This is a genomic window from Xanthomonas arboricola pv. populi (assembly GCF_002939945.1).
Classification (GTDB): Bacteria; Pseudomonadota; Gammaproteobacteria; order Xanthomonadales; family Xanthomonadaceae; genus Xanthomonas; species Xanthomonas arboricola_A.
The window spans coordinates 1-57671 of sequence record NZ_MDEB01000012.1 but is presented as its reverse complement, the minus strand read 5'-3'; the positions used below and the strand labels follow the sequence as shown (position 1 = coordinate 57671).

Here is a 57671-nt window from a genome sequence, read left to right as displayed (position 1 = left end):
ATCCGCACCAGGCAACGCTTCACCGTCACCGACGACTAACGCCTTGCAAAGCCCGCGCCCCTGCGGACGTAGGCAAAGAAACCATCCGGCCGCGATTGCCTATGCCCCTCTCCCGCCGGGGCGAAGAGGCACCGCTTGCGCGCCACTGGCGCGCGTGCCTTGGAGCGCCCGCGTCGCAAGACGTGGGCCGGGCACGGAGCGGGGGTTGGGGTGAGGGTACGGCCACCAAGCGAACTTGCAGCACCCCCACGATTTCAGACAAAACCCATGCCAATTCCAACGCTCTCCATCGCAACACTCGCCCACCTACCAACCACCGTCCTCACTCCCAACTACGACCCCAACGACACCACCATCGGCATCGTCCATCTAGGCGCAGGCGCCTTCCACCGTGCCCACCAGGCCGTCTACATCGATGACCTGCTCGCAGACGATCCCAGCTGGGCCATCTGTGCCGTCTCCCTGCACAGCCCAACGGTACGCGACGCCCTGCGCCCACAAGACGGCTTCTACACCCTCGCGTTGCTCGACGGGCACCCGCAACTGCGCATCATCGGCGCCCTCCGCGAGATGCTGTGCGCCACTGACGAACAGGCCGCCGTGCTCGCGCGCCTGGCCGATCCCGCCGTGCGGCTGGTCACCCTCACCATCACCGAAAAAGGCTACTGCCTGGCTGGCGACACGCTCGACCTTGCGCACCCCGACATCGCGCACGACATCGCCCACCCCGGCACACCGCGCAGCGCCATCGGCTATCTCGTCGCCGGCCTGCAACAACGCAGGCAGCACGGCAGCGCAGCGTTCACCGTGCTCAGCTGCGACAACCTGCCCGACAACGGCAGCCTGCTGCGCAGCGCGGTGTTGCGGCTCGCCCAGCAACACGATCCCGCGCTTGCGGGTTGGATAGACCGACACGTCAGCTTCCCACGCTCGATGGTGGACAGCATCACCCCCGCCACTGACGATGCGCTGCGCACGCAGGTACACACCCACACCGGCCTGCACGACGCCTGGCCGATCCAGCGCGAGCGCTACAGCCAGTGGGTGATCGAAGACCGCTTCTGCAACGGCCGCCCCGCCTTCGAGCGTGCTGGCGTGATCCTCAGCGACGACATCGCCGGCTATGCACGCGCCAAGCTGCGCCTGCTCAACGGCCCGCACTCCGCACTCGCGTATCTCGGCAGCCTGCTGGAACTGGACACCGTGGCCGACGCCATGCGCCACCCGCAATTGGCCGCCTTTGTCGCAACCCTGATGCGCCAGGACATCGCCCCCACACTGCAGCCCATGTCGGGCTTCGACCCGCAGCAGTACATCGACGCCATCCTGGCCCGCTTCCGCAACCCCCCCATCCGCCACCTGCTCGCCCAGATCGCCTGGGACGGCTCGCAGAAGATCCCGGTGCGCCTGCTCGCCGTCATCGGCGATGCGCTGGCTGCCGGGCGGCGGATCGACCGGCTCTGCATTCCGGTAGCGGCCTGGTTGCAGTTCGTGCGCAGGCAGGCGGCAAACGGTGTGGCCTTGGTCGATCCGCTGGGCGAAGTGCTCAGCGACATCGCCCATTCGACCACCGGCGATGCCCCCCATGACATCGCGGCGTTCCTCACCGTGGATGCGGTCTTCGCTTCGCTCTCTGGCGAGGCGCGTTTTGTGGAGGCGTTGCAAGCTGCCTACGCTGCGCTGGGCAATGCGACGCCGGCACAGATACAGCGGACATTCGATTCGAGATGATGCGTGGCAAACGCATCACCTGTTGCCGCCGCATGCCGACAAGGTCCGGTGTCTGCAGCGTGCAATGGCGGGCGGCGTGCAGAACAACGCCCACCGAGCCACCTGATCGATGGCCTGTTCCGGTGATGCAGGTACGCAGATGCAGCAGGCGACTGGACGCCTATTTACCGATCACCTGCCCAATCCTGATCAAGTTGCCGTTCTCATCGACAAGTGCAAATTCCCGCATTCCCCAGGGCTTGTCGCCGACAGGATCGAGCCGGGGGATGCCGTGCAGCGGAAGCTCCGCCGCATGCATGGCGGCGTAGACCGCATCGACATCGCCAACCCGGATGTAGCACCCCGCATAGCAGGCAGCAGGATCCAGGTCCGGGTGCGCGAAGAAATGCAGCTCCACCTCGCCACGCGTCATGATCGCGTAGCCCGCATCGTGCGGATGCGCATCGCCGACAAAGCCAAGCCGCCGGTAGAAGGCAACCGTGCGTTCGATCGAGCGGCCTGGGAGCAGTGGAATCGTACGGTCTGGCGTTTCGGCAGTGGAAGTCATCGCTTTCTCGTAGTGGGAGAACGAAGTCGTCTTTGGGCGCAACGATACGCCACATCCGACAGATCGGTTAGGCGCCGTGCCATCCTGTCTTGACTCGCTGTGTTGGCGAGTAGCAAGATCCCTGTGCTGCGGCACATTCCGCAGTCGGGTTTAGCAGCCTGTAATCACAAGGCGCACCAGCGCCCATTGCACGATGTCGGCGCTTTTCTTTTGCCCGACGTGTCGCGTGGGCAGGCGTGCTCGCTTTACGGCGGGCGGTGCGCGGAGACCGCAAGGTCTGCCGGTTCCTTGTGACCGGTCTGCTAACCGCGCATCGTTCGCCACCCTTGTTTAGCAGCGAGGTGGCGGACTTCCAATCACACAAGGAGTTCGATATGACCCGCCCCAAAGCGACTGCCCATGCCCGCTCTGCATCGCCATCCAAGCGCTCTGTTGTTGCATGTACCAGATCAAAGCGGAGTTCGGTCTCCACCGTGACCGACACGGAGTCGGCGGCAGATCCATCGCCAGCACCCACCCCGCCCTTGCGCAAGCCCGGCTTCCGTATTCCCGAGCGGGTCACCATGAGCTACCAGCACTACGACGTACGACGGGCCGAGGATGTGGTCGGCTGCGCGGTGCCCAAGCTGCGGCTATCCGGGCGCTGGCTGGAACACTGCGGTTTCGCGGTGGGCGATGCGTTGCAGGTCACGGTGGGACGCGGCGTGCTGTTGATCAGCCGCGTGGCACCCGCGCTGGCTGCGGTGAAACCACGCCGAAAGTGACATGCCTGGGGCGAGCGCCCTGATGCGGCGCTTTGCGGCAGCTTCTCCCGTGCACGGGAGAAGGAATGCTTTTGGCTCTTGTCCGGATTGGAGAAGGGAGACTGCCTAGTCCTGTTTGCGTTGGAGAAGGAAGGCTGCCTATGTGGTGTGCACCTGAGAGAAAAGTTGTCTGTTCCGGTGCAGAGCAGCGAAGCGAAGCAAGGCCGCGTTGCGTATGGGCTGTCGAAAAGACAGAGAGCCCATTGCCTGCACCGCGTAGCATCGCTCGACGTGACATGCTGGTGCTCACCTCCGTCTCCATCCACATTCCATCCGGTTCAAGCCACGCATGGCCATGCGCAAGAAACGCGAATTGCCGGAGAAACCCTGCATGCAGTGCGGGCGGCCGTTTCGTTGGCGCAAGAAATGGGAGCGCGTGTGGGACGAGGTGAAGTACTGCTCCGAGCGTTGCCGTGGCGAGAGCAAGCGGACGCGTCCGGCTCGGTGACCTGCGCAGCGGGTTGATTGCCGATCACAACACGTGCGGTCCCACCGCCAAACCGTTGCACACAGGCGCACTCGCGTCGTGTTGATGTGCGACGTGCAGCAGCGGACCTCGATACCGGCTTGATTTCCGGATAGCCACTGAAGCTGGTCGTGGTCGCGACGATTGGCCAAACGCGGTGGAAAACGCAGGGGTGGGTAAGCTACCGTATTCGCGCATCGATGGAGTTCTCTGCATGAAAATGGCTGTCTTCAGCACGCGCCCTTACGACAAGCGCTTTCTCGACGAAGCGAAACTGCGCCCGGGCGTGGAATGTACCGTCGAGTTCGTTTACTTCGAGGCATCGCTCGATCTGCAGACCGCAGCGTTGGCGCAGGGGTGCGAGGTGGTCTGCGTCTTCGTCAACGATCAGCTCGATGCGCCCGTGCTGCAGGCGCTACACACGGCCGGTGTGCGCGCGGTGCTGTTGCGCTGCGCCGGCTTCAACAACGTGGATCTCGCCGCAGCCAAGGCGCTTGGCCTGTTCGTGGCACGCGTGCCGGCCTACTCGCCCGAAGCGGTGGCCGAGCACACCCTGGCGCTGGTCATGACGCTCAACCGCCAGACGCACCGCGCCTACAACCGCGTGCGCGAGGGCAACTTCATGCTCAATGGCCTGCTCGGCCGCACCTTGCACGGCAAGACGGTGGGCCTGATCGGGCTGGGCAAGATCGGGCTGGCGGCTGCGCGTATTTTTCAGGGGATGGGCTGCAGCGTGCTGGGCTTCGATCCTTTTCCCACGCCTGGGTTCGATGCGCTCGGGCAGCGGGTGGAACTGGAGACGCTGCTCGCACGCGCGGACATCGTCTCGCTGCACTGCCCGCTGACACCGGCGACGCAGCACCTGATCGACGATGCGGCGCTGGCGTCGATGAAGCCGGGGGCGATGCTGGTCAACACCTCACGCGGTGGGTTGGTGGAGACCGATGCGGTGATCCGCGCGCTCAAGTCCCGCCAGCTCGGCCATCTGGCCATCGATGTCTACGAGCAGGAAAGCGCCTTGTTCTTTCAGGACCGCTCGGGCGAGATCATCGACGATGAGGCGTTTCAGCGTCTGACGACCTTCCCCAATGTGCTGGTGACCGGCCATCAAGGATTCTTTACTGCCGAGGCGCTGCAGGAGATCTCCGACATCACCCTGCGCAACCTCGCCGATTTCGCTGCGGGCTCGCCGTGCGCGAATCGTGTCCCGACACCTTAGCGTCACCTTTTCCGTTCACCACCCGCGCAGGCCCGACCATGTGGCAACAACTCTACGACCCGCTCGGTAACGCCAATCTTTCGGCCTTGCTGGCCGCCTTGCCGGTGCTGTTCTTTTTGCTGGCGCTGACGGTGCTGCGGCTCAAGGGGCTGACCGCCGCGTCGCTGGCGGTGCTGGTCTCGGTAGCGGTGTCGTCGCTGGTGTTCGGCATGCCGATGGCCAACATCGTGGGCGCCGCGCTGTTGGGCATCGTCAACGGCATCTTCCCGATCGGCTTTATCGTGCTGATGGCGGTGTGGCTGTACAAGCTGGCGATCCGCAGCGGCAAGTTCGAGGTGATCCGCGGCAGCATCGCCACGGTGTCCGAAGACCAGCGCATCCAGGTGCTGCTGATCGCGTTCTGCTTCGGCGGATTTCTGGAAGGCGCTGCGGGGTTCGGCGTGCCGATCGCCATCTGCGCGGCGCTGCTGGTGGAGCTAGGCTTCCGTCCGCTCAAGGCGGCGATGCTGTGCCTGCTCGCCAACGGCGCGGCGGGCGCCTACGGAGCGATCGGCATCCCGGTGCTGGTCGGCGCGCAGCAAGGTGGCGTGCGCCTGGACGAGATGTCGCTGATGCTGATGGCGCTGGTGCAGGTCTGCGCGCTGTTGGTGCCGGCGGGGCTGGTGGCGTTGCTCGATGGCTGGCGAGGCCTGCGCGAGACCTGGCCGGTGCTGCTGTTTGTCGGCGTGGTATTCAGTGGCGTGCAAACGCTGACCTTGTCTCTGCTGGGTCCGGAACTGGTGGACATTCTCGGCCCGCTGGCCGGCATGGGCGGGCTGGCACTGTTCATGCGGTTCTGGCGCCCCAAGCGCATCTACCGCGAGGCGCAGGCGCCGCCGTGCGCCACCCAGCGCTGGACGCTCAAGCAGGTGCTGCTGGCATGGTCGCCGTTCTACATTTTGACCGGCGCGATCCTGGTATGGAGCCTGCCTGCATTCAAGGCGCTGTTTGCCGCAGACGGCGCGCTTGCCGCCACGGTGCTGCATCTGCCCATCGGCCTGCTCGATCAACGCGTGCAGGAAGTGCCGCCACTGGTCGCCAGCGTGCGCACGCTGCCTGCGGTGTGGCATGTCGGTTGGCTCAACGCCTCGGGCACGGCGATTCTGATCGCCGCAGTGCTGACGGTACTGCTGTCGCCGCGCTTGAACCTGCGCTCGGCAACGGGCGAATTGGTCCAGTCGACAAAAGAGATGTGGAAGCCGCTGGCCACCGTGTCGCTGGTGATGGCGGTGGCCTATGTCACCAATTATTCCGGCGCGTCCTCGTCCATCGGGCTGGCCCTGGCACAGGCCGGAGGCGTGTTTCCGCTGCTGTCGCCGGTCATCGGCTGGATGGGTGTGTTCATCACCGGCTCGGTGGTCAACAGCAATACGCTGTTTGCGCACCTGCAGGCGGTGACGGCGGCACAGATCGGCGTCTCGGCGCCATTGCTGGTGGCCGCCAATACCGCCGGCGGCGTGATGGCGAAACTGGTCTCGCCGCAATCGATCGCCATTGCCGCGGCTGCGGTCAAGCTGGTCGGGCAGGAGTCGGCGATCATGCGGACCACCCTGGCCGCAAGCCTTGGATTGCTGGCGTATGTCTGTCTTTGCACGTGGCTGTTATCGATGGTGTTGCAATGATCTTTCATTGATGCGTGTTGCCGGGCGTAACGCGTTGTTGCTTGTACCGGCCTGCTCTTCTGCGGATCGCAACATGCGTTGGTTGAACCGGGTGCGGTGTTCTTTCTGCTGATGCCGTGACCGCGCAACCAAGCGGGAACATCGGTTCAGTCTGCTTTGGGATGCGCTCTGCTTCCCGCGCTTTAAATTCGGCATTTCCTTGCACGCCGCGTCGCGGCGATGTCGCTACACTCAAGTCCCCTGCGCTTAGGTAGCAGCCGTCCATGACACTGTCAGCAAACGCATTACGTGCGGCTTTTCTAGTGGCCCTCTCCGTCTGCTCACCCGCGTTCGCCGGGACGGCAGCCCAGGCGCCTGCTTCGCCGGAAGCGCAGCACGCATTGCAATGGAAGACCATTGCTGGCGAAGGTAAGCCGCATGCACGGCACGAGAACAGCCTGGTGGCGATCGGCGACCGTCTCTATCTGATCGGAGGGCGCGACGACCGCCCGCTGGACATCTTCGACACTGTTACGCGCCGCTGGTCCAAGGGCAGCGCGCCACCGCTGGCGGTCAGCCACGCGCAGGCAGTGGTGGCGTCGGGAAAGATCTACGTCATCGGCGGCCTGACCGGCGACTATCCGGAAGAAGCAGCGCTGAGCCACCTGTTGATCTACGACCCTGCCACCGATCGCTGGCAGGTGGGTGCGGAGATTCCCAAAAGCCGTCGCCGCGGCGCGGCAGGCGCGGTGGAACACGACGGCGTGCTGTACCTGGTCGGCGGCAACACCCGCGGCCATATGAGCGGTTATGTGCCGTGGCTGGATGCGTTCGATACCAGAACGCAGCAATGGACGCAGCTGGCCGACGCGCCGCGTGCCCGCGATCATTTCCATGCGGCGGTGCTCGACGGAAAACTCTATGCCGCCGGTGGCCGCCGATCGGAGCACGAAAGCGGCAATACCCTGGCGCAAACGATCCCCGAAGTCGATGTATATGACATCCAGCGCGTTACCTGGTCGGTAGCACCGTCCGTGCTGCCGACGCAGCGCGCAGGCACTGCGGCCATCGCACGCAATGGCCAGCTGCTGGTCATCGGCGGCGAGAGCATGCGGCAGGTCAAGGCGCACGACGACGTCGAAGCCTACGACCCGGCCGGATCCACGTGGACGACGCTGGCAGCACTGCCGCAAGGGCGCCACGGCACCCAGGCCGCAGCGGTCGGCGACGATCTGTACATCGTTGCGGGCAGCGGCAACCGTGGCGGCGGGCCGGAGCTGGATGATGTGTTGCTACTGCATGAAGGCAACACACCTAAGCCACGCTGACTCTTGCGTACGGCATGCTGCGAGAGATCTGGTTGAAGATTGTGGGTCTGAAGATAAGGATCTAATCTGCTTCATCGTTCTTCAATCTGCAACGCCAGGGAGTGGTCATGCCGAAGCGTGGATCAGATAGCACGCCATCAACAATGCCTGGCGTTGCCGGGCAATTTTCGCTGCCACTGGTACAGGCGGAAGGCGAGCCGGCAACATCGCCACTGCTGGCGGCTGCCGACCCGCGTTACAGCAATTACATCGTCTATGTCGATGAAAGCGGCGACCACGGCCTGGAGTCGGTAGATCCCAACTATCCGGTGTTTGTGCTGGCCTTGTGTGTCTTCCACAAAGGCCACTACGCGCAACGCGTGGTTCCCGCCATTGAGTCATTCAAGTTCAGGCATTTCGGGCATGACGTGGTGATTCTTCACGAGCATGACATCCGCAAGGAGAAGGGACATTTCCGCTTCAGTGATCGGTTGGAAAAGACGATTTTTCTGGACGAGTTGACGGGAATCATCGAGTCGCACAACTTCATCCTGATCAGCTGTGTCATCGACAAGACACGGCTGAAGGAAAAGGCACAGACCGCAGACAATCCCTACCACCTGGCGCTCGCATTCTGCCTGGAAACACTTTTCGAACTGATGCAGGAAAAGAAGCAGGACGACGTTGCAACGCACGTGGTGGTTGAGTGCCGTGGCAAGAAGGAAGACCGCGATCTGGAACTGGAGTTCAGGCGGATCTGCGACGACGCAAACCGCTGGGGGCGGCAACTCCCCTTCACCATCGTCTTTGCGGACAAAAAAGCCAACTCATCTGGCTTGCAACTGGCTGACCTCGTTGCGCGGCCCATCGGGCTATCGGTACTTCGCCCGGATCATCCCAATCGTGCATTCGACGTGCTGCAGCGAAAATTCTTCTGCAAGCAAGGCCGGCGTCAATTGGGTGTCGACTATGAAGGCTGGGGCCTGAAAATTTTCCCGCCGCCAGAAAGCGAAAAGCCCCGGTGATCTCACCGAGGCTATGACGCCGACCGGGAACCCCCAGTCCACTTAGGATGCGAGTCTAGAGTTCTGGACCGAAGAATTCAAGGTCGCCTGCTACGAAACCGGGTCAGTCAGGACATCGCATCCATAAGCTGTTGTGACTGCTGAAAGAAGAACGGCTTGCAATACAGGGCGATGGGTAAAGCTCCATCGCGACCAGGGCCGCTCCTACTGAAGCGGCGATTGCGCAAACTGCAGCCCAAGCGCCTTGACCCGCACCCGCGCCAGCATCGCGTGCGAAGTCATGTACAGCGTATGGCCGTCGTTGCCGAAGGCGCAGTTGGAAATGGCTTCGCCGGTTTCGATGCGGCCCAGCCTGCGGCCGTCGGGGGCGAACACGATGACGCCGCCGGGGCCGGTGGCGAACAGGTGACCGTCGGCGGAGACCGCCATGCCGTCGGGCAGGCCGGGCGAATCCTTGGCCACCAAATCGGAGGCGTCGGCGAACACGCGCTTGCCGATCACCGCACCGGCTGCGTCGAGCGTGTAGGCCATCCAGATCGGGCGCTGCGGATCGGAGTTGGCTACGTACAAGGTGCGCGCATCGGGCGACAGGGCGATGCCGTTGGGAAGGCTGAGGCTGTCGTCCAGCAGGTGCACACTACCGTCGGTGTCCAGGCGGTAGACACCGTTGAAGCGCAGTTCCTTGACCGGCGAGTCGTTCATGCCCTTCAAGCCGTACGGCGGGTCGGTGAAGAACACCACGCCATCGCTGCGGCGGACCAGATCGTTGGGGCTGTTGAAACGGTGGCCTTCGAACTGCGTCGCCAGCGGCGTCTTCTTGCGCGTGACCGGGTCGAGCCTGGCGACGATGCGCGTGCCGGAATCGGCCAGCAACACGGTGCCGCCCGGTTCGGCATACAGCCCATTGGCGCCGGCTTCGCGCAATGTGGCCTGCTCCGGGCCGCTGTAGCCGGAGGGCGACAGCAGGACCGATAACCCGGTGTCTTCGGACCAGCGATAGAGCTTGTTTTCCGGTACATCGGTGAACAGCAGATAGCCACCGTTACGCACCCAGGCCGGGCCTTCGGACCAGGTGAAGCCTTCGCTGAGCTTTTCGATGCGCGCATCGCTGGCGACCACGTCGCTGAAGCCGCGATCGAAGCTCTGCAGATGCCCGATCGCAGCAAAGCGCGGTGGCGGCACCTCCTTCCTGGTGCAGGCGGCGAGGATTGCCAGCAACGGAACGGCCAGCAGCAGATAGGGCGGCAAGCGCATCGGAAGGTTCCTCGGTAAGGTGGGCAGATGATGACACCCGGCCGGCGCGCCCTCTTCACTTGGGGGCGTTTGGACAGTTAGGTATGCTCGTTGCGGCAGTGGCGTTGCCTGCGCAGATCGGACACGGGCTGCGCCACGCCGACGCGATGGCGAAGATCACCGTCAACATGCCTGGCTGCGGACACGCACGACAAACGTTCAAAGGAGAGGCACATCATGGACCCTGTTTCCCCCAGCGGCATTTGCAACGCACCACCGCGTGTTGGCCGCCGGCTCTTGCAGCGCGGCGCCGTGCTGCTGGCGACCACGCTGTTGGCCGCGTGCGCCGGTGCACACTCCCAACCCTCATCGATTCCCACTACAAAGGAGCGGGCCATGTCGGAGATGACGCCAGAGCAACTGGCACAAGGCGTAGTGCGGCTGATCCTGGCAATCCGCGGCAAGCAGGATCTGACCCCGAAGCAGATCGCCGCGCATGCGGGCTTGCAGGTGGACGCGGGCGACAACGCGCAGCAATTCAGCGCGTTCGGTCGTCTGGCCGACGGCGGCCGCTACGCGTTGGAGTCGGTGGCCGACACCGATGGGCAGCCGCCGTCGCGTTTGGATTTCGCGTTCGCGCCGGATGCGGCTGCGCCGGCGCGCTGCACGCAACCGATCGGTCCGTACCGGCAGGCGTTGGTCGAGGCCGGTTTCGTCGCGCAGTGGATCGCGCCACCGCGCCTGGGCAGCCCCGGCCGCTGGCACTTCGAGCGTGGCCCTGTGGTGGTTTACGCGTTCGTCGGCAAGGAGACTGCGCAGGACGACATGCAGGCTTGCATTTCTGCGTTGCAAATCCTTGCCACCGCATAAGGAGAGGGTGTGATGGCGAACGATGACGACCTGGAAAAAATGGTGGCTGCGTTCGAAGCGACCCATGCCAAGGAGGGTCAGGCGCTGCGGCAGATGTTGGACAACACGCCCGACCTCAAGGCACGGGTGGAGCAGGCGATCGAGCAGAAGCAGCTGTCCGGTTTCGGGCCGCATCCGGACAATGGGGCCGGTGCGTACCGGCCGGGCACCGGCGAGATCCTGCTGCCGATGGACGTGCTGCGCACCGCCAATATGGATACTCCGCGCGACGATTCGGCCAATACCGCGAGGATCATCCTCGGCCACGAGATCGGCCATGCGATCAACAAGGCAGCGATCGATCAATCCCACGCTGCCTTCAAGGACAAGATCGACGAAATCGCCAAGTCGCCTTCGCCACACGATTACACCGCGGCATTGAAGGCGCACGGCGCCGAGGAGCGCACGCGCGAGTCCAAAGACGAGATCGCTGGCGTCAACACGCTGGCCGATTACGTTAAGCACCGTCATCCCGAGGCGACGCTGAAGGATCTGTACAACGCCAGTACGGAGATGGCCAACTATATCGACAAGAACGGCGAGGGCGCCAAGGCGACTTACAAGGCCAAGGATGGGCTGAGCTTCGGCAACGACCTGAAGATCGATGCGAACGCGCCGAAGAACGTGGAGGCGATGGGCAAGCTGTTCTACGACACACGCGGTTATCCGCAGCACTACGGCGCACGCGGTCTGCTCATGGTCGCCGAGACAGAGGAGGCCGCGCAACTGCACGATCCCAAGCGTGTACAGCCGGAAGTGCGCGCCGATCTGAAGGCGCTGGGCATCGATCAGGACAAGGTCCCGCCAGAGTGGATACCGAACGGGTTTCGCGATACCGGCATGACACCGCCGGCGCCGCCTACCGGCGCGCCTGCAGCCGAGCCGACTGGCGCGGACCGGGCCTTGCACGACAAGGTGCGCAGCGGCGTGGCCCAGGCTGAGCAGGCGCTAGGCAAGGGCTGGGACGACAACAGCGAACGCATGACAGCCAGCCTGACGCTACTGGCCAAGCAAAGCGGCTTCGGCGAGCACGACCAGCTGTCGGTGGGATTCAACCGACCCACGGCGACGCGCCAGGGCGGCGAGTTGGCGTTCGTGTATCGCGACGGCAACACTGCCTCACCCGATCCCTATGCCAATCGCGCGCAAATGCCGACCAGCGAAGCGATCGCGCGGCCTGCCCAGGAAACCTACCAGCAGCTGCAGCAGCAGCCCGTGCAGCAGGCGCAGGCCCAACGCATGGTGCAAGAGCAGGACACGCAAGCGCAGACCCAGGCCACCGCTGCGCCGGTGCTGACGCGCTGAGCCGATGCCGGCGTTGCGCCTGCGCGACGGTCACCTCAGAAATCCAGTGCCGTGGCAGTAGCCGACGGATGACGTACGGCTACTGCGCCCATAGGGTGCGCTAGTGCGCTTGCGCCGGCAAAGCCAGCACCGCATCCAGCGCCGGTTTGGGCTGGTAATTGCGATCGAACAGCAGCGGATAGTTGGTACGGCCCGGCACGGGGTAGTCGTTCTTCCATGACATGCCGTCGGTGACGCCCCAGACACTGACGCGGGCGAGCTTGTCGCGCTTGCGCCAGAACAGCGCGAACAATTCGGCGTAGCGATCGCGCAGCTGCGCCTGCACCTGCGGTGGCAGGCCCTCGCGATACGGGTCGAGAAAGCGTTTGAATTCCGGCAGCTGGAACTGCGTGTGCGCAAGCCCGGTACCGATGACCTGGCCTTCCCTGGTGAGCGGCAACACGTCGATGTCCAGCTCGGTGATCATGACCTTGATGCCGAGCGCGGCGTAGGCATCGATGGCGTTTTCGATGTCGCGCAGGCTGGGATAGTTGAGCCCCCAGTGTCCCTGCATGCCGACGCCATCGATGCGGATGCCGGCGTGCTGCAGCATCCTGACCATGCGCACGATGCCGTCGCGCTTGGCCGGGCGCCAGGCATTGAAGTCGTTGTAGTACAGCTGCGCATCGGGCGCATACCGCTGCGCGAAGCGGAAGGCATTGCGCACCACGGTGTCGCCATCGCCCACGCGCTGCACCCAGTTGGTGGAGCGATAACTGCCGTCCTCGTCGATGATCTCGTTGACCACGTCCCAGGCCTGCACCTTGCCGACATAGCGCCCTGCCACGCGCTCGATGTGCGCGCGCATGCGTTCCAGCTGCGCATCGGCGCTGTTGGGCTTGCCCTGCGCATCGACGAAGAACCAGTCCGGCGTCTGGTTGTGCCAGACCAGCGTATGGCCGATCACGAACATGTCGTGGCTGCGGCCGTAGGCGACGAAGGCATCGGCAGCGCTGAAGTCGAACACGCCCGGGCGCGGGGCGACCACGTCGGCCTTCATCACGTTCTCGGCGGTGACGGCGTTGAAGTGGCAGGCCACGAGCGCGGCAGAGGCGGCATCCTTGCCGGAGACGATGTCGGCATTGACGGCGGTGCCGATCAAAAAGCCGCCGGCGTAGGCGCGCTGGAGCGAGGTGCTGCGGGTGTCGCAGGCAGCGAAGGCTGGCAGTGCGGTAATGGTGCTGATGACAGCGAACGCAATGCTCAGGCATGTTGATGCGCGCGTGCGGTTCTCATGCATGACAGGCTTCCTGATCAGATGCGTCTTGCGTTCTCTTCGCGTGTGACCGTGACTGGCAACGCGCGCCGGTGGGAGGTCGCAACCTACGTTGCCAACTGCGTTTGAATCCAGCAGCCGCGCTAGCGATATCGGGAGCGCGTTTGCGTCGATCGCGTCTGTTGCGTGCAAGCACCTCATCGCCATCCGCACGCGACACCTCACATGCACGCGCCACGCCATCGCCAGGCAGCAGACCCGTCACTCCACCACCACCTGCGCACTGCCCGCCTGCAAGCTGTCGGATTCGACATGGACAGTGATCGTGCCACGCACGCCGGCCTTGGCACGCACGATCGCCAGGCACAGCCCGTTGAAGGCGTTGCGTTGCGGCGAAGCGAACGATTCCAGGTTGGTGGGATCGCCGTTGTCGGTGGCGACCAGCTCGCCCGGGCCTTCGATGCGGAAACGCAGGCTGTCGCCGGCAGTCGGCGCAGGGCGGCCGGCGCGATCGAGCAGGCGCACGGTGATAAAGCCCAGATCCTGGCCGTCGCCACGGATGCTGCTGCGGTCGGGCGTCACCTGCATGCGCGCGGCGCTGCCGGCGGTTTGTACGCGGTCGTCGGCCCAGGGTTTGCCCTGCCTGTACGCCTGCACGCGCAGCTCGCCGGGCTGGTAGACCACCGCATCCCAACGCAGCCGGTACTGCAGCGGGCCCTTGCGCCTGCGTCCCTGCGAGACGCCATTGACGAACAGCTCGGCCTCATCGCCGGAGGTGAACACATGCACCGGCCGGACCTGGCCCTCGCGGCCCGGCCAGGTCCAGTGTGGCAGCAGATGCGCCATCGGCACGTCGGGGCGCCAACGCGATTGATACAGCCAGTAGCGATCCTTGGGAAAACCGGCCAGATCGAAGATGCCGGAATAGGAACTGCGCGAACTGTAGTACGGCGTGGGCTCGCCCAGATAATCGAAACCGGTCCAGACGAATTCGCCGGCAACATACCGATGCCGGTCCTGGGCCGCGAACACCTTGTCGGCGCTGGAGCCGAAGTCCACCGCGTGCAGTTCGTAGGCGCTGACCTGGTGCGCGACCGAATCGCCGCCGCGCCCATCGCGCACCGGCGCGCTGGTGTCCGGCGTCACCGGAAACAGATACACGCCGCGACTGCTCAACGCCGAGGCGGTCTCGCTGCTGAGGATGGCCTTGTGCGGGAACCTGCCATGGAACGCGGGATACTGCGGTTGCTTGCGGATGCGCTCGGTACCTGCGAATTCCGGTGCGTCGCGGATGCCTTCGCCCTGGTAGTTGAGGCTGATGACATCCAGCGCAGCGGGTAGCGGCATCTCGGGCGAAGCGTAGTTCATCGCCACCGTGGCCGGGCGCGAGGGGTCTTCCTCATGCACGATGGCGTGCAAGCGACGTGCGATCGCCGCGCCCTGCTCGCCGGTGTATTGCTCGCCGACTTCGTTGCCAACGCTCCACAGCATCACCGAGGGATGATTGCGGTCGCGCCGCAGCATCGCGCGCAGATCCGGCTCGTGCCACTGCGGGAACACCAGGTGGAAATCCAGCGGGGTCTTCTTCATCTGCCAACTGTCGAATACCTCGTCCACCACCAGCAGGCCCATGCGGTCGGTCAGCTCCAGTAATTCCGGCGCGGGCGGGTTGTGGCTCATGCGGATGGCGTTGGCACCCATCTGCTGCAGCAACTGCAGTTGCCGCTCGGCGGCGCGCACATTGAACGCCGCCCCCAGCGCGCCGAGATCGTGATGATTGTTCACGCCGCGAATCGGCACATGTTCGCCGTTGACCAGCAGGCCCTTGTCGGCATCGAACACGATGCTGCGAATGCCGAACGGTGTTTCGTAGCGATCCACCACGCGCCCGTTGTGGCTGACCTCGGTCACTGCGACATAGCGGTGCGGGCGCTGGGTCGGCGGCGGGCCCCACAGACGCGGGCGGTCGATCTGCGTGCTGCCCTGCACGCGTGCGCTCCCACCTGCGGGGACCGCAACCTGCATGGGTGCGATGCGCGCGACCGGCTCGCCGCTACGCGTGCCGCGTGCACCGTCGAGCACATAGATCGCGGTGCTGACCTGCGCCTGCACCGCACCGCGCGCAGCATTGTCCAGTGTGATCGCCAGCTGCACCTGCGCGGTGTCGGCCGACACCTGCGGTGTGGTCAGCTGCGTGCCCCAGTGCGCGACATGCAGCGGCGCGGCGCTGGTCAGCCACACGTTGCGATACAACCCGCCACCCGGATACCAGCGCGCCGAATCCGGCGGATTATCCAGACGAATCGCTAATTGATTGCGTCCACCGGGCACCACATACGGGGTCAGGTCCACGCGCCAGGAGCTGTAGCCATACGGCCAACCGCCGACCAGCTTGCCGTTGAGCCAGACCGTGGCATAGGCCATCGCGCCATCGAGGTCCAGAAACAGCGAACGTCCGCGATCGCTGGCCGGGATGTCCAGGTGCTTGCGATACCAGCCCACGCCCCAGCTCGGCAAGCGGCCCATGCCGCCATAGGGACCATCGGCCAGGAACGGCCCGGCGATGGCCCAATCGTGCGGTAGATCCACGCGCTCCCAGCCGCTATCGTCGAACTGCGCTTGCACGAAGGCCACGGTGCTGCCGGGATGGCCGGGCGGGCGCGCGTGGCGTTTTGCCGGGTCTGCAATCAATGCATTGGCCGTAGGCAGGATCCACGGCTTGAGCACGCGTGTTGCGGCAGCATCGCGGTGCTGCGCCTGCTCGGGTTGCGCATCGGCCACCTTGCCGTCCTCGCTGCGTACCACGTGCGGGCGGACGTCGTAGTCCAGGGTTTCGCGATTGCCCGGGGGATCGCCGCGGTGGAAGTGCCATTGCGCGTTGAGCGAGACACGCTCGCGTGGTTGCTCGGCCGGCGCCGTTGGTAGTGTTGCCAGGGCCGGCAATGCGATGCAGAGCAAGAGGGCGGCGATACGTGCCAAGCATGCGCCGTGCTTGAGGAGAGGTCGCGTCACCGCATCTTCCATGCCTGTGCGTGTCATATCGCGCGTCCACCCGACCATGCATGCACACGTGGCAAATCCACTCCACGTGCATACGGGTGGGCATCGCTGCGTGCCGTCGTGCTCACGCTCACAGGTTGTAGGCCCGCTTGGGCAGGCCGTAGGCCAGATCGATCGCCACCTCGGCCGCTTCATCCTCATCCAGACGGTGCTCGGCGACCAGCTTGGCGAGAAACGCGCTGTCCACGCGCCGCGCCACATCGTGCCGCGCCGGAATCGACAGAAACGCGCGGGTATCGTCGTTGAAGCCCACGGTGTTGTAGAAACCGGCGCTGGCCAGGGTCTGCTCGCGGAAGCGCCACATGCCTTCCGGCGCGTCATGGAACCACCAGGCCGGGCCCAGCAGCAGCGACGGGTAATGCCCGGCCAGTGGCGCCAGCTCGCGGCTATAGCTGGTTTCGTCCAGGGTGAACACGATCAGGCGCAGGCGCGGGTCGTTGCCGAACCGGTCCAACAAGGGCTTGAGCGCGTGCACATAGTCGGTGCGCATCGGAATATCGGCGCCCTTGTCGCGCCCGAAGGTCTGGAACAGCTGCCGGTTGTGATTGCGGAAGCAGCCCGGATGCAGCTGCATCACCAGGCCGTCGTCCAGGCTCATCGCCGCCATCTCGGTCAGTACCTGCGCGCGGAACAGCTCTGCCTGCGCGGGCGTGGCCGCACCGCGCACCACGGTGTCGAACAGGCGTTGCGCCTCGGCCGGCGACAGATCGGCGGTGGCCGCACTGGGGTGGCCGTGGTCGGTCGAGGTTGCGCCATGCGCGGCAAAGAAGGCGCGACGCTGCCGATGCGCACGCAGATAGCCCTGCCAGCTCAGCACATCCTCGCCGGTAAGCGCGCCGAACTGCTGCAGCGCACCGGCAAACTGTTCGTGGTCGGGGTCGACCACCGGGTCCGGGCGGTACGCGGTGAGCACGCGTCCTTTCCAGCCGCTGGCGCGAATGGCCGCGTGGTACTGCAGCGTATCCAGCGGCGACTCGGTGGTGGCAATCACCGCGATGTTGAAACGCTCGAACAGGGCACGCGGGCGAAACGCTGCTGTCTGCAAGGCGGCGCTGATGTGGTCGTAGTAATGATCGGCGCTGCCGGCATCCAGCCGGATGCGCAGGTCGAACACGGCATGGAAGACATGATTGAGCCACAACGCAGAGGGCGTGCCCCGCAGCAGGTGGTAGTTCTCGGCGAACACGCGCCACGCCGCGCGCGGATCCACCGCCGCACGCGACCCATCCGCACGCGGAATCCCCAATGCATCGAGCGCGATGCCCTGGCTGTAGAGCATGCGGAACACATAGTGGTCCGGCACCAGCAACAGCTCGGTGGCATTGGCGAATGGCGCATCGGTGGCGAACCATGCCGGGTCGGTATGGCCGTGCGGGCTGATGATCGGCAGCGCGGCGATCTGCGCATACAGGCGCCGCGCGATCGCGCGCGTGCCGGGATCGGCGGGCAGCAGGCGGTCGGCGTGCAGGGTCAGGAGCGAAGGCGTGGACATGGAATCAAAGCATCCAGAGAGACGGAGAGCGAAACCTGTCGGCCGCCCGCGTCATGGCGCGGGCGTGCCGGGATGGGTGGCAACGTAATCGCGCAGCCAGGCCAGCGCGGGCCGCTCGGTGCCATCGGCACGGATCAGGTACGCCGCTTCCTTGTCGCGCCACAGCCCGGGACGAAAGCCCCACAGCGTGATGCCGCGCACCGCCGGGTGCTCCCAGAACACCGGGAAGACGCGCTGGTAGTCGGCCAGCTGCTGCGCATCGCTGGGCCCGTCCAGATCGAACTCGGTGATGTAGATCGGCAAGCCGGTCGCGGCCAGTGCATCGAGATTGGCACGATGCACCGACATCGCTACGTTCGGAGTGGTTTCGAAAGCATGCTCCTGCACGCCGATCGCATCGACCAGCTGCTCGCGCTGCAGCAACTGCACGATCTGCAGGTACTTCTGCGTGGCCTGGGCGCTGTTGGTGATGCTGTAGTCGTTGATCATCAGCCGCGCACGCGGAAAGTGCTGGCGCGCCAACCGAAACGACTGCAGCACCCATTCCCAGCCGCTGGCGCCGTCGCCGCCGAGCGCCTGCAGATAATTGCCGCCGCCGGCGTCGTTTTTGCCGGGCGGGTCGTTGAGCGGCTCGTTGACCACTTCCAGCAGGTCGATGTCCGGATACCGCTGCGCCACCGCGGCAAACCACTGCTCGATCTCGCGGCGTTGCTCGGCCGGCGGCAACGACGTGATCCACTCCGGTTGCTGATTGCCCCACACCATCACATGCATCTGGAACGGCATGCCGTTGGCCTTGGCGAAGCGGTAGGCAGTATCCAGCCCGCTCCAGTCCATCTGGTCGCGCACCGCTTCCACACTGCCCCACTTGCCGCTGTTCTCGGGTGTGAGCTTGTTCCAGTACTGTGCGAATCCTGGCGCCTGTTGCGGGCTGTAGGTACTGCCCAGGAACTTGGGCGCGCCGGCGGCCAGCGGTGCGGCCTGCGCCAGGCTTGCGATGTTCGCTGCAAACAACACGCCGACTGACAGTGTGCGTAAGTGCATGATGATCCCTCAGGACGATGCGTTGGCGGCCGGTGAGGCCGCTGCCGGCAGCTGCGCCGGCTCCAGGCGTGGCACCAGCGCGTGCACCACCGCCAGCGCCAGCAGGTAGGCCGAGCCTGCCATCAGGAACACCGGCACATAACTGCCGGTGGCCTGTAGAAGGAACCCGATGAAGGTGGCGATCAGCATGCCACCGACCGCGCCGGCAAAGCCGCCGATGCCGACCACCGTGGCCACCGCATGCCGCGGAAACATGTCCGAGGGCAGCGTGAACAGGTTGGCCGACCAGCCCTGATGCGCGGCAGTGGCCAGGCCGATCAGGCCGACCGCCAGCCACAGATTGTCTGCGCGTGCAGCGAACACGATCGGCACCACCGAGACGGCGCAGATCAGCATCGCGGTCTTGCGCGCACGATTGACGCTCCAACCGCGCGCGATGAAGCGCCCGGCGACCCAGCCGCCGGCAATGCTGCCGATATCGGCAAGCACAAAGATCACGATCAACGGCGCACCCAGTTGCAACAGGCTCAAGCCGTATTCGGCATGCAGGAACTTGGGCAGCCAGAACAGGAAGAACCACCAGATCGGGTCGGTAATGAACTTGCCCAGCACGAACGCCCAGGCCTGCCGGTGCCGCAGCACCTGCAACCACGACAGCCGCCGCTGCACCGGCGCGTGCGCATCGCTGCGGATATGCGCCAGCTCTGCCGCCGACAGGCCGGGTTGCTGCTCGGGCGGGTGATAGCTGAGCCACCACACCAGCAGCCAGGTGGCGCTGAGCACACCGGTGAACAGGAAGGCCGCCTGCCAGCCCCAGGCGGTGGCGATCAACGGCACCAGCAACGGCGCGACGATCGCACCGATGTTGGAGCCGGAGTTGAAGATGCCGGTGGCCAGGGCGCGCTCGCGACGCGGAAACCACTCAGCCACCGTCTTCAACGCAGCGGGGAAGTTGCCGGACTCGCCCAGCCCCAGAAAGAAGCGCGCGATCGCAAAGCCCACCACACTGGTGGCCAGCGCGTGCCCCATCGCCGCCAGGCTCCAGATGCCGATCGCCAGGGCATAACCGACGCGCGTGCCGAAGCGGTCGATCACCGCACCGCTGCACAACAGGCCCAGCGCGTAGGCCGCCTGGAATGCGGTGACGATATAGCCGTACTGGATCTCGTTCCAGCCGATCTGCGTCTGCAGAAACGGCGCCAGCACGCCAAGCACCTGGCGATCGACATAGTTGATGGTGGTAGCGGCAAGCAGCAGTGCGCACACGCGCCAACGCATGCGGCCCAGGCGCGCCAGCGTGCCGGCGGGGGCAGCGGCTTGCGGCAACTCGCTCATGTGCGCGAACGCCATAATGCTGCTACACGCATGGCGCGATGGGCAATTGCGCAACGACCACGGCAAGGCGCTGCCGCGTGTCGAGGGCAGCCCGGCGCATCGCTGCCGCGTTCTTCGGTTCGATTCATCGAGCACTGCACCTGCACGAAGGTAGCCTTGCGCCACGGGTGATAGCGCTACCATTACCACGCCATCGGGCAAAAACCATCGCGCAGTGCAGCACGCCACAAGTCGTGCGTGACGGATACGGGTTTGAGCAGCGCCACTGTCGCATTCGCTGCGCTGCCTGCGCCGCCTATGCTGCCCTGCAGCGTGATGTTCTGAATTTGGTAGCGCTAACATCCAGCGCCACCGATCGCCCGTTCTTCCCCACCGCACCATCGCTGCGCCGCGCATCGGCAGCGGCACTCCCTGCGCAGGGGCGATGCGTGGGACATCTGCTCACCTGTTAGGGAAGGGATTACGGTGAAGAACAGCTACGCACGAACCGCGTTGTCCTGCGCGTTGGGGTCCATCCTGCTGGGCATGGCCAGCACTGCCGCCTTGGCCCAGTCCACCGACGCCGCCAACGCAACGACCGCACAAGCTCCACCGGCCGCAACGACCAGCGGCGAGGCAGTGACCCAGCTCGACACCGTCACCGTCTCCGGCTACCGACGCAGCATCCAGTTCTCCACCGATGCCAAGCGCGACTCGGTGGGCTTTGCCGACACCGTATTTGCCGAGGATATCGGCAAGTTCCCGGACATGAATATCGCCGAGTCGCTCAACCGCATTCCCGGCGTGCAGCTCTCGCGCGACGTCAATGGCGAGGGCTTGAACATCGCCATCCGCGGCCTGGGCACCAGCTTCACCAAGACCACGCTCAACGGCGCCAGCATCGCCACCGCCTCGATCGGCCTGAACGCGCAGAACCAGAACCGCGAAGTCGATCTGAACCTGTTTCCCACCGAGTTCTTCACCCAGCTCACCGTGAGCAAGACGCCCACCGCCAGCATGCTCGAAGGCGGCGTGTCCGGCGTGGTGGACATGCGCAGCGCGCGCCCGTTCGATCGCCCCGGCGTGCACTTCACCTACCAGGCCCAGGCCGACTGGAACAGCACCAGCGAAAAGACCACCCCGCGCGGCGCCTTCATGGGCAGCTGGACCAACGAGGCAGGCACCTTCGGCGCGCTGTTCGGCGTGGCCTCGGTGCGCAGCAAGCTGGGCGTGCGCGGCTTCGAGAGCGTGGGCTGGACCAACCCCGGCCTGACCTACACCCAGTGCGGGCTCACCCCGCCTGCGGGCACGCTGGCCACCAATCAGCCGGCCGCCTGCAACGTCAACGGCGGCGGCAACTGGCGCATTCCCGACCGCGTGCCGGCCACCGCCGGCAGCGGCCTGACCACCGGCGAGACCATCGATGCGGCCTGGCTGCTGGCGCGCAACCCGGGCCTGAGCATCGACCAGATCAGCGACGCGCTGATTCCGCGGCTGGGCCGCAGCGTCTACATGAATGGCGATCGCGACCGCGATGCCTCGGTGATGTCGCTGGAATGGCGCCCCTCCGACAGCATGCATTTCTACCTGGATACGCTGTATTCGGAAGCCAAGCGCACCACAGAGCGGATCAGCATGAATCTGATCGGCCGCAACGGCAACATGATCCCGCTGGGCATGCAGCTGGACCAGAACAACGTGGTCACCAGCGCCACCTTCGCCAATGCGCAGTATTTTTTGGAAGCGCGCCCGTACCGCGAAGAGGTCAAGTTCTGGAGCGTCAACCCGGGTGCGGAACTGTTGTTCGGCGCGGACCAGGACATCAAGCTCAACGTGCAGGCCAATGCCACGCGTAGCTGGCTGGAGCGTGAGTCGCCCAGCATCCTGGTCACCTCGCCGTTCACCACCGTCGACTACCGCAATGAAGGCGGCGACCGCCCGTCGATCAGCAGCCCGCTCGACCTCAACGACCCGAACCTGGGCTGGGGCTGGAACGGGGGCCGGGTCAATATCCAGAACGAAAAACGCGTGACCGAGACGCGTGGTGGACGCGCCGATCTGCAGTTCGGCGAAGGCAAGCGCAACATCAAGATCGGCGCCGCCTACGACCAGGCCGAGCGCACCATTCGCGGCTTCGACAACAGCATCGCCTGGGAGCAGGTGGTCTGCCGCGGCGGCGGCGGCACCATCTGCAACGGCGGCCCCGGCTCGGCAATTCCCAATGCGGCCCTGGCCGGCTATCTGCGCCCCGGCCCGGATGGCTTCATCACCGCCGATTTCAACCGCTTCCTGGGCGACACCAACTACTACGCACTACGCGATTCCGCCCCGGAAACCAACTCCGCCAACACCGGCGCCTCGGCCGGCGGCATCCGCGAAAAGAACTGGGGTTTCTACATCGAAACCAACGCCGAAACCGAAGTGTGGAACCGCACGCTGCGCTTCAATGCCGGCGTGCGTTACGTGACCACCGACCAGACCATCACCGGCCCGGTCACCATCAACGGCATCCGCCGCATCCAGGTGCTGGATTCGGACTACAAGGAAACCCTGCCCTCGTTCAACGCCGCCTGGGACGTGGCAGACAACGTGGTGCTGCGCCTGTCCAGCTCGCGCACGCTCACCCGCCCCGATCCCAGCGCGATGCTGCCCAACACCAACTTCAGCGACCCCTCCGCGCAGACTGCAACCCAGGGCAATCCGAACCTGGCGCCGTATCTGTCCACCAACGTGGATTTCGGCGGCGAGTGGTACACCGGCGGCGAAGGCTATGTGGGCCTGACGCTGTTCAACAAGCGCATCAGCGGCTTCACCGTCAACGGCGTGCGGCGCATTCCCTTCAACGACCTGGGCGTGCCGTACGAGAGCCTGCTGCCGATCCAGCAGGCCGGCCTGGACCAGCGCGGCGGCCCGAATGCGGCCACCGTGGATGTACAGACCCAGGTCAACGCCGACGGCGTGCTCAACATCCGCGGCACCGAGGCGATCTGGATGCAGCCGCTGGACAAGCTGGTCGACGGCCTGGGCTTCAGCGTCAACTACACCCACGTCACCCAATCCTCCGAAGGCGAAGGCATTCCGGCAGTAGCGGTCGGCGTCGCACCCAACCTGTGGAACGGCACCGTGTACTGGGAGAAGGACGCCGCCTCGGTGCGCCTGTCCTACACCTGGAACGACGACATGGCGATCTCCGGCGCCAACCAGAACGGCATTCCGTATGCGCGCCTCAACGCCGATGCGCGCGGGCAGCTGGATCTGTCGGCCAGCTACGCACTGGACTGGCTGCCGTCCAAGCCGCAGCTCACCCTCAACGTCACCAACCTCACCGACGAACCGCTGCGCACCACCTACGCCTGGCCCAACGCCACCTACGATCTGTACGAGCCCGGCCGCACGGTCATGCTCGGCATCCGCGGCACGTTCTGAGCGTGGTCATCGACACGACAGCGCAGAGGCCAGGCGGGTTCGGCCGATCCGTGGGGAGCGCGTGGCCTTGTTGCATGGCCCGCGCAGCGCGTGCCGCTGTCGCCTGCCTGGCGACGGCACGCGCGGTTCTGCCGGACACTTCAGGCGCCATGCCTGCTGCCGCGATCCGGACCGATCGCGGTCGGCGGCATCGCGCGCGCCGCGGCGTTTCCCGCAGCACTCCTCGAGCACGCCCCGCCTCATGAACGATCAGTCACAACAGCTCTCCCTGCGCGAAAAGATCGGCTACAGCCTGGGCGACCTGGCCGCCAATCTGATCTTCCAGACGCTGGTCACCTTCCTGGCGTTCTTCTATACCGATGTGTTCCGCATCCCGGCGAGTGTGGCCGCCACCCTGATCTTCGTGGTCGGCATGCTCGGCGCGTTCGTGTTCACGCCCATCATCGGCATCCTGGCGGATCGCACCCGCACGCGCTGGGGCAAGTTCCGCCCGTGGATTTTGTGGACGGCAGTGCCGTTCGGTGCGTTGTCGCTGGCCGCGTTCAATACGCCCGCGCTCGGCGAGCAGGGCAAGATCGCCTACGCCTTCGCCACCTACACGCTGCTGATGCTGGTGTACGTGGCCAACAACCTGCCGTACTCGGCATTGAGCGGCGTGCTCACCGGCAGCATGGAGCAGCGCAACAGCTTGTCGGCGTATCGCTTCCTGGCGGTGACCTTCGCGCAGTTCATCATCCAGGTGCTGCTGCTGCCGCTGGTGCTGATCCTGGGCAATGGCGACAAGGCGCAAGGCTTTCGCAACACCATGGCGCTGTTCGCCGCCGTCGGCTCGCTGTGCTTTCTGATCACCTTTTTCACCACGCGCGAGCGGGTGCTGCCGATCAGCGAACAACGCACCAGCGTGCGCCAGGACCTCACCGATCTGGTCCGCAACAAACCCTGGCTGGTGATGCTGGCGCTGACCATCCTGGTCTTCATCAATCTCGCCATGAAGGGCGGGATGTACATCTACTACTTCAAGTACTACCTCGACACTGGCGCGCTGGCGCAGTTCCTCGACAATGCCGGCTTCAACCGTTTCATCGCTGGAATCAATAGCGTGCTCACCGGCGCCGGCCTGAGCGCGCTGCAATGGCCGCAGGACGCACCAACCTCGGCCTTCAGCGTGTTCAGCGCCGGCGGCATCCTGGCGATGATCGTCGGCATCGGTTTTTCCAAGCGGCTGGCCGACCGCTACGGCAAGCGCAACGTGTTCGGCGGCGCGCTGCTGATCTCCACGCTGTTTTTGCTGGCGTTCTACGTGTATCCACCGACTGCGATCGGCTGGGTGTTCGCCTCCCACGTGCTGCACGGTTTCTTCTACGGCATCACCATCCCGTTGCTGTGGGCGATGATCGCCGACGTGGCCGATTACTCGGAATGGAAGAACCACCGCCGCGCCACCGCGATCATTTTCTCGGCGATGTTGTGCGGCCTGAAGATCGGCCTCAGCGTCGGCGGCGCGCTGGTCGCCGGCATCCTGGCGTTCTATGGCTACGACGCCGCCCTGCCGCTGCAAGGCGCTGCGGTGACGAGCGGCATTCGCCTGGCCATCAGCGTGTATGCGTCCATCCCGTTCCTGCTCGGCACCGCGTTGCTGGCGCTGTATGAGATCGACAAGACGCTGGAAACCCGCATCGAACACGAGCTGGGCCTGCGCCGTCAGGCCGCACCACTCGCTTCGCCCTGACTCCCTTCTCCCACCTCATGCACAGGTACGCGCATGTCCGATGAACTGCACACCGCTGCACTGCAGGCGCTTGCGCGCACCGCCATTTCCGCACCGCTGGTCACCCACCTCTACACCGCCGACCCGTCCGCACACGTGTTCGACGGCGCGCTGTACATCTACCCCTCGCACGACATCGATGCCGGCGTTGCCTTCAGCGACGACGGCTCGCACTTCGACATGGCCGACTACCACGTCTTCCGCATGACGCATCCGAACGCGCCGGTGGAAGACCTGGGGCAGGTCCTGCACGTGCGCGACGTGCCCTGGGCGCAACGCCAGATGTGGGCACCGGATGCCGCGCAGCGCGACGGCAAGACCTACCTGTATTTCCCTGCAAAGCGTGCCGACGGTATCTTCCAGATCGGTGTGGCGGTCGGCGATGGCCCGCATGGCCCGTTCGTCGCCGAGCCCGAGCCCATCGCCGGCACCTACTCGATCGACCCGGCCGTCTTCGCAGACGACGACGGCGCGCATTACCTGTACTTCGGCGGCATCTGGGGCGGCCAGCTGCAGCACTACCGCGACAATGTCCACGCGCAGACCCATCAGGAACCTGCAGACGATACGCCCGCACTCGGCCCGCGCGTCGCACGCCTGCGCGAGGACATGACGCAACTGGCCGAACCCACCCGCGAGATCGTCATCCTCGACGAACACGGCACCCCACTACGCGCCGGCGACCACGCCCGCCGCTTCTTCGAAGGCCCCTGGGTGCATCGCCATGCGGGCCGCTATTACCTGTCGTATTCCACCGGCGACACCCACCTGATCTGCTACGCCACCAGCGGCTCCCCGTACGGGCCATTCGCCTACCAGGGCGTGCTGCTCGCACCGGTGATCGGCTGGACCACGCATCACTCCATCTGTGCGTTCGAAGGCCAGTGGTATCTGTTCTATCACGACGCTGTCTTGTCGGGCGGGCAGACGCATCTTCGCAGCATCAAGATGGCGCCGTTGCAGCATGACGCAGATGGAAGGATCGCGACGATTTACCCGTACGGAAAAGACGCGGTGTCGCCCTGGTGAATGCCGTTGCGCTCCTGCTTCCCGGAACGTCCACCAGCGCGTCATGGCTCGACCGTCGGCACTGAACGACACGTCCTGTCATCGCTGCGTTTTCAAGCACGTCGTGATCCTCACCGCGGCTGATCGTCGCCCCAGCGCTCAGGTCTTTGATCGAGCATTTCCCGGCGTGCGCAACGCGTCAGCTTGGCTCTTCAACGCGGCCATGACATATCGCACGTTACCGTCACCTCACTGGCACGGCAGGCCAGCGTGCGCCAGTGCGGAACTGCATCGCATGGGGTTGCATCCGGACGCAACGCAACGCCGTAGGCCTACGTACGTGTTCTTTCAGGTGGAGGTTGCCATGCGACATGGTTCGATGCTGTTGTTACTGACGCTCGCGGTCTACGGGAGTGCGAGCGGGCGCGAGCCGCGTTCCGCCCTGCCGCGCGCAGACAGCGTCGACGTGCCACGCTTCATGGGCGACTGGTACGTCATCGCACATATTCCCACCCGGCCGGAGCGCAAGGCCTACGATGCCGTGGAGCGCTATGCGCTGCGGCCGGATGGCCGCATCCAGACCACCTTTACCTTTCGCAAGGGCAGCTTCCAGGCGCCGCTCAAGTCCATGCATCCGATCGGCCGGGTGGCGAAGGAGGGCAATGGCGCGCTGTGGAGCATGCAGTTCTTCTGGCCATTCAAGGCCGAATACGTGATTGCCTGGCGCGATGCGGAGTACACGCAGACCATCGTGGCGCGCAGCAAGCGCGATTACGTCTGGTATATGGCGCGCACGCCGCAGGTCTCCGAGGCCGACTATCAGCAGGCCGTCCAACGTATCGCCGCCATGGGCTACGACGTGTCGCAGCTGCGCCGCGTCCCGCAGTCGCAGCGCTGACGCAGTAAGGCACCGCGATGCGGAAAAAAACTGCGCCGCGCTCAGCGGCGCAGTGACCGCATCGCAGGCGCTTACGCGCCGCGCGCGTCAGACGTCCTTGTCATCCACGGAAAATTCCCAACCGTCATTCAGGCCACCCAGCGGCTTGGCTTCGGCTGCCAGCTCTTCCTCGAACGCCGAAATCGCCTTGTACGTTGGGATCATGGTCGGATACACCGTCACGTCCATCGGAAACGCCGTGTTGTCCGGATAATGACAGCAACGCACCTTCTGCTCGAAGCGCAGCAGCGTCACCGAGAACTCCAGTGCCGACGCCTTCGTGGGGAAGACCACGGAGAACGCAATCTCGCGTGGCTTGGATAGATCCAACCCTTGCTGGGCAATGTGCCAGAGGGTGTCGCCGTTGTCGTCGTTGGGATACAGGTCCGGATGTCGTTGCATGGGAGCTTCGGTCTTTGGCGGCCGGTTGGCAGAGGAAGAATTCTAGCGCTTGGCTTGTGAAGCCTGTCATTAACTGCGGTCTGAAATCAAATGGTGTCAGAGTGCCCTTTGAGCTCACTATATTTTTGACGATCACACCATTTCCTGCATCATGAGCTGGCGCATTCGATTCACTCAAGTATCGCGCTGAACTGAATGTCTGGATATTAATACCTATATCTTTTCGACAATGCATTTATAATCCAAAGAGCACGAGGATTCCAGGCCTGCATCTTGACTCCTCCATGCATCGGTAGCACACTCCTTCACGGAGCGTAGCAACTCCGCAAACAGCGGTACCACCCCCGTCAAGCGGTGGTTTTTTGTGCCTGATGCACGGGCACATGCTCGGCGTCTCCACGCCGGGAGGGCGGCGAATACAACACCCGCAAGGGAAATAAGCCCGCCGTCTGTTTGCGGTTGCTAACCTCCCGGCATCCCGCCGCATCGTGCGGCGGGAGCCTGTTCCGGAGGAGTAGGCATGGAGCAGTCTCTGTTCGGGTATTACCTGTTGCCGGAAGGCGCACAGCTTCGGGTGCTGCAGACGCGCGATCATTTGCGTCTGTTGGCAACGTTGGCAAGCCCTCGCTCCACACTGACGAGCCACGTCAATGAGCCGCATCTAAGGCTGGATGCGCTGGCATTTTGTTTTGAGCTATTGGCCGAGCAATTGGAAAACGTCTTGAATCAGACGCTGACGCCCGATGATTTTCTAGGACCTAACCTCACGCAGTAGCGGCGTCACGATCGGGGCTGGCACCCAAGGTGACCGGCACACAACTGCAGCCTCGCTCTCGATTATTCAAAACCAATCAAATTTATATAAGACATACCCTTTGGCCTGATTCAAGGCGGGTGCGATCAATCCAATCGCGCACAGACTTTCTCGATGTTGTTCTTGAGTTGATACGTCACCGTCTGAGTAAAAGCCAGGAGGCGGAGGCATCTATCGCCTCCGCCAGTGATTGTTACGGCACCCACATGAGGTTCATCAGCTGTGGGGCGGCGGTCACCTTGACCAGCTTGCCGCTGGGGCCGAACTGCACCTGGTACTCGGAAAAGCTGTCGCGCCAGTAGCGCCACAGCGACGCGTCAAGGTTGGGGTTCTCGCTGCTGATCGGGTAGCCGACGGCCATCAGCACCTGTTCGCGGGTCATGTCGCCGGTGAGCTTGCCGTCAACGATGGCCTGGCGGATCTTGGGTGGGAAGCTGGCCAGCTTGAGCTTGGGGTCGGCGGTCACCACGTAGCGGGCTGCGAAGGCGGTGCTGTCCAGGTCGCGGCTGTAGTCGTTGCCGATGGACTGCTTTTCGCCGGCGATCTTGAGGTTGACGCGGTTGCGGCCGAAGCCGGTGACGCTGACCGGGGTGCCGACGGGGAGCACGCGCTTACCGTCTTCGGCGTAGTTGCTGTCGCTGATCCAGCTGCCGTCGGTGCGCAGGTTGCAGCACAGAAAGCCATCGTACTTGGCGACGTCGGCGGCACTGGCCAGGTTGGCGGCGGTGAGCAGGCTCAGGGCCAGCAGGCAAGAACGCAAGCGCATCGTCAAGACTCCTTTCTCGACGGCCTTGGCCGCGCGGCAATGATGGGATCGGGCGCGCCGCCCTTTCCCCGGCGGGGCGCCGGCATTGTCGCAGCCTCAAGCGGCTTGGCAAGCACAGGTGACGCGACCGGCCTGCGGTTGTGTATGCTCAGAGCCGTGGAAACCCTCTCACCCGCCGAGATCGCCGAGCAGATCGCCGAGTTGCGACGCGCCCACCGCGCGTTGGACGAGGAGATCCAGCGCGTGCCCGCGAACATGGAGGACGAGCTGCAGATGAAGCGCTTGAAGAAGCGCAAGCTGCATCTCAAGGACTGCATTACGCGGCTGGAGATGGAGCTGGTGCCTGACGAGCCGGCGTGAGGCCATGCCTGCAGTTGGGTTCGCTTGGCGACACCCGCGCGCTGATCGCGGCGTCTGCCCGCTCTTGGGGCCAATTCCCCTGCGTAGGAGCGCACCTGGGCGCGATGAGGCGTTCCCCTGGAAGGCCCGTCGCGCTCAGGCGCGCTTCTACGGTGCCTGTAAGCAGATTGGCTGGCGGGGCTGCGAATGCGCGACATGTGATTCGCGATGGGGGACGCGGCGTGTCATGGCTGGTTGAGCAAGCGTGGCCTTGGCGTGGCGTTGCGCGCACGTAACCGCCTGACTGCGAGTCCGCAGACGTTGACCAACTGTCGCTGCGTTTCACGCATGCGCCCTTGGGGCAGCTCCCCCGCCAGCGGGAGAAGGAAGCGCCAAGGCGAGACAATCAGACTCCTGCGTGCAGCGCTCAGCCTGCACGCAGCAGGATCTTGCCGCGGCGGCCCGGCTCGGCGCTGGCTGCGGCGGCCTTGGCGGCGTCTTCCAGGTCGAATACCGCTTCTACCGGCAAGGCCAGGCTGCCGTCGAGTGCGGCCTTGAGCAGTTCGCCGATCATGCGGCGCTTGTCCTCGGGCGTGGTGGCGGCCATGACCTTGCTGCCCCAGAAGCCGCGCACGCTGGCCTGCTTGAAGATCACATCGCCGCTGGAAATCTGCAGCGGCTCGCCAGTCATCGCACCGAACGAGATCAGCTCGCCGCCTTCGGCAAGCAACCCCATCAGCTCGCCAGCTGCGCTGCCGGCCACCGAATCGATCGCGCGCACGATCGGCGCCTCGCCCACCAGCGCGCGCACGCTGTCCTGCCAGCCCTCCCGGGCGGTGGAGACCGCGTTGCCGATGCCCAGTGCCTGCAATTCGTCCACGCCGGCATCGCGGCGCACCAGGTTGATCACGTTGATGCCGCGCGCGGCGGCGAGCATGGCGACGGCCTTGCCGACCGCGCCATTGGCGGTGTTCTGCACGATCCAGTCGCCTTTTTCGACATGCAGGAACTCGATCAGCATCAGTGCGCTCAGCGGCATGGCGATCAACTGGCAGCCGCGGTCGTCGTCGAGCGCGTCGGGTAGCGGCACCACGCCGGAAGCGTCGGCGAGGAAGAACTCCGCCCAGCTTTCGTGCACGCTGGCCGCGACGATGCGCTGGCCGATTTGCAGGCCTTCGACGCCTTCGCCGAGTGCGTCGATCACGCCGAGCGCTTCGCTGCCGCCGACCGCGGGCAGCTCGGGCTTGTAGCCGTAATTGCCGCGCACCGTCCACAGGTCGTGGTTGTGGATCGGCGAGCGACGCATCGCGATGCGTACCTGGCCCTTACCGGGTTGCGGTGTGGGCCGCTGGCCGAGTTCGAGCACCTTGGCGGGGTCGCCGAATTGGGTGTGGATGGCTGCGCGCATGGAGTCTCCTGCCGGGCACGCCTGTGGTCCGACGCACCCGATCGTGATGAAAGGTGGCGCGATGCTATCGGCACGGCTGCAAGAGGAGGATGAAACGGGCGGAACTGCTGTGTGAAGTTCCGGGCGTTGGCGAACGACGCCGGGGAGTGAATCTGCTCTGCGACGCTGGGTGGTTTGCGTGCTGACCGACCCTCATCCGCCCTTCGGGCACCTTCTCCCGGAGGGAGAAGGGAGGCATCGCGCATGTCTACGCTTGCCTGCTGCTGCCCTGCTGCTGCCCTGCTGCTGCCCTGCTGCTGCCCTGTCTATTGCCCCACCCTCACGTACCTCAGGGAGACAACGGCGTTTGCATCGCCGTCTTACTCTGCCGGTGGCAGCACCACATCCGGCTTGACCGCTTCGGGGCTGACCCGCTCGATGGTGTGGCGCAGTTCGCGGCCGAGGATGAACTTGGCGTCCTTGGCCCAGGCATCCAGGCGCTCGTCGAACAGCAGCTTGCTGTTCTCGTCCGGCCACACCAGGCGCAGCTCGCGCAGTTTCTGGATGAAGCTGCGGAACAGGGTCTTGTCGAAGAATTCCGGCGCGGCCGGCGCGTACAACAGGCTCAGACGCTGCGCGGCCTGCTGGCACAGGCTTTCCAGTTCGCCGGCGCCGAGCACGCCGGGGCCGTTCTTCACCAGCACCGAGATGGCGATGTAATAGCGCTCGAACGCCTGCTGCAACGAGTGGCCGATCGCGCGCAGGCGGAACACCTCGTCGGTCTGCCCGGTGTTGCGGGTCAGCACGCCGCCATCGTCGTCGGCGACGTTGAGCAGCAGGCCCTCGCGCACGAACATGTCGATGGTCTGTTCGATGCGTTCGGCAAAGCGGTCCTCGCTCCACGGCAGGAACAACTCCGCCTGCAGGAACGGGTACACGGTGCGCCCCAGGCGCAGCAGACCGGCACGGCTCATGCGGCGATTGTTCTGGAAGCAGCACGCCACCCACGACGATGCCGTAAACAAGTGCAGCACGTTGTTGCGGAAGTAGCTCAGCAACACCGCGGTGTCGCCGCTGACGCTCAACACATCGCCCAGCGGATGCGACACACGCGTCAGCACGTTGATCTCTTCGGCGTGGGTGATGATGCGTGCCGGGGTGTGCGGGGTGACGGTGACGCGGTCCGAGTACGGCATCTCCGCCAGCAGCTTCTTGCACAACTCGATCTGCGCGATCAGGTCGGCCTCGCCCATCGCGTGCTTGGGCGTGGACAGCAGCGCCAGTGCCAGCAGGTTGATCGGATTGACGTCGGCGGCGCAGTTGATGCGGGTCTGGATCTGGGTGGACAGCGTGTCCACCGCCGGTGCCAGCCAGGTGGGCTTTTCGTCGTCGGGCAGCGGTTGGCCGTCCCAGTCGGGCGCGTGCTTGGCCAGCACATCGTTGAGCGCGATCGGCTCGCCGAAGTTCACCACCACCTGGCCGTAGTTCTGCTTGAGCACCTTGGGGATCGACCACAGCAGGCCCCAGATGGATTCCTTTTCCTTGGGCCGGCCGGTGAGCTCGTCCAGGTAGCTGTTGCCTTCCATCAGCTTCTCGTAGCCGATGTAGACCGGCTGGAACAGCACCGGCTTGCGCGGCTGGCGCAGGTAGGCACGCAAGGTCATCGCGATCATGCCGCCCTTGGGCTGCAGTAGTCGCCCGGTGCGCGAGCGCCCGCCTTCGACGAAGTATTCGATCGAATAACCGCCGGCCACCAGCTGGGCGACGTATTCGCTCAGCACCGCCGAATACAGCGCATTGCCACGGATGCTACGGCGGATGAAGAACGCGCCGCCCTTGCGCAGCAGCGTGCCGACCACCGGCAGATTGAGGTTGATGCCGGCCACGATGTGCGGCGGCACGATGCCGCGTTCGTAAAGCAGGTAGCTCAGCAGCAGGTAATCCATGTGGCTGCGGTGGCTGGGCACGTAGACCACTTCATGCCCGGGCGCGGCCTGCTTGAGCTTGTCCAGGTGATGCACCAGCACGCCGGCGTAGATGCGGTTCCACACATGGGTGAGCAGGAAACTGGCCGAGCGCACCACCGGGCTGGAATAGTCGGCGGCGATTTCCCAGGCGTAGGCGTGCGCCTTGCGCCAGGCATCGACCGGCTTGCTGTTGTCGCGCTTGGCCTGGATGGCGATGGCCTCGCGTACCGAGTCGGCGGCCAGCACCTGGTCCACCAGCAGGCGGCGGGTGGACAGGTCCGGCCCGATCACCGCCTCGCGGATGCGCCTAAAGTGGGTGCGCAGCACGCGCTGCAGCTTGCGCAGGGTGCGCTCGGGCGGCAGCCCCTCGGCCATGGTCTGGCGCAGCGAGATCGGCGGGGCGAAGCGCACGATGGTGGTGCGGCCATTGAGCAGCACCGCCAGCAGGCGCCGGAAGCGGCCGACCAGCGCCCAGTTTTCCGAGAACAGCACCGCGAACCAGCCGCTCTGCTTGTCCGGCGCGCGGCCGACGAAGATCGACACCGGCACCAGATGCACGTCCAGGTCGGCGCGCACGCGGTGCGCCTGCAGCAGCTTGGCCAATGAATCCGAATGGGTCTTGCCGCCGCGCTGCTCGGGGATCAGCGAGTTGCTGCTGCTGCGCCGCGACAGCGCCAGGTAGGCGCGTTTGCGCTGCAGCGGGTCGCCCGGCAACGGCACCAGTGGCGAGGGCAGCCCGGCTTCGCGGCAGGCCTTGTCCAGGATCAGGGCGCTGGACAGGCCGTAGTCCTCCAGCACGTAGACCACCGGCGTGCCGTCGTCGTAGCGGCTCGGTTGATCCGGTTCAATGGTCAGGCTCAGCCAGGGGTCGGCCAGCCGGCCGAGCAGGCGCGCCCACCATGGGCGTTTGGCGCTGCGGGCGGCGGCGACGGCAGGCGCGATCGACGGCGCAGCGTCCGGCGGAACCGGAACGGCGGTCGGCAGTGCGGCGGCCGTGGCACCGAGATCGGCGGCGGCAGCGCGGGGCGGAGCGGGCTGGCCGTCCGGGAACGGCAGGGGATTCTGTTCTGGCATCACGGTCATTATCGCCCAGCCGGGCCCTGCCCGGTGGCGGCGGGCGGGGCGGGCACGGCCGCCGGGGTGTCAGGCGTTGCAGCGGCGTCGGGTGCGGGCGCCGCCGGCGCGGCGCTTAGCAGCGCCTGCACCTCGTCCTGGGTCTGCTGCTGGTACCAGTGGCCGTCGCGCTTGATCAGGGCGATGCTGAGGTCGATGTCGTGCGCGGCCAGCGGATAGCGCAACCGCACCTGGGCGCGGTCGCCGTCCTGCCTGATCAGGCCGGTGCGCAGCGCATCCAGGCTGCCGTCCAGCGACAGGCCGTAACGCTCCAGCACCTGCTTGGCGGCGGCCCAAAACGGCCCGAGCCGACGCAGGCTCTCTTCCATCCCCAGCCGCTGCAGATCGGCATCCGAGCCGATGCCGGTGGCACGCGCGGCGGTCACCAGGTCGGTGATGCTGGCCCTGGCGCGCGCGCGATCGGCCAGCGGCGCGGTGGCGGCCCAGGCGCTCAGGGCATCGACCAGCTGCACGTAATGAGCGCGTTGCTCGGGCTGGTAATCGCTGCGGCTGCGCAGGTATTGCACGCCGAACTGGCCCAGCGACTGTGCGGCCTGGCGGATACCCTGCGCCTGGCCGGCCAGCTGCGCATCGAAGGCCTGCTGCAGCTGGCGTTCGGCACCGGGCGCGGACAAGCTGCCGAGCAGGCTGCCGACCTCGTTGGGCAGCGGCAGCTCGGTCAGCGGCCAACGGCTGGCACCGCTGCGCCAGGCCGCCTCCAGCTGGGTGTACTGCACAGGGGTGACCCGGATCCGCGCATAGGCGACCAGGTCGTTGCGCCGCAATGGCAGGGTCATCGACTGCATCGCCGCAGCCGGCTCGGCGCTGGCACCCGGCAGTGCAGCGGTCTTGTCGGCGCGCTGGCAGCTGCCCAGGCACAGCGCTGCAAGCAGCGCCCACGCGATGGACTGGAACCGGCCGGCGCGGACGGTGGATGGCGACATGCGCACGCTGTTCCCCCTGATCGATCGGCGCATCTTGCTGTCTGAACGCACTGGCGGCAAGGCGCGCGACAACCGTGCGCCCGAGTACGGTGCAAAACGTTAGGTTTTCGTAGTTCCATGCATGTTGTCGTCCGGTGTCCGACATTGACTGCCGTTGTCCTTGCCGGACAAACTTGTCCAGGCGATGCCGCCAAGCCCTTGTGCCAACTGCGTTTGGCCCAATGGTGCAGTGCATCATGTAAGCGCTTGCAGTTCCTGCTAGCGTGCGCGCCATCTCGCTCTGAGGTCGCCATCGGTTGGGGCCGATGTCATTCATGTGCATGTGTGACACCAACGTTCTGCGCCAGCGGACCGTGCGACCCTCTCCGGCGTGCGGCGGCAACCGCGTTGTTGTGGAGGTTTCGCCATGAGTCGGCCACGCTCCGAAGGCGGTAGCGTCACCATCAAGGATGTTGCGCGCGCAGCGCAGGTGTCGGTGGCAACGGTTTCGCGCACCATGAACGGGCATCAGCATGTGGCCGAGTCGGTGCGCGAACGCGTGCTGCAGGTGGCCCGTGCGCTGCATTACATCCCGCATCACGCCGCGCGCAGCCTCAGCAGCCGGCGCACCCACACCATCGGGGTGGTGTTGCCGGACCTGCATGGCGAATTCTTTTCCGAACTGATCCGCGGCATCGACCAGGTGGCGCGCGAGCAGGGCTACCACCTGCTGGTGTCCAGCTCGCACGGCGACCCGCAGGCGCAGCGCAAGGCGCTGGAACGCCTGCCCGGGCGCGTGGACGGGGTGGTGGTGATGTCGCCGTCGCTCGGCGACTCCGGCGTGCACGAGGACGCCCTGCCCGACGGCTTGCCGGCGGTGCTGCTCAACTGCGCCGGCACGGCCAGCCAGCGCCCGGTGCTCAACGTGGATAACTACGGCGGCGCGCGGACGATGACGCGGCATCTGCGCGACAGCGGCCATCGCCGCATCGCCTTCATCGCCGGGCCGGCCGACAACTTCGATGCGCACGAGCGTCTGCGCGGGTACCGCGACGAGCTGGCGCTGGATGCCGACGCGCAGCCGTGGGTGCTGCCGGGCAACTTCGACGAAGAGTCCGGCTACCGCGCCGGCCAGACGCTGGCGCAGGACGCGCGCCCGGATGCGGTGTTCGCGGCCAACGACATGATGGCGCTGGGCTGCCTGTTCGCGCTCGGCCATGCCGGGCTGAAGGTGCCGCAGGACATCGCACTGGCCGGCTTCGACGACGTGCCGATGGCGCGCTACGTGCTGCCGGCGCTGACCACCATGCGGGTGGATATCGCCGGGCTGGGCGCGCGGGCATTGCAGCTGTTGCTGGGCCAGCAACTGGTCGATGCGCCTGCCCCGCCCGCCGACGCCGCACCGCCGGCGTTTTCCGAGATGGTTCCCGAACTGATCGTGCGCGCATCCAGCGCGCCGCGTGCGGCGCCTCCCACCTGAGACGCGCCACCACGTTTTGCCGAACTTGTGTTGCTTGCAGTCCCTGCCGCTGTTACCAGCTGTCCCGTTTTACGCAGTACCGACGCGCCAGCCACTTCGCTGGTTCGCGCTTTACCCCTGGGAGGGGGAAAGTCATGAAGCATTACCGCACCGTCTCCACCCTGCCGGCGCGCAGCCTGCTGTGCTGCGCCCTTGCCGCCTCGTTGCTGGGCAGCACGCCAGCCATGGCCCAGTCCAGCAATGCCACCTTGCGCGGCCAGGTCGCCGCAGCACAGGCCGGCACCACCGTGACCGCGACCAATGTCGCCAGTGGCGCCGTCCGACGCGTGCCCACCGGCGCCGACGGCAGTTACGCGCTGGTCGGCCTGCCCCCGGGCACCTACAAGGTGGACGCAGGCCCCGGCAGCGAACAGACCGTGACCCTGTCGGTGGCCTCGTCGGTCACCTTGAACCTGGGCGGCGGCGCGGCGGCGGCGCCTGCCGGCGATGCCACTACGCTGGATGCGGTACAGGTCACCGCCACCACGCTGCAGGAGGTCAAGACCTCCGAAGTGGGCACCAACGTGTCGCTGAAGCAGATCAGCACCGTGCCGCAGCTGACGCGCAACTTCCTGGAGTTCGCCGACACCGTGCCGGGCATGCAGTTCGAGACCAACTCCAACGGCAACAGCCAGATCCGCGGCGGCGCGCAGGGCAGCTCGGCGGTGAACGTGTACATCGACGGCGTCGGCCAGAAGAGCTACCTGTTCGGCGGCGTGTCCGGGCAGGAGCAGAGCGCGGGCAATCCGTTCCCGCAGCTGGCCATCGGCGAGTACAAGGTCATCACTTCCAACTACAAGGCCGAGTTCGACCAGGTCGGTTCGGCGGCGATCGTGGCCTCGACCAAGTCCGGCGGCAATGAATTCCACGGCGAGATCTTCGGGCGCACCAGCAATACCGATTTCCGCGCACGCCAGCCCGACGAGCGCGCCGGTGCGCCCAACTCCGATGGCAGCAAGCGCAAGACCCACCAGGACGAATACGGCTTCGCGCTGAGCGGGCCGATCGTGCAGGACAAGGCGCATTTCTTCTTCAGCTACGAAGGCAAGGGCTTCGAGGTCTCGGCCGATCCGGTGGCCGTGCCCGACCGCTTCAGCGCGCTCAGCGACGACCTGCCGGCCGGCGTGCAGAGCCGGCTGGGCTCGGTCACCCGTCCGTTCAACGAAGACCTGTACTTCGGCAAGGTCGACTGGGACATCGGCGAGAACGATCGTTTGGAACTGACCGGCAAGTATCGCGACGAGGAAAGCCGCGACAGCGTCGGCGGCCAGACCACCGCGATCGCCTCCAAGACCAATCTCAATACCGAAAAACGCGTCGACCTGCGCTGGCAGCATTACGGCGAGCGCTACGTCAACGAGGCGCGCGTGTCCTACGAGGACGTGCTGTTCAATCCCACCGCCTATACCGTGGGCAGCCAGAGCGTGTACACGCGCGGCATCGCCGAAGACGACGTGCTGCTCAACGACGGCGCCACCAGCGGCCTGGCGATTCAGCGCAAGGGCCAGAAAGGTCCCAGCTTCCAGAACGATCTGACCTTCAACAACATCGAATGGCACGGCAATCACGTCGTCAAGATGGGCGTGAAATACAAGGAAGTAGAGCTGACCCAGAGCGAGAACTCTGCAGCCAACCCGTCGTTCTATTACGCGGTGGGCGATGGCGTCGGCACCTCGGCCATTCCCTACCAGGTGCGCTTCAACCTGCCGTTCGCCGGCGCCGCACCGTCGGTGACCACCACCAGCAAGCAGCTGGGCCTGTACATCCAGGACGACTGGGACGTCAACGACAAGCTGCAGTTGAATATCGGCGTGCGCTGGGATGGCGAAAAGATTCCCTCGTACCTGGACAACGTGACCCCGCCGGAAGTGGTGGCGGCCTTGAACGGCCCCGGCACCGATCCGGCGGTGAGCGCCACCTACGCCGAGCAGCTCGCCAAGGGCGGGGTGAACATCGACGACTACATCAGCAACGGCCGCAATCGCAAACAGGACAACAACAACGTCGCACCGCGGCTGGGCTTTTCCTACGACTTCCGTGGCGACGAGTCGCTGGTGCTGTTCGGCGGTGCCGGCCGCAGCTACGACCGCAATTTGTTCGACGTGATGGGCCTGGAGCAGATCAAATCCGCGCTGGCGCAGTACACGATCCGCTTTGCCGGACCCACCAACTGCGTCCCGGCGCCGGGCGCCTGCACCGCCTTCGATCCGACCTATGTCAGCAACCCCGATAGCCTCGGCAACCTGGTCGATGCGCGCGTGCGCAACGGCGAAATCGACCTGCTCAACAACGATCTGAAGACACCGTATGCGGACCAGTTTTCGCTGGGCCTGCGTACCCAGCTGGGCGACTGGAACACCTCGGCCACGCTGTCCTACATCCACAGCAAGGACGGTTTCATCTTCACCCTGGGCAACCGCTATGCCAACGGCGATTTCTTCCAGAACGGCGCCCAGGCGTTCGAGCAGCGGCCTCAAGGCTTCGGCAACCTGATCATCGGCAACAACGGCGTGGAGACCAAGACCGGCCAGCTGCTGCTGTCGGCGGACAAGGCCTATACGCAGGAGAGCGGCTGGGGCCTGACCGCGGCGTACACCTTCTCGCGTGCACGCGGCAATCGCGGCAACGACGATCGCTACGGCTTCGATGCGGCCACCATCGCCGACTACCCGTTCCTGGACCTCAACGCGGTGCCGCGCCACCGCCTGGTGCTCACCGGCATCTACGACCTGTTCTGGGGCATCAGCGGCTCGGCCAAGCTGACCCTGGCCACGGTGCCGCCGCGCAATGAGGCGATCTCCTACGACCAGTACGGCGGCCCGAGTTCGGACACTATCCGCGTGGTCTCGGTGGATGCGCCCGGCGGCAAGTTCATCGCCGGCGGCGACATCTTCGGCACCCGCCAGCTGGACCTGTCGTTGTCCAAGGACATGCACATCACCGACGCGGTCACCGTGCAGGTGCGCGGCGATCTGATCAATGCGCTGAACTTCCGCAACTACGATCAGTACAGCATCGACTGGGGCAGTGCCGGCGTGTACGACCCGCGCGTGAGCATCAACCAGTACGGCGCGATGTCCACCCCGCCACGGACCTTGTTCATGAGCGCACGCATCATCTGGTAACGGCTGCGTTGGCGGCATCCGGCATATCGACGCCGGTGCCGCACCCGCTGCCTAAGCTGCATCGGTCCCACGGCAATGGGGAGGGGCCGGCCGCAGGCTTGTTGCATCGTCCCGATTGAGGTGTGTTGCTGCGGCGCGACGCGCGATGCCGCAGACGGCACGCTCCGGTTGGCGACCGTTTTTGCTGTGTTTGCCGTCCCTGCTGTTTGTTCGTTGCCCGCTGTACCCGTTCCATCCACACCAAGCACCGACCTCGACGCGCCAGTCACTTCACTGGTTCGCGCTTTACCCCTGGGAGGGGGAAAGTCATGAAGACTCACCGCACCGTCTCCACCCTGCCGGCGCGCAGCCTGTTGTGCTGCGCCCTGGCTGCCTCTTTGTTCGCCACCACCCCGGCCATGGCCCAGTCCAGCAACGCCACCTTGCGCGGACAGGTCGCTTCCGCACAGAGCGGCAGCGAGGTCGTCGTCACCAACCTCGCCACCGGCTCGGTGCGTCGCGCACCGGTCAATGCCAACGGCAACTACACCATCGTCGGTCTGCAGCCGGGCACCTACACCGTCGAATCCAACGGCGCCAGCCGCACGGTGACCCTGTCGGTGGCCTCCAGCGCCACCGTCGACCTGGGCGCCGAGACGGCCGCACCGGCCGGCGATGCGACCACACTGGACACGGTGACGGTCAGCGCGCCGATGATTCGCGACGTCAAGACATCGGAGGTGGGCAACACCATTACCGCACGGCAGATTCAGCAGTTGCCGCAAGCCACGCGCAACTTCCTGGAGTTCGCCGACACCGTGCCGGGCATGGTGTTTCAGGTGGACGGCAACGGCAACACCAAGCTGCGCGGTGGCGCCTCCAACGCCAGTGCCGGCAATCTGTATATCGACGGCGTCGGTCAGAAGAGCTACGTGCGCAGTGGCGGCGTGGCCGGCCAAAGCGATACGCAGGGCAACCCGTTCCCGCAGCTCGCCATCGGCGAGTACAAGGTCATCACCTCCAACTACAAGGCCGAGTACGGCCAGATCAGTGGCGCGGCGATTACCGCGGCCACCAAGTCCGGCACCAACGAGTTCCACGGTGAAGCGTTCTATCGCTACACCGACCAGGATCTGCGCGACAAGCGGCCCGACGAGGAAGCAGATGGCAAGATCGATTCGCAGACCAAGGAATACGGGTTTGCGTTGGGCGGGCCGATCATCCAGGACCGCATGCATTTCTTCGTTGCCTACGAAGGCAAGGAGAACGTCGCACCCAAGAGCGTGCAACCGAGCGCAGAGGCCGCCGCGTTCCTCAACCAGCTGCCTTCCGATCTGGCCAGCCAGTACGGCCCGGCCAACATGCCGTTCGAAGAAGACCTGTTCTTCGGCAAGATCGATTTCGAGCCCACTGATCGGGATCGCATCGAGCTGAGCACGATCTATCGCGACGAGACCCAGACCGCCAACGTTGGCGGCACCAACACGCTCGCGCAGGCCACCGACAAGATCAACCAGGACAAGCGCACCAACCTGCGTTGGCAGCACAGTGCCGACAACTGGTTCAACGAGGTCATCGTCGGCACCGAGAACTCGGAGAACAACCCGACCCCGCGCACGCTGGGCAACGGCATCGTCTACACGTATTTCCAGCCGCGTGCCGGCTCCACCGATATCGATGAGCGCACCTTCCTGACCACCGGTTCGGCCGGCGGCAAGAATGCGCAGCGCAAGAGCCAGAAGGGCTGGTTCCTGCAGAACGACCTGACCTTCACCAGCTTCCAGTGGCACGGCGAACACACCATCAAAATGGGTGTGAACTACAAGGACATCGAGCTGACCTCGCAGGATTCGGCCGCGCTGAATCCGCAGTTCAGCTATCGCGTCAACGGCGGCAGCGTGGAATCCACGCCGTATCGCGTCGACTTCATTGCGCCCTACACCACGCCCGGCCAGCGTGCGACGGTGGTATCGCCGTCCAAGCAGTACGGCATCTACCTGCAGGACGACTGGGCGGCTACAGACAAGCTGATGATCAACATCGGCGTGCGCTGGGATTACGAAGACACACCGGCCTACACCGACTTCGTGACCTCGCAGCCGTTCGTGGATGCGTTGTACGCCGACGATGCGGAAAACCCCGGCCAGCCGTGGGCCAACCGTCTGCTGCCCAGCGGCATCAACGTGGCCGACTACATCAGCACCGGCGGCAACCGCAAGAACTTCAAGGATGCCTGGGCGCCGCGCTTCGGGTTCTCGTACGACTTCTTCGGCGACGAAAGCGCCATCCTGCATGGCGGCGCAGCGCGTTCGTATGACCGCAATCTGTTCGAGCAGCTGGCACTGGAAACCAGCAAGGCGGCGCTGTCACCGGTCGCGGTGTACTTCCAGAATCCTGCCACCGGGACCTGCTATCGCAGTGACCGCACTTGCGTCGCATACGATCCACGCTATCTCAACGGCATCGATCAGCTCAACACCATCCCCGGTGTCGCCGGCAGCGCAGAGTTGTTCATGTTCAACAACAAGCTCAAGACGCCGTACAGCGACCAGTACAGCATCGGCATCACCAATCAGGTGGGCGACTGGCTGACCGATGTGACTTTCCAGCGGATCCTGAGCTACGACGGCTTTGCGATGGGTCTGATCAACCGCTATCCGGATGGCTCCTACTTCCAGAACGGCAACGTGCCGTGGGGCGAGCCGGTGCCTGGCTACCAGAACACCATTCTGGGCAGCAACGGCCTGGAGCAGCGCAACAGCCAGGTCCTGCTGTCGGCCGACAAGCCGTACACAAAGGAATCCGGTTGGGGCCTGACCCTGTCCTACACCCACACCAGCGCGCGCCAGAACCGCAACATCGATGAGCCGTACGGCTTCGACAAGGCGACCATTCGCGGCTATCCGTTCGTGAAGTCCGACGCAGTGGCCGCACATCGCTTTGTCGCTTCCGGATCGATCGATGGTCCGTGGGGCGTCACCTTCGGTGCCAAGCTGGTGCTGGCAACGCCCGAGCCGATCAACACGATCGCCTGCTTCGGCTTCACCGATCCCGATGGCGCGACCTGCCAGCAGGTCGGTGTCACTCCGCCGGGCAGCGGCAAGTTCCTGGTCGGTGGCGATATCTGGGGCTACCGCACGGTGGACTTCCAGGCCACCAAGGAGTTCACCGTGGTCGGGGACTTCAAGCTCAACGCGCGCGTGAACCTGCTCAACGCCTTCAACTTCAAAAACTACAGCGCGTACGCCTACAACGGCTTCGGCAGCAACGGGCAGTTCGATCCGGACATCGCCATCAACACCAGTGGCGAAATCAACTACGTGCCGCGCAGCGTCGTGCTGGAAATCGGCGCCAAGTTCTGATTGGCCTCCATCGCCACACGTGCCGACATGGGTGTGTGGTGTTTCGAACGGGGCCGGGTGGCCCCGTTCGTTTATCCGTCCGCTGTCTTCGCCCAGGAACACACCGGCATGATCCCCGCTCCGCTTCGCAACATCGTCATCGTCGGCGGTGGCACCGCCGGCTGGATGGCCGCCGCGGCCTTCGCGCGCGTGCTTGGCCCCGGCTTCAAGGTGCAGCTGATCGAATCCGAACAGCTCGGCACCGTTGGCGTTGGCGAGGCCACCGTGCCGCACATCAAGGCCTTCAACAATCTGCTCGGCATCGACGAGGCCGAGTTCGTCCGCCAGACCCAGGGCAGCTTCAAGCTCGGCATCGAGTTCGTCGACTGGCAGCGCCCCGGTACGGCGTACATCCACGGCTTCGGCACCCAGATCGGGCATCCGCTCGGGCTGCTGCCGTTCCATCAGTACTGGATCAAGCAACACCTGCGCGGCAAGGCGCAGCCGCTGGGCGCCTATACGCTCAACACCGTGGCCGCGGTGCGCGGCAAGTTCATGACCTCGGCCGGCGATGTGCCGGCCAATTCGCCGCTGGCCAACATCGCCTACGCGTACCACTTCGATGCCACCCGGTACGCGCGCTTTTTGCGTGGGTATGCGCAGCAACGCGGCGTCACCCGCATCGAAGGCCTGGTCGAACAGGTGCAGCTGCATGCGGACACCGGCCACGTGCAATCGCTGCAGCTGGCGTCCGGGCAGGTCGTCAGCGGCGACTTGTTCATCGACTGCTCCGGCTTCCGCGGGCTGTTGATCGAACAAGCGCTGCACACCGGCTACCACGACTTCACCCATTGGCTGCCGTGCGATCGCGCACTGGCGGTGCCGAGCGAAAAGGTCGGCCCGCCCACGCCGTACACGCGCTCCACCGCGCGCGCGGCCGGCTGGCAGTGGCGCATCCCGCTGCAGCACCGCACCGGCAACGGCTATGTGTATTCCAGCGCGCACATCAGCGACGACGAAGCCGCCGCCACGCTGCTCGCCAACCTGGATGGCGAAGCGCTGGCCGACCCGCGCCCGCTGCGCTTCACCACCGGGCGGCGCAAGCAGTTCTGGAACCGCAATGTGGTGGCGCTGGGCCTGGCGAGCGGCTTTCTGGAGCCACTGGAATCGACCAGCATCCATTTGATCCAGGCCGGCATTTCCCGGCTGCTGGAGCTGTTTCCGCGCGAGGGCATCAGCCCGGTGCTGGTGCAGCGCTACAACGACCGGCTGGCGTTCGAGTTCGACCGCATCCGCGATTTCCTGCTGCTGCATTACCACGCGACCGAGCGCGACGACAGCGCGTTCTGGCGGCACTGCCGCACGATGCCGATCACCCCGGAGCTGCAGACCACGCTGGACCTGTTCCGCGACAGCGGGCGCTTCTATCGCAACGCCGAAGAGATGTTCGCCGAGATCAGCTGGGTGCAGGTGATGGTCGGCCAGGGCATCCTGCCGCAGGGCTACCACCCGCTGGTGGACCAGGTGCCCGATCACGACGCCGAACGCTTCCTGGCCAGCGTGGCGCAGACCATTGGCCACTGCGTGGACGCCATGCCGACCCACCAGCAGTTCATCGATCGCTACTGCAAGGCAACCGCGCCGCGTTGAGCGACGGCACCGCCGGCGCACGCACCGATCGACAGGCAAAAAAAAGGATCGGGCACAAGGCCCGATCCCTTCGAAAACCGGGACAAGCCCGGTGGACAATGAGTGGCACAGCTTCCGACTGACATCGGACGAGGGGCATCGTACGCAGGCTTTAACGTTAAAGCAACACTTTAATTCTGTCGCTTTAACTTGTTGATTTTGCTTGCTTAGATGTGCCCAGCGCGCATCAGCTGCATGTTCCTTCAGTGCTGCTTCGGCCCCACCGCTGCTTGAATCTCGGCCTGGATCGCAGCCGCAGCGGCGGCCGGATCGGTGGCCAGGCGGATCGGGCGGCCGACCACGATGGCATCGGCGCCATCGTTGAATGCCTGCGCCACGCCCACGGTGCGTTGCTGGTCGTCGCCGACCGGGCCGCCGGGGCGGATGCCCGGGCACACGATCGAAAACCCGGTGCCGGTGGCGCTGCGGATCAGGCCGGCTTCCTGGCCGGAGGCGATCACTCCGTCGATGCCGGCGGCCCGTGCGGCCAGCGCGCGCTCCACCACCACCTCCACCGGCTCGCGGTCGATGCCCATCGCGGCCAGGTCCGGGCGCCCCATCGAGGTCAGCACCGTCACCGCCAGCAGGCGCATGTCGCCGTGGTTGGCCTCGGCGGCGGCTTGCAGCATGCCGGCGTGCCAGCCGTGCACGGTGCAATAGCTCACCGGCCACTGCGCCAGGCGGCGGATGGTGCCGGCCACGGTGGCGGGGATGTCGAAGAACTTCAGATCGACGAACACGCGCTTGTCGCGCCTGGCCAGGGCGTCGAGCACGTGGAAGTATTCGCCGGAGGCCAGCAGTTCCATGCCGATCTTGTAGAAGGACACCGACTCGCCCAGGCGGTCGACCCAGGCGATCGCCTCGTCGTGGCCGGGCACATCCAGCGCGAAGATCAGCCGCTCATGCGCGGCCAGCGGCAGCGGTGCGCGGCTCATCGGGCCACCTCCAGCGCGGCGCGCTTGGCGTCGTGGCGCTGCTGCCAGGGCTGGGCGAAGTCGTTGTTGAACTGCGCCGGCTCCCAGCCGCCGTAGCTGGGGTTGGGCAGCATCCACCAGCGCTCGCCGAACCAGTCGTGGTACTGCTGCAGCAATGCGCCACGCGCCTGGCCGGTGTTGGCGGTGACCTGCACGAAGTCGCCGAGCTGGTCGCCGAACTGCATCAGCACGCGGTATTTCTGCCCGGCCAGCTGACGCCGGCAGTTCTTCTCGCTGCCGTTCTGCTCGCAGCCCTTGACCACCGTGCCCAGGCCCAGAAACACGCTGTCATCGGCCACCGGCAGCCCGACGCTGCGCAGATTGGCCAGCGTGGCGTCCTTGAGGTGCACGGCGCGGTTGGAGATGTAGATCAGGGTGATGCCGCGCGCGTTGGCGGCCTTGGCGAAGTCCACCACGCCCGGGATCGCGGTGGCCTTCTTCTCCGCCACCCACTGGTCCCAGCTCACCTCGTCGTATTCCTTGCCGTCGCGCAGCAGGCGCGCCTGGTAGGGCGAGTTGTCCAGCACCGTCTCGTCCACGTCCAGCACCACCGCCGGCTTCAGCCCGGTGGCGGCATTGCCGCGTTCCTCGGGCACCAGCGCGTCCCAGTTGGGCTGCTTCAGCGCAGCGTCCAGCTTGTCGGCAGCGGCGCGATAGGTCTGCTCGGCCACGGCGCGGTATTCCTCCGAGCGCTGCATCCACAGCACCGCATTGAGGTTGTCGTCGCCGGCCGGTGCGCTGGCGGCTGCGGGCGGCGTGGCGGTCTTGGCGGTCTTGGCGGTCTTGGCGGCGGCCGCATTGGCGGACACGGCGGCGTCCTGCGCGCGCTGGGCCAGCTCCTTGTCGGCGGGCTTGCAGGCGCTCAGGGCCAGCGCGGTGCAGGCGAGCAGGGACAACGGTGCGTGAAGCGAGGGGCGCATGGCATCCACCAGAACAGGAGCGGCAATGAAGACCGCGATTTTAGCGGGTTCGCGCCGCACCGCCCGCGCCGGCTGACGGCAGTGCCGCGCAGTGGCGGATGCGCATGGAATGAAGACATCGCCATCGTGGGGATTCATGCCGATACGCGAGTGCCTCGTGCACCTGCGTGCGCGCGACAACCGACAGCCTCAGCACCTGACCGCGTCTTCGATGCCGCTGCCGATCTGGACGCTCCCCGTGGGATCGCGGCCTGAAGAACGCCGGCGCAGGATCGGCATATCCTTGTGCGCCGATTGCCCCGGAGTCGCCCCCATGACAGATGCACCTTCCCCGCCCGTCCTCGATACCGCCCAGGCCCGCGTGCTCGGCTGCCTGATCGAAAAAGAGGCGACCACGCCGGATGCGTATCCGCTCACGGTCAACGCCGCGCAGGTGGCCGCCAACCAGAAGACCGCACGCGAGCCGGTACTGAACCTGCAGACCGGCGTGGTGCATCACGCCCTGCGTCAACTCGAAACCCTGGGGTTGGTACGCCAGCAGTTCTCCTCGCGCGCCGAGCGCTACGAACACCGGCTGGGCAGCGTGCTGGATCTGACCCGCCAGCAGGTCGCCCTGATCGGTCTGTTGCTGCTGCGCGGCCCGCAGACGCTGAGCGAGCTGTTCGCGCGCAGCGAGCGGCTGGCGCGCTTCAACGATACCGACGACGTGCGCCACCATCTGGACCGGCTGATCCAGCGCGGCCTGGCCGTGCAACTGCCGCGCGCCAGCGGCCAGCGCGAAGAGCGTTATGCGCATCTGCTCAGTGGCGAGCTGGATGTGGAGGCATTGCAGGCTGCGGCAGCGCGCGCTGCGCCAAGCCCCCGCAGCAGCGCCGACAGCAGCGAGCTGGAAGCACGCGTGCAAACCCTGGAAGCCACTATCGCCGAGTTGCAGGATGCGCTGGCCGCGGTGCAGGCGCGCCTGGAGGCGGCTGGCGCCTAGGCCGACGGTCTGCTCCTGGAGATGCCCGCTTCACGTCGCCGCCCACGCGGATCGCAAATCACGCAACGACCGGTCAGATCGCCAGACGACGCCCTTGTCGAGCGGTGATGGCGCAGGTTGCGCCCCGCCCCGCTCACGTCGGCGTATCCACCTCGTCCCAGTCTGCATCTTCGAAGTGCAGCAGCCAGTTGAGGGTGTAATGACGCTCGTAGACCACACCGGGCACGATGCCGGCCGGTGGCGGTTGCTCGGTCTGGCCGGCCTGGCGCACCGCCCAATGCAGGCGCAGCTGCCGGTCCAGGGCATCCAGCAGGTCGGGCACTGGCCGTAGCGTCAGCGACGGCCGCGTCGCGGCGTCGGCATGCTCCAGCGCGCGCTGGGCAGCCAATGGCACATCGCATAGATCGGTCGGCTCCGGCAGCGCGTCGGCCAGCCCCAGGGCCCACTGCAGCACGGCCAGGCTCTCGTAGCGCCAGCCGAAGTTGGCGAGCTGCTGCGGCTCCGGCGCGGGTTGGGCAAAAAAGGCGCGCTCCTGCGGCGACAGTGCCGCCGCCACACCGGGGAGGCGGGCGTCCATGTCTTCCAACGACGGTGGCGTATCGCCGGCGGCCAGCATCTCCGCGCGCAAGGCCACCGCAAACAATGCCAGCATGCGCTGCGTCACCACCGCGACGTCGCGCACCCGCGCTTCGGCCTCGCCAGGCACCGGCGGCAGGCTGGGCGGCACACGGATGCCTTGCGCGGTCAGCTGCGCAAGTTGCTGCGCACGCCGCTGCAACGCATCCGGCGGATACGGCACCTGCGCCTGCTCATCGATCGCCGGCTCGCCCTGGCTGATCAGCACCCGCCCGTGCGGATCGCGCACGCTGCCGTCGGCCAGAAAACATACCGCGTTGGCCTGCTCGGCCCACTGCGCCAGCGCACCGAAAGCCGCATCGTCGACCTCGAACGTGAAGTGCTGGCGCACCCGCTGCACATGCCGCATCAGGTGATAGCGCGGCTGGGTCATCTGGCCGTCGCCGGCCTGATTCACGTAGCCGACGAAACCATGCAGATGCGTGGCCAATTCCGGATCGGCGTGGTCGCGGTGCTGCACGGCGGCGCGCGGCAGGAAATCCGGCCACAGGGGGGCGCGCAGCGTGGAATAGGCGTTGACCAGCAGTGGCATGCAAGTGTCCTGGTTGGGGCGACGGACACAACGACGGCGCTCCTCGCCAGGCAGGTACGGTCGGTGCGCAAATTCTCCCGTGCCGTTCGTACACGGGAGTGCTTCCGCGCCGTCCACGCCGCGCTTGCGACTATTTGCTGCGTTGTGTCGGCCGCATTCAGCGGTGAGAGTCGCCGTCAGGGTGCCGCAGGCCTGCCCGGCTGTCCATGTCGGCCGGACCGAGTTCGATCGTGTAATACAGCAGCGGATCGGCCTCCTGGCTCAGGCTAGTCGAACAACGCCTGGATCGCCGCCAGGCCCGCGCTGGCGCGCTCTTTCTTGCGCTCGGCATCGGCCACCGGGTCGGCGCCATCGCGCTGCAGTTCTTCGGCCGGAATCTCGTCGAAGAAGCGGCTGGGCTTGAGCCGCACATGCTCGCCGAACTTGCGCGTCAACTTGCTATGGCTCATCCACAGCTGCTCCTTGGCGCGGGTGATGCCCACGTACAGCAGGCGGCGTTCTTCCTGCAGGTTGCCTTCTTCCAGGCTCACTTCATGCGGCAGCACGCCGTCTTCGCAGCCGACGATGAACACGTAACGGAATTCCAGCCCCTTGGACGCATGCATGGTCATCATGCGCACCTGGTTGCCGCCATCGTCCTTGTCGTTGCGCGACAACAGCGCCAGCTGCGCGGCCAGGTCGCTGGCGCTTGCACCACGCGGGCCGCCTTCGAACCACTCGGCCAGCTCGTCCAGATTGCGCTTGCGCCGCTGGAAGCCGGTGTCGTCCTTGGACTGGTTGCGCAGGTCGTTGAGCAGGCCGGATCTGTCGGCCAGCAGGCGCACCAGTTCTCCCGCCGGCAGCGTGGCCGAATGCTCGCGCATATCGCGCAGGATGTCGGTGAACGCACTCAGGCCATTGGCCGCACGCGGCGGCAAGTGCTGCAGCGCGCCCATCGACTCGGCCGCGCGCGACATCGGCACCGACTTCGCACTGGCCAGCTCGGCCAACCGCGCCAGCGAGGTCGCACCGACCTCGCGCTTGGGCGACTGCACGGCGCGCAGGAACGCGGCGTCATCATCGGGATTGACGATCAACCGCAGCCACGACAACACGTCCTTGACTTCCTGCCGCTCCAAAAACGCGGTGCCTCCGGTCAGGTGATACGGCACGCGCAGCAGCTGCAGCGCTTTTTCCAGCGGCCGCGATTGAAAATTACCGCGGAACAGGATGCAGAAGTCGCTCCACGGCACCTGCTTGGCGGTGCCCAGAAACGAGATCTCGGCGGCGACCTTTTCCGCTTCGTGCTCGCTGTCGCGGCATTCCCACACGCGGATGCGCTCGCCGTCGGCCTGGTCGCTCCACAGCGTCTTCAAGTGCTCGTGCGGGTTGTGTGCGATCAAGGCATTGGCCGCGCGCAACACGCGGTTGGAGCAACGGTAGTTCTGTTCCAGCTTGATGATTTCCAGCGCCGGATAATCGCGCCCCATCTGCTGCAGGTTTTCCGGATTGGCGCCACGCCAGGCGTAGATGCTCTGATCGTCGTCGCCCACGCAGGTGAAGTTGCCGCGTGGCCCGGCCAGCATTTTCAGCAATCGGTACTGCGCATCGTTGGTGTCCTGGCACTCGTCCACCAGCAGGTAGCCGATGCGCTCGCGCCAGCCCATCACGATCTCTTCGTTGGCCTCCAGGATCTGCACCGGCAGGCGGATCAGATCGTCGAAGTCCACCGCGTTGAAGGTGGTCAGCCGCGCCTGGTAGCGCTCGTACAGGCTGGCGGCTTCCTTTTCGCGATTGCTGCGCGCCGCCGCCATCGCCTGTTCGGGCGACAGGCCGGCGTTCTTGGCGCGCGAGATCAGGTTCTTGGCGTCCTCGATCGCATCGGGCTTGGCGCCGTGCATCAGGTCCTTGATCTGGGCAGCGGCATCGTCGGAATCGAAGATCGAAAAGCCGCGCTTCAAGCCGGCAGCGGCGTGCTCGATCTGCAGGAACTTCAGCCCCAGCGCGTGGAAGGTGCAGATGGTCAGGCCATCGGCGCCATCGCCACGGATGCGCTTGGCCACGCGCTCGCGCATTTCCTTGGCCGACTTGTTGGTGAAGGTGATCGCCGCGATGCGCTTGGCCGGATAGCGGCCGGTGGCGATCAGGTGCGCGATCTTCTCCACGATCACGCGCGTCTTGCCGCTGCCGGCACCGGCCAGCACCAACAAGGGACCTTCGCAGTGCAGCACTGCGGCGCGTTGCGGGAGATTGAGACCGTGCATAGAGGCTTCCAACAGAGCGGGCCATTGTACCGGCGCCGGATCGGGCAGGCCTGTGCCGCCGGTTCATGCAGATGGCCGTCACCGCCGGCCGTGCGGCCCGGTAAAATCCACCAATGGCCAAGCTCTATTTCTACTACTCGGCAATGAATGCCGGCAAGACCACCACCTTGCTGCAGTCGGCGCACAACTACCGCGAACGCGGCATGCGCACCTTGATCCTCACGCCCCAGCTCGATCACCGCGCCGGCAGCGGCGTGGTGGCCTCGCGGATCGGGCTGCGCGCGGACGGGCGCACCTTCGATCGCGACACCGAGTTGCAGCAGTTGATCGAACGCGACATCCAGGCCGAAGGCGCGCTGCATTGCGTGCTGGTGGACGAGGCGCAGTTCCTCAACCGTGGCCAGGTCTGGCAGTTGAGCGAGGTGGTCGATCGTCTGCGCATTCCGGTGCTGTGCTATGGCCTGCGGACCGACTTCCGCGGCGAGCTGTTCGAGGGCAGCCAGTTTCTGCTGGCCTGGGCCGACGAGCTGGAGGAGATCAAGACCATCTGCCACAGCGGCAGCAAGGCCACCATGACCGTGCGCGTGGATGCGCAAGGGCACGCGGTGCAGGACGGCCCGCAGGTGGAAATCGGCGGTAACGAGCGCTACGTGTCGGTCAGCCGCGCCGAGTTCAAGAAGATCATGCGTGGCGAAGGCCGCATCGACCCGCTGCAGATTGCACTGCCGCTGCCGGCGAGTTCGTAAAGCTACAGCGTCGCCCTGATCGAAGCGCAGCGCGACGCTTAAAAATGTCGCCCGCGGCTGGCAATGCCGATCTTCCAAGTGCCGATCTTCTACAAGACCGGCCACCGACACCTCGACCGACGCGGATGGCATGGTCATGCCGAAGCCATTGCACCCGACCAAGCGTTGACCACGCGTAGGTACCGTCTTCATGCAGCGGCCGTCGCCCGATCCCGCCTGATGGACGTGATGCGTGGCTCGCGATACGCCACTTCTTGAATGATGCGGCATTGCCGCGCCAGGTATTTTGCTCGTTACCGGACAGATAAACCGGCGTGGTGGCTGGCTGAAGAATTCAGCCGAAATGGTCTTAACGCGCTGGCTCGGTATGCACTTGTGATGCCTCGCTAAACCCTTGCAGGCATGCGATCGCCGCTGTATTTCCGCTACGCATCAACAGGCGTATCGTTGCAGTGCCGTTGCAGCGATCCGCGCGCAGCCAGGCGCAACCGCAGTCCTGTAAACTGGCGATCATCCACTTGTCGGGAGGCAATACATGGGTCCGCTTCCTCCCGAGTTACGCGCCGATATCGCGCGTGTTGGCCGCCTATCGTCGGTCCCCGATGTCCTGACCATTCTCACCCGTCTGACCGGCATGGGATTCGCCGCGGTTGCGCGCGTGACCGATACGCGCTGGATCACCTGCCAGGTGCGCGACGACCTGTCTTTCGGTCTCACGCCCGGCGACGAGTTGCCCCTGGTCACCACCTTCTGCGACAGCGTGCGCACCCAGGGCAATGCGTTGTGGTTCGGCCATGCCTCCGAGCACCCGGTCTTCCGCGACCACCCCACGCCGCGGCTGTACGGCTTCGAAAGCTATGTCTCGGTGCCGATCACGTTCGACGACGGCAGCGTGTTCGGCACCTTGTGCGCGCTGGACCCGTTGCCGCGCGTCATGGATGCGCCGTTGGTGGAAAAGGTCGAGCTGCTGGCGCAACTGCTGGCAGCGCAGATCCAGGCCGAGCAGCGCGCCGAAGAGAGCGCGCAGGAATCGCGGCGCGCACGCAGTGAACTGGGGCGTATCGGCGCCTCGGCACGCCTGCGCGAAGAGTTCATCGGCATCCTGGGGCACGATCTGCGCAACCCGCTGCAGTCCATGCATGCGGTGGTGGACATGCTGGCGATCGACTCGCTCAACCAACGCCAGGGCGGCGCAATCCGGTCGATGCAGCGCAGCCTGCGGCGCATGGAAGAACTGATCGACTTCGCCAGCGATTTCGCGCGCGGCATCGAACGCGACTGGCTGCAGCTGGACTACGGCGACGGCAGCGATCTGCTCGATGCGCTATCGCAGGTCGTCGACGAAACCCGCGCCGCGTATCCGAACCAGGTGCTGTCCACGCATGTGTCCATCGACGAACCGGTGCACGGCGATGCGGTACGCCTGGCGCAGATGTTCGGCAGCCTGATGATCAACGCCGTGGTGCAGGGGCAACAGAGTTCGCTGATCAAGGCGATTGCGGTCACCGAGCAGGGCCGCCTGCGCATCGAGGTCTGCAATCTGGACGGTATCGATCCGCGCCGGCTCGACGTGCTGCAGGCCTCCACCCACGTGCACACCGGCGGACGCGCCTTGCCCGAAGTCGACCTGGGCCTGCACATGGCCGCCCAGATCGCACGGGCCCATCAAGGCGAACTGCGTATCCTCAGCGGCAAGGAGGGCACCTGCTTTCGTGTGGAGTTGGCCTGCGTGCGCCCACGTGGGCGCATGCACCTGGTCGCCAACGCGAACCAGCCATAGCGGACGCACCGTCGCGCACCGCATCGGCGAGCGCGCGTTGGCTACTCAATCCAACGCGGCTCGATCTTAGTCCGTGGTTCATGCGCGCAAGGGTCGCGATGGCTGCCAGCTGCGCGTGGTCTTGCGCTAGTAGATCTTGCGCTCGCTCGCCGGTGGCGGCGTCCACTGGTACAGCCAGGTTTCGGTCAGCGGCTTGCCGTTGGCGCGCAGGAACAGACGGATATCGATCTGCTGGGTGCTGTCATCGGGCGGCACCAGATCGAACATCGCCCGATAGCCCTTGAGCTCATGCAGCGGACGCGCCGACACGATCTCGGTGGTGCCGCGCGACACCTGGAGGATGGCCTCGACCCTGGCTTTCGGATCCTTGGTCACCGCAGCCAGTTCGCCCCCCGCGAAATCCACCGCAAACCGCCACGAGAAATGGCCACGCTTCTGCCCGACGATGCCGCCCAGGCCGGTGCGCGTGGCCACGCAATGCGCCAGCGGCGAGGTGGCCGGCGGATGCGCGCCCCAATACAACCGGTACCCCATCAGCAACTCTTGGCCCGGCTGCGGTTTGTCTTGCGGGTTCCAGAACGCCACGATGTTGTCGAAGGTCTCGTCCACGGTCGGAATCTCGACCAGCTGTACCGAGCCCTTGCCCCAGCCACTCTTGGGTTCCACCCACAGGCAGGGGCGCTTCTCGTAGAACACGCCGTCGTCCTGGTAATGGTCGAAGTTGCGATCGCGCTGCAACAGGCCGAACCCGCGTGGATTCTCATCGACGAACATGTTGAAGCGCAGCTGCGGCGGGTTGCACAACGGTCGCCAGATCCACTCGCCGCCGCCGGTCCACATCGCCAAGCCGTCGGTGTCGTGGATTTCCGGGCGCCAGTCCCAGTCCATGCGGCGATCGTTTTCGCCGACCTGATACATGCTGGTGCACGGGCCGATCCCCAGCCGCTCGATGGTCTTGCGCGGGTAGAGCGCGCTGTCGATCTCCATCACCAGCACCTCGCCATTGGTGATGGCGAAGCGATACGCACCGGCAACGCTGGGCGAGTCCAATAGCCCGTACACCACCACGGTATTCGAGTCGTCTGCCGGCTGCTCCATGTAATAGGCGATGAAGTCCGGGAACTCCTCCGGCCCGCCGGTGCCGGTGTCGATCGCCAGCCCGCGCGCCGACTGCCCGTATTGGCCTTCCTTCCCGACCGCGCGGAAATAGCTCGCGCCCAGGAAGGCCGAGAAATCGCGATCGGTGTCCTTGCGCGTATTGAGACGGAACCCGGCAAAGCCCAGGTCCTTGGGCAATTGCTTGCCGCCCAGCCCGCTGCTGCCGTAATCGAACGCTGCCGGATCGTACGCCAGTTGCTGCGCCTGGCCGTCGACGATGTCGTAGATGTGCACGGGGCTATGGAAATACAGCCCCAGATGGAAGAACTTCGCCTGGAACTTGCCGTTGCCGTCGGCCCACAGCGCATGGTCCTGGCGGTAGCGGATCGACTGGTATTGATCCCAGTTCAACGCTTCCAACGGCCCGGGAAGCACCTGCTTATGGCTTTTGTAAGGCGCCCTGGCCAACGCACGCGCCTGCCCCTTGAGCCAGCCATAGTCGAACGGCTGCGGCTGCCCCAAGCGACGCAGTCCAACTGCCTTGGCCGCCAACGCCCACTGCGGCAACGCCGGCAAACCGAGCGCGGCCAATGCGGCAGCGGCATTCTTCAGGAAGTGGCGTCGTTGCATGCGCATCGGTCTGCTCAGGGAATGGCCGCCATCATAGCCACAGCTCGGCACGGAGGTGAATGCAGAAGTCAGAGCGCCGCAGACGAAGGCGCGCATGCATTGATCAGCTGCAGCTCTTGCGCCTTGCTGCACAGGAATTGTCGTTGCGCCTGCTGCTCATCGGGCCCGGGATAACGCAGCAAGGTCCATTGCTCGTTCGCCTGCATATGCGCACCCGGCGCCAACTGCCGATACGGTGCGTGCACTTCCATTTCCAGCAGTCCGCGCTCGGGGTGCTGCGACGGCGCGTCCAGATACAGCTCTACCTGCCCTTGCTCCGGATGGATTGCCGCAAGCGGCTGATGCGCAAAGCGGATCACCAGCACCTGGTCGCCCGCAAAGCCAGCCATCCAGCCTGCCGAAGGCTGCAACAACACTTTGCCGCGCTGAATCAGCCCGTCCTCGCGTGCATCGGCACGCAACGCAAATACACCACCGTGATGCCGATACGTCGGCGCAACCGTACCAGCCTCCGTCGGCGGTTGCAGGCGAATGTCTGCCGCGTCGGCAACCGGCACGAACACACGCGTTCCCGCCGCGACGCGCGTGTTGAACCACACATCCCAGCTGATCGGGTCTTTGCGGATATTGCGCGCAGTGGCCTCCACCTCCACGGTATCGGCCCGCGTGGATGAAAGCGCGACGCGCTTGCGTAACTGCACGCCAGTGACCGGACTGGGCACGCCCTCAAGAATCAACTGATCGCCAGCACGTGTGACTGCCTGCGTGGTGGCCAACGACAGGTAGGGATCCGGCGGCCACACTGCAGCTGCTGCTTTACGTGTTGCATTGACCTGCTGATGCAGCCACCACCGACTCTGCGGCCCCACCCAGACATCGTGGCCGAGATACGCAATGTCGCCCGCGGTGGCGGACACCTCCGGCAACGGTTGCTGCTCCACCGCGCTGCCGGTCTTCAGGACGTTGGGTTGCCCAACCAGATTGAAGGACAACACACGCCCGCCAAACGCCGGTGTAGCGCTTAATTCAATGACGTCGTTGTGCAGCCGGATACGCTCCACTGCGGACTTGATGCGGGACGCAGGCTCATCCGCCCAGACACTTGTTGCAAGCTGCAACGCGAAGGCGCCCGCCACCATGATCGGCATGAAGCGACGCAATGAGCCAGACATGTACAACTCCAATCGCAGGGCCTCACGATTGTGGCGCGATGTACGGCAACGCACTAGCCAACCCTGCTTTATCGAGAGTTTCGGTGGATTTCAACGCTGGCAGCTGCTGCACCATACCGTCGCACGTTGCCCGATGGTCGCGTGCTTCAGCAGGCGTCCGCACTGCTTGCACGCCTCGCCTTCGCGCCCGTATACCGTCAGTTCCTGTTCGAAATAACCAGGCGCCCCATCCGGGCTGATGAAGTCGCGCAACGTGGTACCACCGCGCTGGATGGCGTAGCCCAGGATGTCCTTCACTGCTGCAGCCAGCCGCCGGTAACGGTCCAATGACACTTTGCCGGCTTCGCGCAGTGGGCTGATTCCTGCGCGATGCAGGCTTTCTGCCGCATAGATATTCCCCACGCCGACAACGACAGCCTGATCCATCAGAAAGGTTTTCACTGCCGCGCGCCGGCCACTCGCCAGTGCATGCAGATAATCGCCAGTAAATGCATCCGATAAGGGTTCCGGGCCAAGTGCCGCCAGCAAATCGTGCACCTGCGCATCGTGTTGCCACAACAGGCAACCGAACCGACGCGGATCGTTGAAGCGCAGGACACGGCCATGTTGCAGGCTGATATCCACATGATCGTGCGCTCGCGGCAGCGTATCGCCGGGTAATACGCGCAGACTTCCGGACATTCCAAGATGCAGCAGCGCGCTGCCGCCGGCATCGGTATCGATCAACAGGTATTTGGCCCGACGACGTACATCGGTAATGGTCGCACCGGGCAGCAGGCGCTCGATCTGCTCGGGGATGGGCCAGCGCAGGTCGGGCCGCCGCAGGATGACGCCGTGGATGCGTTGGCCGACCAGATGCGGTGCCAGGCCACGCAAGGTGGTTTCGACTTCGGGCAGCTCGGGCATGCAGGTCTCCAATCGGCCAGGCCGGCGGTGCGCCGGAACGGATCAATATGGTGGCCAAACGCGGTAAATCCACCTTGGCGTCTGCCAGCGTCGGTACGGCGCTCGGCTTGCGCTTTGAGTGAGCGAGTGCGGTGGTGAACTTCGGACCTTTGTCTTTGTCGAGTTGCGTCGAATTTTGGACAAAAAGAAACCCCCAGTC

42 protein-coding genes (1 of these 42 running past the window's edge) are annotated in these 57671 nt (G+C 65.4%); 23 read left to right on the top strand and 19 right to left on the bottom strand.

The window, feature by feature from the left end; translation table 11 throughout:
- Together XaplCFBP3123_RS20515 and XaplCFBP3123_RS20510 are read left to right on the top strand one after the other, a co-directional pair.
- Window positions 1–39, top strand: partial view of a glycoside hydrolase family 3 protein gene (locus XaplCFBP3123_RS20515; protein WP_104535699.1) — the 3' end only. 2661 nt of this gene lie to the left of the window's left edge; only the last 39 of its 2700 coding nucleotides appear in the window; the start codon falls outside the window, past its left edge; it ends in the stop codon at window positions 37–39.
- Between the two features lie 228 nt (window positions 40–267).
- Window positions 268–1731, top strand: coding sequence for a mannitol dehydrogenase family protein (locus XaplCFBP3123_RS20510; protein ID WP_104535698.1), 1464 nt, complete (start codon window positions 268–270; stop codon window positions 1729–1731).
- A 160-nt stretch (window positions 1732–1891) separates the two neighbouring features.
- Here the strand turns inward: XaplCFBP3123_RS20510 and XaplCFBP3123_RS20505 are convergent, their stop codons facing one another.
- A complete protein-coding gene (locus tag XaplCFBP3123_RS20505; protein ID WP_104535697.1) occupies window positions 1892–2278 on the bottom strand; it encodes a bleomycin resistance protein in 387 nt (128 codons plus the stop codon).
- Between the two features lie 473 nt (window positions 2279–2751).
- Here XaplCFBP3123_RS20505 and XaplCFBP3123_RS20500 point away from each other — a divergent pair, with 473 nt between their 5' ends.
- The 6 genes from XaplCFBP3123_RS20500 to XaplCFBP3123_RS20475 all read left to right on the top strand — a co-directional run bounded on the left by XaplCFBP3123_RS20500 (window position 2752) and on the right by XaplCFBP3123_RS20475 (window position 8738).
- Window positions 2752–3042 (top strand): SymE family type I addiction module toxin, encoded by a 291-nt coding sequence (locus XaplCFBP3123_RS20500; RefSeq protein ID WP_253254272.1) that lies wholly within the window; start codon window positions 2752–2754, stop codon window positions 3040–3042.
- A gap of 328 nt (window positions 3043–3370) precedes the next feature.
- A complete protein-coding gene (locus tag XaplCFBP3123_RS20495; protein ID WP_172453418.1) occupies window positions 3371–3529 on the top strand; it encodes a DUF2256 domain-containing protein in 159 nt (52 codons plus the stop codon).
- A gap of 232 nt (window positions 3530–3761) precedes the next feature.
- Entirely contained in the window at window positions 3762–4766 is a 1005-nt protein-coding gene (locus XaplCFBP3123_RS20490; protein WP_104535695.1) for a 2-hydroxyacid dehydrogenase, read from the top strand.
- Between the two features lie 38 nt (window positions 4767–4804).
- A complete protein-coding gene (locus XaplCFBP3123_RS20485) occupies window positions 4805–6427 on the top strand; it encodes an L-lactate permease (protein WP_104535694.1) in 1623 nt (540 codons plus the stop codon).
- Between the two features lie 263 nt (window positions 6428–6690).
- Window positions 6691–7734 (top strand): Kelch repeat-containing protein, encoded by a 1044-nt coding sequence (locus XaplCFBP3123_RS20480; protein ID WP_104535693.1) that lies wholly within the window; start codon window positions 6691–6693, stop codon window positions 7732–7734.
- Window positions 7735–7841: 107 nt separating this feature from the next.
- Complete coding sequence (locus XaplCFBP3123_RS20475; RefSeq protein WP_253254271.1) at window positions 7842–8738, top strand: DUF3800 domain-containing protein; 897 nt, start codon at window positions 7842–7844, stop codon at window positions 8736–8738.
- A 204-nt stretch (window positions 8739–8942) separates the two neighbouring features.
- On the opposite strand, the gene XaplCFBP3123_RS20470 is transcribed toward XaplCFBP3123_RS20475, so the two are convergent.
- Entirely contained in the window at window positions 8943–9992 is a 1050-nt protein-coding gene (locus XaplCFBP3123_RS20470; protein WP_104535691.1) for an SMP-30/gluconolactonase/LRE family protein, read from the bottom strand.
- Window positions 9993–10367: 375 nt separating this feature from the next.
- Here XaplCFBP3123_RS20470 and XaplCFBP3123_RS20465 point away from each other — a divergent pair, with 375 nt between their 5' ends.
- Window positions 10368–10841, top strand: coding sequence for a hypothetical protein (locus tag XaplCFBP3123_RS20465; protein ID WP_253254270.1), 474 nt, complete (start codon window positions 10368–10370; stop codon window positions 10839–10841).
- A 12-nt stretch (window positions 10842–10853) separates the two neighbouring features.
- On the top strand, window positions 10854–12185 hold the full coding sequence (locus XaplCFBP3123_RS20460; RefSeq protein WP_104535689.1) for an XVIPCD domain-containing protein: 1332 nt from the start codon (window positions 10854–10856) through the stop codon (window positions 12183–12185).
- A 100-nt stretch (window positions 12186–12285) separates the two neighbouring features.
- Here XaplCFBP3123_RS20460 and XaplCFBP3123_RS20455 read toward each other — a convergent pair whose 3' ends face one another.
- From XaplCFBP3123_RS20455 to XaplCFBP3123_RS20435, 5 genes are all read right to left on the bottom strand, one after another.
- The gene (locus XaplCFBP3123_RS20455) at window positions 12286–13464 is read right to left on the bottom strand and encodes an endo-1,4-beta-xylanase (protein WP_104535688.1); all 1179 of its coding nucleotides are present in this window, start codon (window positions 13462–13464) and stop codon (window positions 12286–12288) included.
- Between the two features lie 237 nt (window positions 13465–13701).
- The gene (galB, locus tag XaplCFBP3123_RS20450; protein ID WP_253254273.1) at window positions 13702–16464 is read right to left on the bottom strand and encodes a beta-galactosidase GalB; all 2763 of its coding nucleotides are present in this window, start codon (window positions 16462–16464) and stop codon (window positions 13702–13704) included.
- 106 nt (window positions 16465–16570) lie between these two features.
- A complete protein-coding gene (gene uxaC, locus XaplCFBP3123_RS20445; RefSeq protein WP_104535687.1) occupies window positions 16571–17992 on the bottom strand; it encodes a glucuronate isomerase in 1422 nt (473 codons plus the stop codon).
- Window positions 17993–18043: 51 nt separating this feature from the next.
- The gene (locus tag XaplCFBP3123_RS20440; RefSeq protein ID WP_104535686.1) at window positions 18044–19036 is read right to left on the bottom strand and encodes an endo-1,4-beta-xylanase; all 993 of its coding nucleotides are present in this window, start codon (window positions 19034–19036) and stop codon (window positions 18044–18046) included.
- A 9-nt stretch (window positions 19037–19045) separates the two neighbouring features.
- Entirely contained in the window at window positions 19046–20371 is a 1326-nt protein-coding gene (locus tag XaplCFBP3123_RS20435; protein ID WP_172453417.1) for an MFS transporter, read from the bottom strand.
- Between the two features lie 465 nt (window positions 20372–20836).
- Between XaplCFBP3123_RS20435 and XaplCFBP3123_RS20430 the strand changes: the two genes are divergently transcribed.
- From XaplCFBP3123_RS20430 to XaplCFBP3123_RS20420, 4 genes are all read left to right on the top strand, one after another.
- Window positions 20837–23776: a TonB-dependent receptor gene (locus tag XaplCFBP3123_RS20430; RefSeq protein WP_172453416.1), complete on the top strand. Its 2940-nt coding sequence runs from the start codon at window positions 20837–20839 to the stop codon at window positions 23774–23776.
- A gap of 241 nt (window positions 23777–24017) precedes the next feature.
- Window positions 24018–25505, top strand: coding sequence for an MFS transporter (locus tag XaplCFBP3123_RS21785; protein ID WP_253254269.1), 1488 nt, complete (start codon window positions 24018–24020; stop codon window positions 25503–25505).
- A gap of 33 nt (window positions 25506–25538) precedes the next feature.
- The gene (locus XaplCFBP3123_RS21780; protein ID WP_253254268.1) at window positions 25539–26573 is read left to right on the top strand and encodes a glycoside hydrolase family 43 protein; all 1035 of its coding nucleotides are present in this window, start codon (window positions 25539–25541) and stop codon (window positions 26571–26573) included.
- A gap of 343 nt (window positions 26574–26916) precedes the next feature.
- Window positions 26917–27450 carry a lipocalin family protein gene (locus XaplCFBP3123_RS20420; protein ID WP_104535710.1) on the top strand — a complete coding sequence of 178 codons (534 nt, stop codon included), beginning with the start codon at window positions 26917–26919 and terminating at the stop codon, window positions 27448–27450.
- A gap of 87 nt (window positions 27451–27537) precedes the next feature.
- Here XaplCFBP3123_RS20420 and XaplCFBP3123_RS20415 read toward each other — a convergent pair whose 3' ends face one another.
- Entirely contained in the window at window positions 27538–27891 is a 354-nt protein-coding gene (locus XaplCFBP3123_RS20415; protein ID WP_104535683.1) for a ribonuclease E inhibitor RraB, read from the bottom strand.
- 520 nt (window positions 27892–28411) lie between these two features.
- Between XaplCFBP3123_RS20415 and XaplCFBP3123_RS20410 the strand changes: the two genes are divergently transcribed.
- Window positions 28412–28666 (top strand): XAC0095 family protein, encoded by a 255-nt coding sequence (locus tag XaplCFBP3123_RS20410; protein ID WP_104535682.1) that lies wholly within the window; start codon window positions 28412–28414, stop codon window positions 28664–28666.
- A gap of 232 nt (window positions 28667–28898) precedes the next feature.
- On the opposite strand, the gene XaplCFBP3123_RS20405 is transcribed toward XaplCFBP3123_RS20410, so the two are convergent.
- On the bottom strand, window positions 28899–29471 hold the full coding sequence (locus XaplCFBP3123_RS20405; protein ID WP_104535709.1) for a hypothetical protein: 573 nt from the start codon (window positions 29469–29471) through the stop codon (window positions 28899–28901).
- A gap of 156 nt (window positions 29472–29627) precedes the next feature.
- On the opposite strand from XaplCFBP3123_RS20405, the gene XaplCFBP3123_RS20400 reads away from it, so the two are divergent.
- Window positions 29628–29831: a YdcH family protein gene (locus tag XaplCFBP3123_RS20400; RefSeq protein WP_039513143.1), complete on the top strand. Its 204-nt coding sequence runs from the start codon at window positions 29628–29630 to the stop codon at window positions 29829–29831.
- Between the two features lie 406 nt (window positions 29832–30237).
- On the opposite strand, the gene XaplCFBP3123_RS20395 is transcribed toward XaplCFBP3123_RS20400, so the two are convergent.
- The 3 genes from XaplCFBP3123_RS20395 to XaplCFBP3123_RS20385 form a co-directional block, all read right to left on the bottom strand.
- A complete protein-coding gene (locus XaplCFBP3123_RS20395; protein WP_104535681.1) occupies window positions 30238–31218 on the bottom strand; it encodes a zinc-binding dehydrogenase in 981 nt (326 codons plus the stop codon).
- 359 nt (window positions 31219–31577) lie between these two features.
- Window positions 31578–34247, bottom strand: coding sequence for a glycerol-3-phosphate 1-O-acyltransferase PlsB (plsB, locus tag XaplCFBP3123_RS20390; protein WP_104535680.1), 2670 nt, complete (start codon window positions 34245–34247; stop codon window positions 31578–31580).
- Complete coding sequence (locus XaplCFBP3123_RS20385; RefSeq protein WP_172453415.1) at window positions 34247–35221, bottom strand: hypothetical protein; 975 nt, start codon at window positions 35219–35221, stop codon at window positions 34247–34249. Before XaplCFBP3123_RS20385 ends, plsB begins: the two co-directional genes overlap by 1 nt.
- A 406-nt stretch (window positions 35222–35627) precedes the next feature.
- On the opposite strand from XaplCFBP3123_RS20385, the gene XaplCFBP3123_RS20380 reads away from it, so the two are divergent.
- The 4 genes from XaplCFBP3123_RS20380 (at window position 35628) to XaplCFBP3123_RS20365 (ending at window position 44814) form a co-directional block, all read left to right on the top strand.
- Window positions 35628–36680 carry a LacI family DNA-binding transcriptional regulator gene (locus XaplCFBP3123_RS20380; protein WP_104535678.1) on the top strand — a complete coding sequence of 351 codons (1053 nt, stop codon included), beginning with the start codon at window positions 35628–35630 and terminating at the stop codon, window positions 36678–36680.
- Between the two features lie 134 nt (window positions 36681–36814).
- Entirely contained in the window at window positions 36815–39844 is a 3030-nt protein-coding gene (locus tag XaplCFBP3123_RS20375; protein ID WP_104535677.1) for a TonB-dependent receptor, read from the top strand.
- A 308-nt stretch (window positions 39845–40152) separates the two neighbouring features.
- On the top strand, window positions 40153–43185 hold the full coding sequence (locus XaplCFBP3123_RS20370; protein ID WP_104535676.1) for a TonB-dependent receptor domain-containing protein: 3033 nt from the start codon (window positions 40153–40155) through the stop codon (window positions 43183–43185).
- Window positions 43186–43212: 27 nt separating this feature from the next.
- Window positions 43213–44814: a tryptophan halogenase family protein gene (locus tag XaplCFBP3123_RS20365; protein ID WP_172453419.1), complete on the top strand. Its 1602-nt coding sequence runs from the start codon at window positions 43213–43215 to the stop codon at window positions 44812–44814.
- Between the two features lie 242 nt (window positions 44815–45056).
- Here the strand turns inward: XaplCFBP3123_RS20365 and pyrF are convergent, their stop codons facing one another.
- Together pyrF and XaplCFBP3123_RS20355 are read right to left on the bottom strand one after the other, a co-directional pair.
- Complete coding sequence (gene pyrF, locus XaplCFBP3123_RS20360; RefSeq protein ID WP_104535675.1) at window positions 45057–45788, bottom strand: orotidine-5'-phosphate decarboxylase; 732 nt, start codon at window positions 45786–45788, stop codon at window positions 45057–45059.
- Complete coding sequence (locus XaplCFBP3123_RS20355; protein ID WP_104535674.1) at window positions 45785–46756, bottom strand: 5'-nucleotidase, lipoprotein e(P4) family; 972 nt, start codon at window positions 46754–46756, stop codon at window positions 45785–45787. The genes pyrF and XaplCFBP3123_RS20355 overlap by 4 nt, the downstream gene beginning before the upstream one ends.
- A gap of 304 nt (window positions 46757–47060) precedes the next feature.
- On the opposite strand from XaplCFBP3123_RS20355, the gene XaplCFBP3123_RS20350 reads away from it, so the two are divergent.
- Window positions 47061–47729, top strand: a complete 669-nt coding sequence (locus XaplCFBP3123_RS20350; protein ID WP_104535673.1) for a YceH family protein — start codon at window positions 47061–47063, stop codon at window positions 47727–47729.
- A 133-nt stretch (window positions 47730–47862) separates the two neighbouring features.
- On the opposite strand, the gene XaplCFBP3123_RS20345 is transcribed toward XaplCFBP3123_RS20350, so the two are convergent.
- Entirely contained in the window at window positions 47863–48897 is a 1035-nt protein-coding gene (locus XaplCFBP3123_RS20345) for a DUF4272 domain-containing protein (protein WP_104535672.1), read from the bottom strand.
- 266 nt (window positions 48898–49163) lie between these two features.
- Window positions 49164–51140, bottom strand: a complete 1977-nt coding sequence (locus XaplCFBP3123_RS20335) for a UvrD-helicase domain-containing protein (RefSeq protein ID WP_104535671.1) — start codon at window positions 51138–51140, stop codon at window positions 49164–49166.
- A 113-nt stretch (window positions 51141–51253) separates the two neighbouring features.
- Here XaplCFBP3123_RS20335 and XaplCFBP3123_RS20330 point away from each other — a divergent pair, with 113 nt between their 5' ends.
- A complete protein-coding gene (locus XaplCFBP3123_RS20330) occupies window positions 51254–51886 on the top strand; it encodes a thymidine kinase (RefSeq protein WP_104535670.1) in 633 nt (210 codons plus the stop codon).
- A gap of 535 nt (window positions 51887–52421) precedes the next feature.
- Window positions 52422–53666 (top strand): GAF domain-containing sensor histidine kinase, encoded by a 1245-nt coding sequence (locus XaplCFBP3123_RS20325; RefSeq protein WP_104535669.1) that lies wholly within the window; start codon window positions 52422–52424, stop codon window positions 53664–53666.
- A 126-nt stretch (window positions 53667–53792) separates the two neighbouring features.
- Here the strand turns inward: XaplCFBP3123_RS20325 and XaplCFBP3123_RS20320 are convergent, their stop codons facing one another.
- From XaplCFBP3123_RS20320 to mutM, 3 genes are all read right to left on the bottom strand, one after another.
- On the bottom strand, window positions 53793–55394 hold the full coding sequence (locus XaplCFBP3123_RS20320; RefSeq protein ID WP_104535705.1) for a glucan biosynthesis protein: 1602 nt from the start codon (window positions 55392–55394) through the stop codon (window positions 53793–53795).
- 68 nt (window positions 55395–55462) lie between these two features.
- A complete protein-coding gene (locus XaplCFBP3123_RS20315; protein ID WP_104535706.1) occupies window positions 55463–56566 on the bottom strand; it encodes a DUF4380 domain-containing protein in 1104 nt (367 codons plus the stop codon).
- A gap of 90 nt (window positions 56567–56656) precedes the next feature.
- A complete protein-coding gene (mutM, locus tag XaplCFBP3123_RS20310) occupies window positions 56657–57472 on the bottom strand; it encodes a bifunctional DNA-formamidopyrimidine glycosylase/DNA-(apurinic or apyrimidinic site) lyase (RefSeq protein WP_104535704.1) in 816 nt (271 codons plus the stop codon).
- Between the last annotated feature and the right edge of the window lie 199 nt (window positions 57473–57671).

Excerpts from the sequence above, each read along its gene's own strand:
- XaplCFBP3123_RS20405 (WP_104535709.1), bottom strand. The coding sequence starts at position 29,471 with ATGCGCTTGCGTTCTTGCCTGCTGGCCCTGAGCCTGCTCACCGCCGCC.
- XaplCFBP3123_RS20330 (WP_104535670.1), top strand. The coding sequence starts at position 51,254 with ATGGCCAAGCTCTATTTCTACTACTCGGCAATGAATGCCGGCAAGACC.
- XaplCFBP3123_RS20350 (WP_104535673.1), top strand. The coding sequence starts at position 47,061 with ATGACAGATGCACCTTCCCCGCCCGTCCTCGATACCGCCCAGGCCCGC.
- XaplCFBP3123_RS20370 (WP_104535676.1), top strand. The coding sequence starts at position 40,153 with ATGAAGACTCACCGCACCGTCTCCACCCTGCCGGCGCGCAGCCTGTTG.
- XaplCFBP3123_RS21780 (WP_253254268.1), top strand. The coding sequence starts at position 25,539 with ATGTCCGATGAACTGCACACCGCTGCACTGCAGGCGCTTGCGCGCACC.
- XaplCFBP3123_RS20365 (WP_172453419.1), top strand. The coding sequence starts at position 43,213 with ATGGGTGTGTGGTGTTTCGAACGGGGCCGGGTGGCCCCGTTCGTTTAT.
- XaplCFBP3123_RS20495 (WP_172453418.1), top strand. The coding sequence starts at position 3,371 with ATGGCCATGCGCAAGAAACGCGAATTGCCGGAGAAACCCTGCATGCAG.
- XaplCFBP3123_RS20395 (WP_104535681.1), bottom strand. The coding sequence starts at position 31,218 with ATGCGCGCAGCCATCCACACCCAATTCGGCGACCCCGCCAAGGTGCTC.
- XaplCFBP3123_RS20490 (WP_104535695.1), top strand. The coding sequence starts at position 3,762 with ATGAAAATGGCTGTCTTCAGCACGCGCCCTTACGACAAGCGCTTTCTC.
- mutM (WP_104535704.1), bottom strand. The coding sequence starts at position 57,472 with ATGCCCGAGCTGCCCGAAGTCGAAACCACCTTGCGTGGCCTGGCACCG.
- XaplCFBP3123_RS21785 (WP_253254269.1), top strand. The coding sequence starts at position 24,018 with ATGAACGATCAGTCACAACAGCTCTCCCTGCGCGAAAAGATCGGCTAC.
- galB (WP_253254273.1), bottom strand. The coding sequence starts at position 16,464 with ATGGAAGATGCGGTGACGCGACCTCTCCTCAAGCACGGCGCATGCTTG.
- XaplCFBP3123_RS20455 (WP_104535688.1), bottom strand. The coding sequence starts at position 13,464 with ATGCATGAGAACCGCACGCGCGCATCAACATGCCTGAGCATTGCGTTC.
- XaplCFBP3123_RS20510 (WP_104535698.1), top strand. The coding sequence starts at position 268 with ATGCCAATTCCAACGCTCTCCATCGCAACACTCGCCCACCTACCAACC.
- XaplCFBP3123_RS20460 (WP_104535689.1), top strand. The coding sequence starts at position 10,854 with ATGGCGAACGATGACGACCTGGAAAAAATGGTGGCTGCGTTCGAAGCG.
- XaplCFBP3123_RS20315 (WP_104535706.1), bottom strand. The coding sequence starts at position 56,566 with ATGTCTGGCTCATTGCGTCGCTTCATGCCGATCATGGTGGCGGGCGCC.
- XaplCFBP3123_RS20345 (WP_104535672.1), bottom strand. The coding sequence starts at position 48,897 with ATGCCACTGCTGGTCAACGCCTATTCCACGCTGCGCGCCCCCCTGTGG.
- XaplCFBP3123_RS20320 (WP_104535705.1), bottom strand. The coding sequence starts at position 55,394 with ATGCAACGACGCCACTTCCTGAAGAATGCCGCTGCCGCATTGGCCGCG.
- XaplCFBP3123_RS20505 (WP_104535697.1), bottom strand. The coding sequence starts at position 2,278 with ATGACTTCCACTGCCGAAACGCCAGACCGTACGATTCCACTGCTCCCA.
- XaplCFBP3123_RS20480 (WP_104535693.1), top strand. The coding sequence starts at position 6,691 with ATGACACTGTCAGCAAACGCATTACGTGCGGCTTTTCTAGTGGCCCTC.
- XaplCFBP3123_RS20420 (WP_104535710.1), top strand. The coding sequence starts at position 26,917 with ATGCGACATGGTTCGATGCTGTTGTTACTGACGCTCGCGGTCTACGGG.
- XaplCFBP3123_RS20465 (WP_253254270.1), top strand. The coding sequence starts at position 10,368 with ATGTCGGAGATGACGCCAGAGCAACTGGCACAAGGCGTAGTGCGGCTG.
- XaplCFBP3123_RS20325 (WP_104535669.1), top strand. The coding sequence starts at position 52,422 with ATGGGTCCGCTTCCTCCCGAGTTACGCGCCGATATCGCGCGTGTTGGC.
- pyrF (WP_104535675.1), bottom strand. The coding sequence starts at position 45,788 with ATGAGCCGCGCACCGCTGCCGCTGGCCGCGCATGAGCGGCTGATCTTC.
- XaplCFBP3123_RS20485 (WP_104535694.1), top strand. The coding sequence starts at position 4,805 with ATGTGGCAACAACTCTACGACCCGCTCGGTAACGCCAATCTTTCGGCC.
- XaplCFBP3123_RS20385 (WP_172453415.1), bottom strand. The coding sequence starts at position 35,221 with ATGTCGCCATCCACCGTCCGCGCCGGCCGGTTCCAGTCCATCGCGTGG.
- XaplCFBP3123_RS20415 (WP_104535683.1), bottom strand. The coding sequence starts at position 27,891 with ATGCAACGACATCCGGACCTGTATCCCAACGACGACAACGGCGACACC.
- plsB (WP_104535680.1), bottom strand. The coding sequence starts at position 34,247 with ATGACCGTGATGCCAGAACAGAATCCCCTGCCGTTCCCGGACGGCCAG.
- XaplCFBP3123_RS20470 (WP_104535691.1), bottom strand. The coding sequence starts at position 9,992 with ATGCGCTTGCCGCCCTATCTGCTGCTGGCCGTTCCGTTGCTGGCAATC.
- XaplCFBP3123_RS20375 (WP_104535677.1), top strand. The coding sequence starts at position 36,815 with ATGAAGCATTACCGCACCGTCTCCACCCTGCCGGCGCGCAGCCTGCTG.
- XaplCFBP3123_RS20475 (WP_253254271.1), top strand. The coding sequence starts at position 7,842 with ATGCCGAAGCGTGGATCAGATAGCACGCCATCAACAATGCCTGGCGTT.
- XaplCFBP3123_RS20335 (WP_104535671.1), bottom strand. The coding sequence starts at position 51,140 with ATGCACGGTCTCAATCTCCCGCAACGCGCCGCAGTGCTGCACTGCGAA.
- XaplCFBP3123_RS20410 (WP_104535682.1), top strand. The coding sequence starts at position 28,412 with ATGGAGCAGTCTCTGTTCGGGTATTACCTGTTGCCGGAAGGCGCACAG.
- XaplCFBP3123_RS20435 (WP_172453417.1), bottom strand. The coding sequence starts at position 20,371 with ATGAGCGAGTTGCCGCAAGCCGCTGCCCCCGCCGGCACGCTGGCGCGC.
- XaplCFBP3123_RS20380 (WP_104535678.1), top strand. The coding sequence starts at position 35,628 with ATGAGTCGGCCACGCTCCGAAGGCGGTAGCGTCACCATCAAGGATGTT.
- XaplCFBP3123_RS20440 (WP_104535686.1), bottom strand. The coding sequence starts at position 19,036 with ATGCACTTACGCACACTGTCAGTCGGCGTGTTGTTTGCAGCGAACATC.
- uxaC (WP_104535687.1), bottom strand. The coding sequence starts at position 17,992 with ATGTCCACGCCTTCGCTCCTGACCCTGCACGCCGACCGCCTGCTGCCC.